Here is a 42783-nt window from a genome sequence, read left to right as displayed (position 1 = left end):
TGGCGCTGTTGAATGGCGGTGGTCATGGTTTTATAATTGCGGTTTTACGAGAGATTTATGTATGTTCTGGTAGGTGTTTCTACCTTATGAACTTATATTAAGACAAATATTTAGTTTTGTAAAGGGGTTTTTACAAAATTTTTAATAATTTTGCCAATTAGGGATTTTCCTATATGTGGTAGGGCTTACCGGGTGACAAGGGGGTTGAAGATGAGATGTGGCAATAATTTGAGAAAATAAGGGGGTAAAAAAATAGGGGCAAGGGAGCCCCAAAACAACAAAATGTTACCACAATCATATCACAAAATTTTCCGAAAGCATTTGAGTGAACAGCAGTATTTGACATTGGAGATATTGTTATTATTGATACAAGCTTATCGCCAAGTAAAACTGTCAAAATTGGCGAGTTTGTTTCCCCAACCAATTAAATATGAAAGCAGGAAACGTAATTTACAAAGATTTTTAGGAATAAATAAACGGTTCTTGCGCCTGTTTTATGGACAATTAATAGAAAAGTGCCAGTGTAATAGAGTTGTTGGGTAATAAGCCAGAATATCCCTGAAAGGCTTTTCCGACAAGGATTTCGGGAATTATACCGTGAAATCCCTCAAAGCTAGATTGCATAAGGATTGCTGGTATTTTAATCACTATTTCCCAACAGGTCTAATAAACTGCGTAGACGAAAATTGTTGAAGTTACGAAATCCATATCCCAGTCGTTTAATCAACTTGAGTTTATTATTAATACCTTCTACAATACCACTCGTAGTTCTGCCATTAAAATAACCGACTATTTCTCCAAACCATCTAATCATAGTCCCAATAGTTTTTGGGAAAAAAGACTTGGCATCGTGCATCCAATCTAATAAATCAATGATGCTGTCTCCCCAATTTGTGGAGCGTTCAAATATTTCTCTGAATTTTTCTTTCAAGCAGTGCATCTTGGCTAGAGTGGGAGAAACTGACTGGACTGATTTTAAACGTTCTTTTAGCTCTTCGTTGAGTGAGTCTTCATTTTTAATTAGGCTATATTTACCTTTATCTAATCCAGCTAATATTCTCTTTTTTTCTGATTCATTTGGTAAAGATGTTGCTGCTTTCTTCTCTGTTTTACGCATATTATCTAATTCATCATTTACCTGTTTCATTACATGAAATCTATCTGCTGTTATATTAGCATTTGGCATTAATTCTTCTACTAAACTTTTGTAAGGAGACCACATATCAATACTCACTTCTTGTATTTGTTCCAGGGACTCTAATCCCCACACTATAAGGACTTCACGTATATCTTCTATCCTTCTTGTTTTCACTATTTCGATAGGTTTTCGAGTATCTAAATCTACCAACACTGCTAAATAGTTTCCTTGTCCTTTGACCAAGGCTATTTCATCTATCCCTAACCTTTTCACTCCTCTTAAATTTATCTTCTGTATTTGCGCTACTTGCCTTTTTAACATTGATTCTACTTCTTCATCACTGAGGTCGTTTCTTTTGGCGACACTATGAATATTACTATTCAATACTTGTTCTACTATGTTAGTGGCTAATCTTTTTGTATATCCTTTACTTTTGTCCACAAAGTCTAGTTTTTCACTAAACACTTTTTTACACTTATGACATTTAAATTGACGACGATTTATTTTTAAAAACACTGGCTTTTCACTCCACGGTAAATCATGTATCATTCGCCAGTGGTTTTGGTGTATACTACGGGTAATATGTCCACAATTAGGGCAGGTACAATGGTTGACTGCCTTCTCAATTGTAATGATTATTCCTGCGCCTTCTATTTCTTGGCAATCTAATACTTTCATTTCTGGTAGATTGAGGATTTGCTCTATAGGAAATTTCATAACCACCCTTGTCAATTCTTGATTTGTATATCTCTAACTATATCACTTCCGGTATTTAGACATACATAAAAATCTGTAAACTTTTGTGTCTATTGTATTTCAGCCCTCGATTCTAAAAATTGTCAACTATTAATTTCTGTTAATTTACTTTCTCTCCATAAAATCTACGCAAGAGCCTGATTTTGCTGCTTTTATACTTACTGGTACTCGACATAGCCAAGATAATTCTGACATCATTTTCAGGTTTGATTCTGTATATAAAGCCGAATCAGCTACCAGATGAGTCTAGATATGATGTTGATAGTGATACCCCAAATTTTTGGACAGCTTTTACTGCGATGATAAAAAAGATTACATCCAATCCTTTTTGAAACATCTTATCCATGACTCTCCCCAGTTTATCATCGTTGAGATATTCTGGTTTTACTCCTGCTCCTATTAGATGTTCACAGGCTATTGTTTCAAAATATTCAGGAAACATATATAACGGTTTTGAGACAAATCCTAACCCGTTTATTATCATGGCTTTTACTACTTGACCTGCATTTACTTTTTCGTCTTTTTCGACTCCTATCAATTCATTTATTATTTCCACTATTCCGATTGAATCTATGATTCCTGCCACTATCCCTAGATGGTCTATATTCTCAACTTCTATTTCTTCACTAATTCAAAATTTTCATTACCAATACTCTCTAATAAAGTCGAAATTGATATAATTCCTGATATATTTCATCGCAGCGTTTACAAATATCGACAAGATATAGCGGCAACGACTCATTTTTATTCTGATACGAGCGAAAATGCGTAGAACTTGCTACGGTGCTGTACCAAGGGGCTAGTTTTTCGTTCAACTCGACCTCCATGGGGGGCCAACTGAGCATTGTCTCGGTAAACTCAACCCCTACAACCTGACAAAGCTTGGAGAGCATTCTCCGCGGATCGTTCAGCAAGTCGTGTGCATCTATGACAGGCGGGATTACTCCGCTCGTTTGATGTACATAGTCAAACAGCCGTTTTAATTCGATCCAGCCTGTTTCTTCAAAGGTAAAATGTGGCACAATCTTACGAAAAGATAAGAGCATTTCTTTGGGTTGGCGAATCAGAAAGCAGTTGCTGAAGGGCAATATCCACTCAATCCCCATGGTCTCTTCGATTAAATGATACGCTTGATGCTTCTGATAGCAAATTGATTTCCCTTCAGGCAGGGGAGCCTTTAACAGATCGATGACGGATCGCCAATCAGGCAGGGGAGCCTTTAACAGATCGATGACGGATCGCCAATCTGCGTGGGGCATTTGGCTAGAATCAAGGTCTGTCCAAGTAAAGCCCATATCTTTCCCTTTGATAAAGAGATAGGGAAAGGAGAGAAGTTCATCAAAGACTACGGTATCTGGCCGACTCGACCAGGCTTGTAGCAGCACTGTACCTAAACTTCGTGGCACAGACCACATTGCGATTCGTTTTTCTTGCATAACATATTCCCGTACATAAGGATTAGTCTGGATTCTTCATTAGAAGAAGATAAAAATAGCCTACAATCAAGTATAATTAACTGGGCTATACAGAAAATTAATAATCATATTATCTCATGACGGCGTGTAATTTAGACTCAGTTCCTTTACCTTGGCTGAAACCATAGGTAAAATCTAGAATTAGGCGTTTTGATGCTGATGTTAATGTGACTATTCTCAACATGGGAAAAGCACTTTCTTCTCGACCACATTTAGACTTCCCAAATCTATCATGATGACTCTGAAAGGGATTCAATCCCAGTTTATCAGTACCGAAGGGAAAGTCGCACCATGACTATCATGACAAGTCAGTTGGAGGGATGGTATCGGCTGCCAATGAGCCACAGCAAACTCTGCACCGAACAGGCTCATCACGGGTTGGGCGAAGACGATGAGGGCGATCGCCATGACTAGGGAAGGTACAAAGATCCAACGAGCGATCCGAAAGACAACCTGCTGTAATTCTGCCTTATCACCTGCTTCGTATTTTTAATTGTTAGTTGGCAACTTAGCTTACTAGATAACTCAAGACCATTCCTACAATTGGCCCCTTGCCATCGCCGCCATCAGCACCATTTTTTTGTGGATAGGGTCAGATGCTACGCATTGAGAAATCTGTTGGGCTTGCAATTGTGCTTCAGCAATGATAGCAGACTCATCTACTGTGAGGACTTGGTAGTCTTCCAATAACAGTTTTCCCGCCACCATGACACTTTTAACTTCATGTCCTGAAGCAGCGTACACGAAATTAGGTACAAGGTTACGAATGGGGTTAAGCAGAGTGGGTGAGAGGTTAGGGGTGCTGAGGTCTATTAAGATCAGGTCGGCTTCTTTGCCAACTTCAAGAGAGCCAATCTTGTGATCTAAACCAATCGCCCGCGCTCCTTCGATGGTAGCCATACGCAGGACTTCCCAAGCCGGCATAATGGTTGGATCGTGATATTTTATTTTGTTGAATAAGGCGGTCAGCTTCATCTCATGGAAAATATTATTGTAGCTGCTGCCTAGCGCAACGGGTCCGCCTGCTTGCCGAAACACATGAGCGGGCGGCACAATACCGTCAATAGTGCCAATCATTCCCGAACAGAGTACCATGCCAGCGCCACTTTTGGCTACTTGTATCACCTCTTCATCGGTGGCATCGGTGAGGTGAACTGCCAGCAACTGTTCGTCCAAGTAGCCAATCTCAGCTAGAAATGCGATCGGACGCTTACCATATCGTTTAACGATTTGCTCTGTTTCCCGATCTCCCTGCGCTACATGAAAATGCAGCATTAAGCCTTCCCGTTGAGCAATCTCTTTGGCTGCGCGTAGCATCTCAAGCGGCATCATATCTGGCGAATACATTCCTAACATGGTAGTGATACGCCCCTCTGCTGCCCCATTCCACCCACAGGCAAAATCCACAGCCTCTGCCATCGCCCGCCGTCCCGCCTTGATATCGAGGGGATAAAGCTCCCCGTCTTGAAGCGGTGGCATCTCCAGTGGGAGTGCATCGAACATAGGAGCTAAACTAGCCCGTACACCAATTTCATCGAAAAATTCGCCCCACAGGGGGCTAATAATTTTATTGTCACAGAATGTTGTTGTGCCTGCTTTCAACTCTTCTACCACCCTTAAGCGTGTTGCAGCCATACTCGCCACGGGTGTCATGTGAGCAAAATAAGGCATGGTCGCGTCCATTAGCCAATTAGTTACATCTTGCGCCGCCCCACGCATCAGCACCAAACTTGTGTCTACGTGAGCATTAATCAGCCCAGGCAAGACGGCACAATTCGCGGACTCAATAACCTTTCTGCCCTCAAAATGACTCAGCAACGCCTCCGTCGAATCAACTGCTACAATACGGCTACCCTCAACCGCAAGTGCCCCATCTGCAATATATCCCACACCATTTCCCTGCATGGTAAAAAGATGAGCGTGTATCACTAATGTATCTACCTGTTTTTTTGTTGTTATAAGATTCATGTTCGCCTCAGAATAACGTAAACTTGAGATGAAAGACTGAAACTAAGTAATGCCAAGTCTGGTTGTCAAAAGTCTTTTATTTATATTGTCAAAACTCTCTTATAAAAACTGACCCATCCCGCCGCCATGCCTCCTTGCTTCGATACCTTTCGGTTTCTTGTGTGGTAAATGGACATTGACAAATTCTTTCTCCAACCCATGAAAACCCAAATCTCCCTCTATTGCTACTTCATCAGGAATGTATTGCACTATCTCTGATTCATGTAGTAGCCGTTTGTCATGCACTTTACCTGCTCTGGTTTCCGTCAGAATAATCACTCGTTTCTCCCTTGTGCTGACTGTAATCTGCTTGCATGTATGCCGCTTTTTCTTGCCAGAGTAATACTCTTTTTGGCGTTCTCGGTTTTGAGGACGCTGGACTGGACGCTCTGTACCATCCACAATCACCTCCTTCACATCTGGAAACCTTTCAGTGAATTCCTCCATGCTCCTGAGTTTGCGTGCTGCCAAAACTTGCTTTTCTCCTAAAGTGGTTTCTAGCACAGACAGTAGTCGATGTACCCAATCATGAGCACAGGAGCGGTCAAAGTTGAACAATACACTCAGTCAAACGTGGGATAACATTTGCAGTACAGCAGGATATAAAATAGTTTTTCCTCTATACTTCTGAGTGTAGGCTTGCGTCCGCCCCCGGGCCCACGTTTGCGGTTTGCTAAGGAGTTGAACACGGTGCGTTAATATGTATCAGCAAACTGAGATAACAGCTCATTGAATGCTTGGCGGTTAAGTCCAGTCATCTCTCGTAGCAGTCGCTCTTGATTCAGGATGCGGTCTAAGTTCAACATTAATGTCACCCTACTTGTCTGCTTGATTATTATCCCTTATTTTCCAACAACTCTACTGTCAAATTAATCTTATGAGCCTGACATTTCCAAGCCAGTATGACTTTATACCCCGCTACTTCCGACTAGCTTTTATCAACGTCCTATCGAATATTATAGTACCACTGGGTAATTTAGTCAGTATCATGTTCTTAGGTCATCTCTCGGAAATCCACTACCTAGCTGGAGTAGCCCTTGCTGGAAACCTGCTTAACTTTCTCTACTTTGTTTTATCGTTTTTACGAATGGGTACCACTGCGTTAACAGCACAAGCAGTCGGACGAGATGACCGAGAGGGCGTACTGTTGGCGGGACTGCTTAATGGTTTAATTGCTCTGGTGCTGGGGGTGGCGATCATACTGTTACAGTACCCGTTAGGGGTGTTGGGGTTTTCTATACTAGATGTCGCCCCAGAGGTGAAGTCTTCAGCTCAAGCGTATTTTAACACCCAGAGTTGGGGAGCGCCTGCCATTTTGCTCAACTTTGTCCTGCTTGGCTGGTTTCTGGGACGGGAAAAAAATGGCTTAGTTGTGTTGTTGTCGGTTGTGGGCAATGCTGCCAATATCGCACTCGACTACTTGTTTATTATCCACTTAGACTGGTCGAGCATGGGGGCAGGAGTAGCTTCTGCTGCAAGTCAATATCTCACCATATTGGTGGGATTGTTTTTTGTCTGCAAAGAAATCCCGTGGCAAGAGGTAAAAGAATTAGCTGGAAAAATTTGGGACATAAAAGCTATACGCTCCACCTTAACTCTCAATGGAAACATCTTTGTCAGCAATTTAGTTTGTATGTTTACCAACTTAACGTTTAACTACGAAGGGGCACAAATGGGGACAATTATCTACGCTCAAAATGCCTTGCTCTTACAGATATGGGCTTTGAGCATCTACATTGTTGAAGGATTGGGATTCTGTACAGAAACTCTGGCAGGAAATTTTAAAGGGAAAGGAGCCACAGAACAGTTAGCACCTCTGGCAAAAGTTTCTGTGGGAATGGCTCTGCTAGTGAGTCTGGTTTTCGGCGGAGCGTGTTGGCTATTTCCCGATGATGTTTTTGGGTTGTTAACCAACCACGCAGAAATTATTGAGAATATTGATATTTTTATTCCCTGGTTGGTACTTGTCCTAGTATGCAATTCAGTATGTTGCATACTATGTGGGTACTTCTTGGGTTTGGCTCAAGGGCATACTCTCCGCAATGTTAACTTAATCGCGTTTGGTGTAGGATTTTTACCTGCGGATGTAGCTGCTGTTAAATTTGAGAGTAACCATATCTTGTGGTTGGCTTTCTTTTTGTTCAACGCCATTGGAATGCTGATGTTTGGGGCACAGTTACCTAGGACATTTGAGAGTGTAGTTGAGAATGATAGTGTATCTATTCCAGCTTTAGAAGCTTCTCGTGCCTTGACTCAAATGGAAACGCTACATTAAGTCCAAATAACAAGCGGTTTATCAGTTCCAGAGTATCCAATCAAACATCCCCATGTCATACGTACACCAGTTTCTATCTTTTTCACCGCATGAATTCTCATGGAATTGAATAGAATTAAATCTCCCTGGTTCGGTTGGATCTCAAGTTTTGGTTGTGCGATCTTTTTGCTATCAAGACCGAAACTAGCTGGATCATCTGTTTTGTATGCTAATGCTATATATTCGCTTTGAGTTGGCCATTCATCCCAAAGCACTATTTCTCCTCCTGATGCAGACGTTTTTAAATATACATTTGCTGCGATTTGATTTATGATATTTGGTTTATCTTTATAATATTCGAGAAAACCCCATGCCATTACGTCACAATGTGGTGCGCCAGGGTTATCTTCTTTAAACTCTCTAACGATACCCGCAAACAGTTTTTTATCACCAAGTTTTGCTAAATTACAGCCATAACTCCAAATATCATCAACTTCAACCCTAAGTCTATCAATTGGACTTATGTACGGATGTACCAGCCTCCGCATTTCTTTAATCAATGTGGGTGCGTCTTCTTGATACTTTGCTAATTCAAGCTCACTTTCGCATTCATACAACTCTTGTCCCAAGCGACTTACTGATGGATGACCGGGATAAGCGCTAAAATATTTACTCTTTTTTATTCTCTCTGAAATTGTCATACACTCTTGCTCAAGAAAATAATTCGGTACTATTACCGCATCTATTGAATGGTCTAGAAGTCCAATTAAATGCCATTCTTCGAGTTCTTTTGCAGATATTATGGCATCTTGATTTTTTTGATAACTACTCAACTTATTTTCATATATGGTCATTGGTTTGCCCCTCCAGGTTTGATTCAGAAATATTGTTGCAGATAAGCCTGTATCTATAATTTACCCTTAGCCATCGCTTCCATTAACACCATCTTTTTGTGAATGGGGTCAGCGGTCACACGTTGGCAGAGTTGTTGAGCTTGTACTTGCGCTTCAGCAAGAATAGCGGACTCATCTACCGTGAGGACTTGGTAGTCTTCCACTAAAAGTTTTCCCGCCACCATGACGCTTTTAACTTCATGTCCTGAAGCAGCATACACCAAGTTAGGTACAAGGTTACGAATAGGGTTGAGCAGGGTGGGCGAGAGGTTAGGGGAACTGAGGTCTATTAAGATCAGGTCGGCTTCTTTGCCCACTTGAAGAGAGCCAATCTTGTGATCTAAACCAATCGCCTGCGCTCCTTCGATGGTAGCCATACGCAGGACTTCCCAAGCCGGCATAATGGTTGGATCATGATATTTTATTTTGTTGAATAAGGCGGTCAGCTTCATTTCATTGAAGATGTTACAACAGTTGTTGCCACAGGCTTGATCGGAACCGAGTGCAACGGAACCGCCTGCTTGTCGAAAAACATGCGCGGGCGGAACAAGACCGTCAATGATGCCAATAGCGCCCGAACAGAGTGCCATGCCAGCACCACTTTTGGCTACTTGTATCACTTCTTCATCTGTAGCATCGGTGAGGTGAACTGCCAGCAACTGTTCGTCCAAGTAGCCAATTTCAGCTAGAAATGCGATCGGACGCTTACCATATCGTTTGACAATTTGTTTTGTTTCTCGATCTCCCTGGGCCACATGAATATGCAGCATTAAGCCTTCCCGTTGGGCAATCTCTTTAGCTGCGTGTAGGATCTCCAGTGGTAGCATATCCGCCGCCTGTAGTCCCAACATAGTGGTGATACGTCCCTCTGCGGCTCCATTCCATGCACAAGCAAAATCCACAGCCTCTTCCATACCACGTCGTCCTGCCTTCATATCGAAGGGATAGAGGTCTCCCTCCTTCCATGCCGACCATTCTAGTGGAATGGCGTTAAAGGCAGGGGATAGAATAGCACGTACCCCAATTTCATCGAAAAACTCTCCCCAGAGCGGGTAAGGAGTCTCAGAATCGCCGAATGTGGTTGTTCCTGCTTTCAGCCCTTCGAGTACACTCAAGCGCGTTCCGGCTATATTTACTGCGGGTGTCATCTGAAGTGCATAAGGAATTGTCGCGTCCATTAGCCAATTGGTTACATCCTGTGCCACTCCACGCAGAATAGCACAAGTCGTATGTATGTGAGCATCAATTAGTCCAGGCAACACTGCACAATTTACCGCATTAATTGTTTTATTTCCTTCAAAATGACTCAGCAAAGCCTCTGTCGAATCCACTGCTACGATCTGGCTACCCTGAACCGCAATTGCCCCATCGGCAATATATCCCAGGCCATTGCCCTGCATGGTAAAAAGATGAGCGTGTATTAACAATGTGTCTACCTGTTTTTTATTCATAAGACCTTATCTGCGGAATGTGGGTTCTATTCACCAACGCCTGAAATTTAGCCTCTTTCGAGACCAAGGACATCGGCATGGCGGATAATACGACGATATGTTTCTTCGATCGCTCCATCGAAATCATTGAGCTGGAAAACCGTACTAACTGCGTGACCACCAGAATCTCGATCAGGTGGATAACCGTCTCGCAGAACACGAAACGATGGGGTAACAGGCCAGTCGTAGACAGAAAGTGCAATAAACTCGTCCATTGGGATACCATCCTCGTCAGTCAGCGCAATATACTCTTCCGGCGATTTTCCTGTTTGACTGTGGTATTTGGCATAACCTGGCATTGCCAGACAGACAAAGATTGTGTCACGACCAGTTTCCCGTAGCATCAATAAAGTCTGAAGCGTCATGAGGTGGCTGGCTACCGTGGGGAGGTTGCTAGACCCACCCGCGACAATATACACATTGCGTCCACTTGGGTCGAAGGTTGCTTGCAGTTTACCTTGGTCAGTTACTTCATCCCAACTTCCATAAGTATATGGATCAACAGATGTCGGTTGTAGCACCTGCCACGCGCCCAACTCTCCTGATCGCTCCATTACCCAGAACCAAGGCATATCACCACTGTTGAGTAAATTGATGCGATCGGCAATGAGATGGGGCGGGGCGATCGCTCCTTCTCCGATCCAGCCATAGGCCTCTCTTTCAAGTTGGCTTAGTTTTGTTACATCTGCCATTACCGCAGGTCTAACCGTCCATGGAGGAAGATGCAGGGAGTGGGAAGCAGGGGATAAGCCCAGCTTGGTAATTGCAAAAGACTGCTCCTCAACTGATATCTCCTGTTTAGAAGCAAACAAGGATTCGGTGGGAACGTCCTTTTGGTCTGCCTGCGGCACAATTCTGTCCAGTACGAAGTTAGTTAACTGCTTAATCGTGGGATGGTCAAATACTATTGCCACTGGCAGTTCCAACCCTATAGCAGAACGGAGCTTATTACGCAGTTCGATCGCCATCAAGGAATCAATTCCTAAGTCAGAAAACATTTGTTCATCGGAGGGAACACTTTTCATAATCGTTTCGATTTCAGATTTGATCAGGTTCTTCAATATTTCATATCTGTCCTCATGGGAAGTTTGACTTATTTTTTGTAAAACTGTTTGAGGAGTTGTGGTTGAGCTTATTTGTCGCTGTTGTTCCTCTACCAAAAACTCCAAAATACTGGGTAGTGCAATTCGTTCAGCAGCAGAGAGTTTCCGTTCATCATCCAAAAGCCCAACTAAAGATTGGACATCACCTGCTTGCAAATATTCCATCAGTAAAGTGGACACCGCGCTAGGATTTTGTGATGATGCGCTGCTCTGAGCTTGAAAGGTATCTAAATCGGAACTTTGTGCCAACTTAGGGTCGGGAAGCCAATAACGTTGTCGCTGAAACGGATAGGTTGGCAATATCACCTTGCGTCCTTGATATCCCCGATTAAATGCACCCCAATCAATATCATATCCATGTACGTACAACTCACCCAGACTAGTGAACATCTGCTGACAATCCTTCTGGCTTTCCCGTAAACTGGGCAGGTAGCAAGACGAAGTTCCTTTTGAGGCAGTTGAATCTTCCTCATTTACTCGCAGTGCCATGCCCAACAGGGTAGCGGTAGAACCGATTTCCAGAAAGATATTGACACCTTGTTCATTCAGCGTCCTCACTCCATCGGCAAAGCGCACTGCCTCACGGACATGGCGTACCCAGTAATCTGGTCTGGTGATTTCAGGGCCGGCCACTTTCCCGGAGACGTTGGAGACAAGTAGCAACTTGGGCTGGTGATAGGTGATACTGGCTGCCACCTGGCGGAACTCATCCAAGATGGGTGTCATAAGTGGTGAATGGAAGGCATGGGAAACCGTCAGTTGGCGTGTCTTGATGCCAACGGTGGCGAGTTGTTCAGCAATTGCCATCACAGAGGTGCGTTTGCCAGAGATAACCACGCTTTCTGTCCCATTTATCGCTGCGATTGACACATCATCTCGGTAAGGTGTAATAGCTTCCTGGATACGAGCTTCACTTGCCAAAGAAGAAACCATCGTTCCGTCTTGAGGTAGGGATTGCATCAGACGACCACGAGTAGCAATTAGTTTCAGCCCATCCTCTAAAGAAAATATGCCCGCCACACAAGCGGCGACGTATTCACCTACACTATGCCCCATCACGATATCTGGTTTGATACCCCAGGAGTGCCACAACTGAGCGATCGCATACTCAAGAGCAAAAAGCGCGGGCTGAGTATAAGCGGTTTGGTGAATGGCTTCTGATTTTCCCTCTGGGTAGAGAATCGAAAGTAGTGATCGGTCGAAATATGCACCAGCACGCAAGATGTCATCACAATGGGCGAGTGCTTTTCGGAAGGTAGGTTGGTTTTCGTAAAGTTGACGACCCATTCCCACATACTGTGAGCCTTGACCTGTAAAAAGAAAGGCTATCTTTGGTAGCGATTTGACTTCTCGCCCCACACCCCCTGATTGTGCAAATGCATCCAATTGCAAACGCAGTTGCTCTTTAGATTCCGTGACTACCGCAAACCTATGTTTAAAATGTTTACGCCCTATGTGTGCTGTGAAACAAATGTCCGCCAGAGGAACATCGGGAGAGGTCTCTATCTGAGTCGCATAACGCCGAGCCAGTTCTTGCAGGGCTGCGGGTGTTTTTGCAGCTAAGGTCAAAATATGCGGCGTTTGATTAATATCATCAGTAGGTTGCTCTATGTTTGGGGCTGCCTCTAGTACGATATGAGAGTTTGTGCCACTAAAGCCAAAGCTACTGACTCCTGCAAAGCGATCGCTAGTAGACCAAGGTATTGTTTCTGTTGGGATACTGACTGGTAATTGATCCCAGTTAATATAAGGACTTGGCTGGTCGAAGTGTAAGTTTGCTGGGATTTCACCGTGCTGCATTGAGAGTACAACCTTGATGAGACCAGCAATACCAGCAGCAGCCTCAGTATGACCAATATTCGTCTTGACCGAACCGACGAAAAGCATCTGTGAGCGTTGACCAAAGACTTGCCCAATCGCACCCATTTCAATAGGATCGCCTAAGGATGTACCTGTGCCATGTGCCTCAATATAGCTAATTTGATCCGGGTGTATTCCAGCATCCGCTAATGCCTGTTGGATCACCGCCCGTTGTGAGGGACCACTGGGAACGGTTAATCCACTCGTGTAGCCATCATGATTGACTGCGGCACCACGAATCAAGGCCAGGATATTATCATTGTCAGCAATTGCATCGGATAGGCGTTTGAGAACTACCATCCCACACCCCTCAGCACGGGCATAACCATCTGCCTGGAAATCAAATGTTTTGCACCGTCCATCAGGCGACAACATACGGGATTGACAGGCTTTGATAAAGCCATCTGGTATCACTTGTATCTGTACACCACCCGCCAATGCCAAATCACACTCCTGTTGACGTAGGCTCTTGACAGCCAATGCCACAGAAACCAAAGAGGACGAACAGGCGGTATCAAGGGACAAATTGGGTCCAGTAAGTCCCAAATAATAAGATAAACGCCCGCTGGCTGTACTATGGCAGTTACCTGAACCAGAATATACATCTAGGTCAGAACCATTACGCATAATCAAATCACGATAATCACTTTCACTGATGCCAACAAAGACACCTGTTTGTGTAGTCAGTTTATTGCCTGTCAGCCCAGCCCGTTCTAAGGCTTCCCAACTCACTTCCAGAAGCAATCTCTGTTGAGGGTCTAAGCTGATTGCCTCACGAGTAGAAATGCGAAAGAACTCAGGGTCGAAGGCTGCTATTTGGTCGAGAAAACCACCAAAACGTGTATACATTTTGCCGGGTGTTGCTGGTGTGGGATCATAATAGTCGTCAATATCCCAACGGCTTTTTGGAATCTCTTGGATAGCATCAACCCCATTGTGCAATAATTTCCAAAAAGCTTCAGGTGTGTCTGCACCAGGAAAGCGACAGCCCATTCCAATGATGGCGATTGGTTCCCGTTGCGCGTATTTTAAACGGTCAAGTTCGGCTTGTAACTCCTCTATTTTGTTCAATGCCTTCTTGACTATAGAAGTTACCTGATTTTCTGACAAAGCGTTCATTCATTTTTCCTTTACTTGTATGCTCACGTCCGCAATGTATAATTATTGATCACTCCTAATCCAAATGTGTTGATAATTTTTGTATAAGTGTAGACAAAGATTCATCTTCATCACTTTGCATTTCGCTGTCTAACACATCTATTTCGTTGTCAAGAATTCTCCCGATGGACGAAGTATCTGTGAACATTGCTGATAAAGAGTCTGTTTGCTGCGATGCTGTGCTTTCCATCGGTGCAATTACAACTTGTGTTAGGTACTTAACCGCTATTTCTATAGTTGGGTAGTCAAAAGCAAAGGTGACAGGTAATGAACAATCTAATGTGCGTTGTAAACTGTTACGCAGTTCAATAGAGGTGAGCGAGTCAAGACCTAATGTAACAAAACCAATTCCTTCTTCATTTGGTAGCTCTGCCACGTTTATTCCTAACAGTTGAGCGACTTGAGAGCGAAGATGCACTTCTAATAATTTTGGTCGATCTTGCACAGCAGCTTGCTTCAGTTTCCTCTGAATATCTTCTGTGTGACTGACTGCCATCGAATCGTAACTCTGCGCTTTCCGGCTAGACTTAGAAAACTTCTCATAAAAAGGCAAATTACCTTTTTGATGATCCAAGAAGCGAGTCCATTGAATTGGGATCACACCAATTTGAGCGGCTGGCTCGTTCAGTAATTCGCCGAAGAGGTCTAAGCCTTTCTGTAACGGGATGGCCTCTTCACCTCTTTGCGGTAACTTGTCCAGTAGCCCTTGTCGTGCAGCCATACCGACTTGATCCCATGCCCCCCAGCAGATAGACAAACAGGGGAGTCCTCGCCCTCGCCGATAGGCAGCTAAACCATCTAGGAAAGCATTGGCTGCTGAATAGTTGGCCTGCCCTGGCGCACCTAATAGAGAACTGGCAGAAGAAAAGAGAACAAAGAAGTCTAGTCGCTGCTCCAGGGTCAAATTATGCAGAATCCAAGCCCCCTCTGCTTTTGGCAATAGAACTTTTTTGAGCTTGGCTGGAGTTTGTTGGAGTAGACTCGCATCATCAAGCACTCCTGCGGCGTGGATTACACCACACAGAGGTACGGTTAGATTGGTCAGAATCTGCGCTAATACCTTCTCATCGCTAATATCAGCTTGAGCCACAATGATTTGCGCCCCGGCTGATTCTAGCTCATCCAACACCAGACTGACTTCGAAACTGGTCTGACTGCGCCCCAACAAAACGAGATGTTTAGCCCCCTTTTCCACTAACCACCGTGCGATTTGTAAGCCGACACCGCCCCGTCCACCAGTGATCAAATAGCTGCGATCGCTGCGGATCTCAACCAGTTGTTCGGATTTGGGTTTATATTGACTAAGACGTGCTACGTATGCTTGTCCATTGCGCCAAGCCAACTGACTCTCTTCTCCGTCCTTTGATAGATGGCCTCTTTTTAGCTGTGTAAATATCGTGTTCGCCACATCTTGCTGTAAATATCCGGCTTCCACATCCATGTAAACACAGGACAATTCTGGGTGTTCTAGCATGATAACTTTGGCAAGTCCCCACAAAGACGATTGGGCGAAGCCATTTACTCGATCTTGTTCAACCACCGCTTGTGCATCACAGGTGACAATAAGGAGGGATGGCGGGGTTGAGTAGGTATTGAGTAATGCTTGCACAAGATATAGCACCGATGTACAGTTATCCTCTGCTTGCTTCATGGGGTGACAATCCTCTTTTTGATCCAACCCCCATAAATAGACGACTTGTTGTAAATCTGGCAAAGTACGGAATATTAATTCGTAATTTTCCAGTATCAGATCAGCATAGATCATGGTCACTGGCACTCCAGCATTGTCTAGCCTTTGTGCCAGTGCAGCCCCTGTTCCATGCTGATCTGATAAAACCAAACAACTGCCAGAGATAGTGCCATCAGAAGGGACTAGGGAAGTTGATTGAGCTTGCCATTCAATGTCTACAAGCCAGTTGTGTACGTATGTTGTTCTGAGGAATTTTTCGGGAGAGGCTTCACGAAGTACAAAGCCAATTGCTTTCACCAAGGTTTCCCCGATTTCATTCATAATCTGGAAGTCATATTTGAATTCCCCAATCTTCCTCGCGTAGCACCACCACTCTGTTCCCGTGACGGGTTTGTACAGTTGCAGAGAAGCAAATGACAAAGGAACTCTGGTCGCGGAGTCTCCGTACTCGTACTCCATGACAGCGGTGGTTGAAAGTGAACCATCGAGCAATATGCCGTGAAGTTGATGTCCTGATACAGAGCCGACCACATCTGGTATGTGAAGACGGGTCAATGCTTCATTTTCCCCATGCCAAAGTTGCTGTACCCACCTAAAGGAAGGACCCATTTCAAATTTTTGTTTGACTAAGCTATTGTACCAGTCATGACCATTTACGGTATGTGGACAGCGCTGACGTATTTCGGTCGGGGAGAGTGTTGGCGGTTGGGCATCGCGCAACATTCTCAGACACCCTGTGACATGGACTTTCGGTTTGTTCTCTAAGGGACCATCCGGCATGAAGCTAATAATCTGGAAGCTCATGGGTGGAAATGTTTGATGGCTTTGATTCTCCTGTGACTTATCAGGGCTGAAAATCGCCTGCACGATCACCGTATCGTCGTCATGAAAGATAATTGGCTGATAAAAAGCAATATCAGTTAATTCATGCTGATAGTCTGGGTATAAAACCTGCGCTGCATTGAAGATTAAGGAGGCTAATACTGCCCCCGGTACAATGACTTCACCGTATATCTGATGATCGGAGATATGAGGCATCTGTCGCACGCCAAACTCGGTTTCAAACACCACTTTGTTCTCTGATGGTAGCCGGATCATCTTATCCAACATTGGGCGCAGCTCCTGTTTTTGGGGCTTTTTGACGGAGCTTTCAATCCAATATCGTTCTCTCTGAAACGGATAGGTGGGCAACAATATTTTGTGTCGTGAATAATCCTTGTCAAAACCTGCCCAGTCAATCTTGACTCCATTAACTACAAGTTGTCCACAAGTAGAAAGCATCTGCTGCCAATCGTTGCCATCTTCACGCAAACTGGGTAGCATGAGCGGATGACTAGCTGAACCGTTTTCACTATAAATCTGCTTTGCCATACCCAACAATATTGGTTTGGGTCCTACTTCTAGGAGGATGTCAGTATTCTGTTCTGCCAATGTGGCAATACCATCGGCAAAACGGACGGTAGAATGGACATGACGGACCCAATAATCAGGTGTAGCAACCTCCTTTGTTGCCAATTGCCCTGTACCGTTAGAAATCAGTGATAAACTGGGTGACCTATAGCTGATGGTGCTGGCAACGTCTCGGAATGCTTTCAGCATGGGGGTCATCATTGGCGAGTGGAAAGCGTGGGAGACTGTAATTAGGTGTGTTTTGATGCCTTCCGATGCAAACTCTGCTGCTAAATTATCTATAATTTCAGCTTTGCCGGAGATCACCACGCTTTGCTGTCCATTGATTGCTGCAATTGATACTTCTGCACTATAAGGCGCGATGAGCGCTTTCACTCCGATCTCATTGCTTCTGATACTAAGCATTTTCCCCGGCGGTAAGGCTTGCATCAAACATCCACGAGATGCAATGAGTTTTAACCCATCTTCTAAACTAAAGACACCCGCCAGACAAGCGGCTACATATTCACCCACGCTGTGACCCAGTACGACATCAGGCTCAATACCCCATGATATCCATAGTTTTGCTAGGGCATATTCAAAAGCAAAAAGGGCAGGTTGGGTATAAACGGTTTGATTAAGTTTGCTAGGGGAAGTGTAGAGTATGTTCAGAATTGATTCACCCAACAATGGATGCAGAATGTCGTCACATTCGTCCATAATCCGACGGAAGGTGGGCTGAGTTTCGTAAAGCTCACGCCCCATGTTGATGTACTGCGAACCTTGTCCAGTAAACAGAAAAGCGATTTGAGGGCTGAGTTGATTATCTAGTATCACATTATGTTGCGTTGGCATTGTAGCCTGCTGTGGGCAGTGTTCTAATTGTTCTGATAACTGCGCGATGTTCTCGGAGATAAAACTTAAGCGATGGGCAAAAAGATTACGCCCGACATTGGCACTATAACAAAGATCAGCTAGGGATATGGCGGGCGCTTCCCTGAGAAATGCCATGTAACGGGCTACCAATGCGTTGAGTGCCGCTTCGGTTTTGGCTGAAAGGGTCAGAATGTGACAAGGACGCTCCGGTGCATTTTCAGATTTTTCGTTTTGGCGGACAGGTGCTTCTGCGACAACTAGATGACAGTTTGTACCGCTCATACCAAACGAGCTAACTCCAGCAACGCGCTCTTTCCCAGTCCAGGGTACACACTGTGTCGGCACTTGAACTGGCGAAGATTCCCAATCAATGAAGGGATTAGGGTTTTGAAAATGGAGACTGGGAGGAATCTGTTTTTCTTGTAATGATAAAATGACTTTTATTAACCCCGCAATACCAGCGGCTGGTTCTAGGTGTCCGATATTAGTTTTGACAGAGCCAATCCACAAGGGTTCTGAACGAGAAGATCCAAAGACGGTCGTTAATGCTCCCACCTCAATCGGGTCGCCCAGTTGTGTCCCTGTGCCATGGGCTTCGATATAACTGACTGCTTCCGGCTGAACCTTGGCGTTTTGTAGTGCCTGACGCAGTAAGGCTTCTTGAGACAGCTTATTAGGGGCAGTTAAACCACTGCTACGCCCGCCATGATTGACTGCACTACCCCGGATTACGGCTAAAATTGGATCGTCTGCCACGATCGCGTCACTTATTCTTTTAAGTACAATCATGCCACAACCTTCGCCGCGTCCATAGCCATCGGCGGCAGCGTCAAATGTTTTACTACGACCATCGGTCGCAAAGGCGTTTAACTGGGCAGTCCCAATCATAGGGTCTGGGATTAACATAAGCTGAACGCCACCAGCCAGTGCCAGATCACATTCTCCCATCCGCAAACTATTACAGGCAAGATGTACAGCCACTAAGGAGGAGGAACAGGCACTATCAACGACCATGTTAGGTCCTTGAAGCCCCAATAGATAGGATAAACGCCCCGGAGCATAGTAATTGCTATTGCCCGTTGCCGCATAGACATTATGATGATCCCCTGTATTTTCTAGGTGAGCATAATAGTCATTTTCGCTCATCCCGACAAATACCCCCGTTTGGCTATCCATCAATTGGCTGGGAGCAATGCCAGCCCTTTCGAGTGCCTCCCAAGCTACCTCCAGCAACATTCTATGCTGGGGATCTATATTGGCCGCTTCACGTGGCGAAATATCAAAAAACGAGGCATCGAATTTATCCACTGCATCAACAAAAGCGGCTTCACGAATATACATTTTGCCTGGACACCCAGGTTGGGGATCATAGTATTCATCAACTGCCCAGCGATCGCTAGGGATTTCGGTGACCATATCAACACCATTCTGAAGTAGTTTCCAGAATGTCTGTGGTGAATCAGCTCCCGGAAACCGCAGCCCCAGCCCCACAATTGCGATCGGTTCGTGCGCTCGGCGTTGCATTGCCTCAAGTTGTTGGTGTGCTTCCTTTAGGGACAGTCCAACACGCTGAAGTAATGTAGCTGCATCTTCGTTTGCTGTTATAGGTACTTTCATTAGAGTTGTTGGAAAATAAGGGATAATAATCAAGCAGACAAGTAGGGTGACATTAATGTTGAACTTAGACCGCATCCTGAATCAAGAGCGACTGCTACGAGCAATGACTGGACTTAACCGCTAAGCATTCAACGAGCTGTTATCTCAGGTTGCTGATACATATTAACGCACCGTGTTTAACTCCTTAGCAAACCGCAAACGTGCGCCCGGGGGCGGACGCAAGCCTACACTCAGAAGTATAGAGGAAAAACTATTTTATATCCTGCTGTACTGCAAATTTTATCCCACATATAGGAATCGTGTGACCGATTTTGATGATCAATTGATGTTGGTCGGTGCAGGGCTATGGAACTTCCATTTAGATGCAGCATAAATTCAATCGGGATGGGGGAAGTTCTGTCATCCGGAAATATGCTTTTATTTCCCAACAGCTCTATTATTGATCTCTTTTTATTTTATTTAGTAAGGATTCGAGTGCGAATAAATCTTCTGCCATGGAAGTAATATTTGAGTCAACGGAAGTGCTGGTACTTCTGTCCTTATTACTGTCTTTTTCCTCCCCATTTCCATCTGGTGTGAGAACTGCTGAGGTATCTGGCTCAGAATTTATACATATTTGAGTCAGTATAAACTTAGCCAAACGGTCTACCATAGGATAATCGAATGCAAGCGTTGCAGGCATCTGAATCCCCAGACTTTCTTCCAAACGCCGCCTCAATTCAAGTGACATCAACGAATCCATCCCCAAGTCAGTGAAGGGTTGATGAACTGCGGGCAGTTCGGGACTACGCAAGACCGCAGCAACTTGGGTCTGTAGATGGCGCAGTAACATTTTCTCTCGCTCTTTTGGCCGAGCTTGCTGCAATTGTTCGAGTAAGGTAAGGCCAACTTCATGAGAAAGTGTAGATTGCTCCTGGGTAGTGGAGGAAGACCTGTCAAGATCAAGTAAAGCAAAAAAGGCCGAGCTTGTGTCGTACATCTTGCGAAGCCCATCGGTAGAAATGGCCGCTATTTGGGCGGATGGTTGTTGCAGAAGATAGGCAAAGATTTGCAATCCCTGTTCTGGTGAAATTTCCAAAGTGCTACTATCTTGCCCAACTGTGGTGCTTTGTGAAGAAGCTTGTTGGAGACGTACCGTCATTCCCACTTGAGACCAAGCGTCCCAGTTAATCGAGAGAGCTGGCAAGCCTTGTATTCGCCGATGATGGGCAAAGGCATCTAAAAAGGCATTGGCAGCAGCATAGTTAGCTTGTCCACCACTGCCCAGCAATCCTGCTGTTGAGGAAAAACAAATAAAGAAATCAAGCGGCATCTCTTCAGTCAGTGTATGTAGATGCCAAGCTCCCTCTAGTTTGGGGGCGAACACCTTGCTAAAACGCGCCCAATTTTGCTGCAATAAGATTCCGTCGTCTAATACACCGGCAGTATGAATAATACCAGCCAAAGGATATGCCTTATCAATCTGTGCCAACACATTGGCTACTTGGGAGCGGATGCCAACATCGGCTTGCACCACCGTCACTGTTGCACCCAGCGCGGCTATCTCTTGCAGTTGTTTTTGGGCGGCTGGTTTGGGTTGGCTGCGTCCCATCAGAAATAGATGGGTAGCCCCCTGTTCAACCATCCAACGAGCCACAAGCAAGCCCAAACCACCAAAGCCGCCCGTGATCAAATAAGTGGCATCTGGTCGAATAGGCATTTTTGATGAGGGCGCGGGATGCTTCTGATAACCTTTGAACCGTGACACATAGCGAGTCCTATTACGCCAAGCAACTTGACTTTCGTGGGGAATGGTGGTATGTCTGAACTCGGAGGCGGCGCGGAGTTCAGCCGCCAGAAACTTGGCTTGTTCATCTGGAAGCCCTTCACCATCAAGGTCGATTGATACACAGTTGAGTTCAGGGTGTTCTAAGGCTATCACCTTACCCATACCCCATAAGGGTGACTGAAGCACTCCGACTAGGCTATCGTTTTTACGCACAGCTTGCGCGTTCTTTGTCACGAGCCACAAGCTAGGGGTGGGCGTTTCAAGTTGCAAGACTGTCTGTATTAAATTTAATAGCGTGCCACTACCTAATTGTACATTTTCAATTAGGTTAGATACTTTATCCAAGCTAAGTATATCTAAACTCCAAAGATGAACAATACCATACAGTGGAGGCAAAGCAGCAAACAACCTTTCATAATCCTCCCTTTGGATCGGATCAATCTGAAAATATGGGATGTCCCCCCCGGTATTTTGTTTATTATTAGCCGAGTGATATTTTAGACCAGCATAGACAAGCGTAATTATATCCCCTTGCTGACGTAATTGAGCCGCAAGTGCTTCACCGTGTCCACTAGCATCGGCGAAGATGAGCCATTGTCTACCCTCTGTTTCCACAGCAGGTAAGGTAGATAGGGTCAGCAACTGGGGTTGCCAAACCACTTCATAAAGCCAATCGCAGATGGGCTTCTGTGTCGCTTCCTCACGATGTTTTGCAACCAATAGTTCAATGATGCTGGGTAGCAATTTCCGTGCTTCGCCTGAAAGTACATCCGTCGCCGCTAACAAGTCCACGATTTTCGGCACATTGCCTTGTTCAAGATGCTCTACAATGGCAGTTGCGGGACGAACTTGTGTTGTTTCTAAACGTGGAGCGGACTGTTTCTCTAGCCAATAACGTTGACGCTTCCAAGCATAGGTGGGTAGGCTTACTTTGCGTCTGGCGTAATCTCTATCAAAGCCCGCCCAATTTACCTGGACACCAAGCGCATACAGTTGTCCCAAACTCTCCAATAGTGTCTGCCAGTTGGGTTGCTTGGGGCGCAAGGTGGGAATGGTGACAGGGCGATCGCTATGGGCAACCTCGTCAAAATATTGTTGCACTAGTCCTGATAAGGTCGGTTTTGGTCCAACTTCAAGGAAGACTTGGACATCCTGCGCTTGCATAGTTGCAATACCATCAGCGAACAAGACAGGATTGCATAAATGATTTACCCAGTAACCAGGGGAAGCGATCACTCCTTCCTCCAGGGAAGACTCAGGTGAAATCAAGTCGCCGGTTAGATTACTGACAAGAGCTATTTTTGGAGGACTATAGTTGATTTCCCTGGCCACCTGTGCGAACTCCTGCTCCATTGGTTTCATCAATGGAGAGTGGAAAGCGTGTGAAACAGACAGTCTCTTGCACCGGATTCCTTGGTCTTCTAGGGTGTTGGTGAAGACTTGCACAGCTTGGCGATCGCCCGAAATGACGACACTTCGTGGTCCATTTACCGCCGCTATCACAACTCGCTGGTCAGATTGAATAGCCGGCTTAACTTCCTCAAGGGAGGCCGATATAGCAACCATCTCGCCATCTTGTGGTAGCGCCTGCATCAAACGGCCTCTTTCGGCAGCAAGTTTGAGACCATCCTCCAGAGAAAAGATCCCCGCCACACAAGCTGCCACATATTCACCTATGCTATGACCCATTACGATATCTGGCTCGATTCCCCACGACCGCCACATCTGTGCTAGGGCATATTCTACAGCAAAAAGGGCAGGTTGGGTATAAGCCGTCTGGTCAATTTCCTTTGACTCATGGTTTGGATATAATACCGAAAGCAGTGGGTTTCCCCAAGGGCTGTTTCTCGATGAAAAGATGGATTGCAAGATTTCGGCACAGCGATCTAAGCAATTACGGAAAGTAGGCTGGGTCTCATAAAGTTCTCCAGCCATTTGCACATATTGCGAACCTTGACCTGTAAAGAGAAAAGCGACCTTCGGCGCACGACTGTTGGAAAGGACACAACCTTGATTGATGCTCAAACTCACCGACCCTTCCTTATAAGCGGCTAAAAGAGCCTCTATTTGGATGTGTGAAGTAGCCGATAGAGCAAGGCGATGAGAAAAATGGGTTCGTGCCGTATTAGCAGTGTAGCATATATCGGCAAGACTTGCATCAGTAGTAGAAATAAATGACTGATAAAGCCCAACCAAGTTAGCCAACGCTTCCTCATTCTTAGCACTAAGGGTTAACAAGTGCCATGGTCTTTCCACTGCCGCATGATTACTAATTAGTTCGCTAGATGGGGCTTCAGATAATACAATGTGGGCGTTAGTACCACTGAAACTAAAAGAACTAACCCCTGCAATTCGCTTTCTGTCCTTCAATGTCTTGTCATCCCAAGCATGAAGGGTGGTCGGAATTTCGACCGGGAGATTTTTCCAATCAATATATGGATTTGGTGTCTTGAAATGCAAGTGAGGAGGAATCTGCTTGTTTTTTAGCATCAAGACAACCTTAATCAGCCCTGCAATACCGGACGCGGCTTCTAAATGACCAATATTTGTCTTAACTGAGCCGACCCAAAGTGGTTCTGTTCTCCGACCAAACACTTCGTTCAATGAATCCATCTCGATAGGATCACCAAGGGGTGTGCCTGTACCATGGGCTTCTAAATAACTTACGGCATCCGGTGCAATACCTGCTCTATCTAAGGCTTGCTTAATGACAGAGACTTGTGCGGGGCCTCTTGGAGCAGTTAAACCACTGCTATGACCATCATGATTAACCATAGACCCACGAATGATGGCAAGAATATTATCCCCATCGGCTGTTGCATCCGAGAGACGTTTTAGAACAATCATCCCACAACCTTCGCCTCGCACATAGCCATTTGCATTGGCATCAAATGTTTTACAACTACCATCAGGTGCCAGCATCCCCCCTTGAGAAAGACCAATCATCTCATCTGGATCAATGAGTAAACCGACTCCACCAGCTAGTGCTAGATCACATTCTCTCTGACGCAGACTCTGACAGGCTTGATGAACTGAGACCAAAGAAGATGAACAAGCTGTATCAATCACAAAACTGGGACCCATCAAACCCAGGACATAGGATATCCTGCCGGCAGCAACACTCACATCAGTGCCACTTAACTCATACAAATCGGTTTTCCCGATCCGACTCCTGTTTTCGATCATTAAAGATTTGTAGTTGCTACCACCAATACCGATAAATACACCAGTGGAACTATCAAAAAGAGTTGCAGGAACAATATTACCGGATTCCAGAGCTTCCCAACTGACTTCAAGTAGCAAGCGTTGCTGTGGATCCATGCTAACGGCTTCACGGGCAGCAATATTAAAGAATGATGGCTCAAATGTATCAACTTCATTCAGAAAACCGCCGTAACGAGTATGCATTTTACCGGACGATGTGGGGTCAGCATCATAATATTTATCAACATCCCAGCGATCAGCAGGGATTTCTGTAATGGCTGATATACCCTCGCGCAGTAATACCCAAAAATGCTCTGGAGTAGTTGCACCGCCTGGAAAACGGCAACTCATACCAACAATGGCAATAGACTCATTTTTTTGGGCTTCTACCGCAGCTAGTTGCGATCGTAGGCTATTTATTTCGTTCAACGCATTTTTCATCAAAATGCCATAATTGGGCTGACTCATCTTTGATTATCCTGAATAATTCACCAAAAGAGCAAAAAAGAGCCTTAAACCAAGTAAAATTAGGCTATACAAAAATTTAACTATTACGCGGTAAGTCCCTTATCAAAAATAAGATATCAGACTTAGGATTAGAACACTTAACCTGCTGGGAAAAATATTTTGAGTATATTTACTCATGCTGAATGTGGGATTCAACAACATCAGGACAAGTACCCACGTCAAAGTGATTTTAGCTTTGGTCTCTACGGACAACTATGGATTTATGGTATGGAATTATGGGCTGATTTAGCTCTGAATTTAATCAATCTCAAGCCTCATAAACGCCTCTTTTTTCAACGGGGCTTTCAGGCTCTATCCCTTATGAAACAAGCTCTTTAGCCGCCTTGTCACCCGTTAAGCTAAAAGTTAGAATCACACGCCTATCTTTGAATTTGTGATGCCTTCGGCGAGCGTAGCTATCGCAACAACACCCAAATATACATAAAACCTAAAACCACTTATTGTACCACAGAAACAATTGTGCAAGAGGTCTATTGATTAGTCACCTTGAAAGGTTAAGGGCTGCCCATTGCTACTCAAAGGCGATATTGAGTGCTTGTGCCAGCATTTGTGCAATGTCATCCACGCTTTCGTTATCATCTATTTTGGATTCTATTGATATGCTGTGTGCTGTCAGTGTTGTTGGTTGTGCCATTTGCTCTGCCTTCTGAGGGGCATCATCAAACATTTTTGCGACTAGGTAATCATGCAATGAATCAAGTGTTGGGCAATTAAAGAGCAGAGTGGCTGGCAGAGGGCGTTCTAAACTACGTATCAAGTGATTCCGAAATTCAACCGCCATCAAAGAGTCTAGTCCCATATTCATCAATCCCTGATAGGGATCAATTTTTTGATTAGATGCCAAACCGAGAACTCTGATCGCAGTTTTTTGAAGATGTTCCATCAAAAGGGCATCCCGGTCTTTCTCTGAGAGTGTTTGAAGCTGTTGCCGCAGACTGACTTCCTCTGAGGTGCTGCCTGCTGTTTGCCGCAATTTGGCTTCTTTTTCGTTACGCAAGTGGTGTGTAAAATATTCATAGAATGGCACATTCACGCCATCATGGGATAGATATTCAGCCCAATTGGTCGGTTGTACAGCAACTTGGGGGATTGTATGCTGATTAAGTTTTTGAATAAGTTGGACGAGAATATGCCTCCCTTGCTTTGGAGAAATTGCCGCGATTCCCCGTTGTTCCCATGATAAATTGGCTGCCATGCCGACTTCTGCCCAAGCCCCCCAGTTGATACTCAAGCTATTAGATCCCTTTATGTGACGATAATACATTAATGAATCCAAAAACGCATTCGCTGCGGCGTAATTGGCTTGTCCTGGTTCTTCTATGAGCGACGCAACAGATGAGAACGCAACAAAGAAATCTAAATCGAGGGTTTGGCTCTGTTGGTCCAGATGCCAAGCTCCGCGTACCTTAGCCGCCATCACTTTTTCAAAACGCTCTTGATTTTGTTGGAGCAGGATGCCATCATCCAAGACTCCCGCAACATGGACAATCCCTCGAAGAGAGGTCTTGCGCTGACTTTCTACTAAGAGTCGTTCGCTATCTGCCGCATCAGAGACATCTGCCGCAATCAAATCAACCCTAACATCCTCTTGGCGTAGTCGGTCAATAATTAACTGGGCTTCTTTGGAGACCGTACCACGGCGACTATTGAGGATCAAGTGTCTTGCTCCAGCGTCCGCAAGGGCGAGTGCTACCTGCAATCCTAGACCGCCTAATCCACCTGTAATCAAATAGCTGCCATCAGGACGGATTCCTGTTTGAATCGGTGCGTGACATTCTGATTGATTACGAATTAGTCGTGCAACATAGCGCGTTCCTTGTCGGTAAGCAATTTGAGATTCATAGTCTATAGCTTGCATCTCTTTCAACAAGAGTGGTGCGATATTTGAGAGCGTGTCAAAATCTAAACAACGGCAATCAAATTCAGGGTGTTCGGCGCGGATGCTTCGACCCAATGCCCATAATGGGGATTGTTCGATTTCTAAATTCGCTAAGTCACTACCAACCGCTTGACTATTTTGTGTAATTAGCCATAATTTCGGGGAAAAACCCATGTGGCTAAGGGCTTGTACTAAATAAGTAAGACTAGTACATAAGTTTAAGACTATATCTGGTACAGTCAATTCTGTCCGATGATTAGAAGTATTTGTTAAATCATAACGATTCCATAAATAGAGTATATGTTCACAAGGTAATCTAATGTCCGTCAGAGTTTCTAAAAAATATTTATAGTCATGAGGAGAAGCAGGATTGATCGTGACAATTTTTGTCAGTTTCGTCACATCAAGATGTCCAGTGCGTCCAATGTGTTGCTCGGTCACTGTATACTCACTCCCAGGCACTACAAAAACACAGTGCTTTCCTTGGCTCTGCAAATATTCGGCTAAGTCCGCTCCTATTCCCTCTGGTTGTGCAAAAAGAAGCCATGTTTCTGCACCTGTCTTATTAATATCCAGCACCTCTGGGATTTGTAGAGGTTGCGATCGCCAATTCACTGTATAGAGCCAGTTATGCCAAAAGTCTGCCCTTAGTAAGCCTTCGGGCATAGCAGCACGAACTTCTAAACCTATAAATTCCGCAATAACTTGCCCGCTCTCATCAAACAGAGAAACATCCCATGTATATCTATCTTTTTCTGTTGCATGAACCCACCACATTTGTCCGTTTGCAGGCTGATAACAACGTAATTCATTCAGCGCAAAGGGCATTGTCGTTTCTGATTGCCTATTTTCATCGTCAGACGAAATTGCAAATGGGACTTGTGTACAGGCATCCAACAAACCGGGATGAATCACATATCCTTTAAACGATTCAATACTTTCCGGTTGTCGCAGACGCGCCAATGCTTCTCCATCGCCCACCCAGATTTGTTCTAACCAGCGAAAACGAGATCCAAAAACAAAACCTTTGTCTGTGAATGTTTGATAGAAAAGGTTGAGATCAATTTCTTGGGGACAACCCGCTTGTAGTTCTTCTAGCTCCACTTTAGGAGGTGCTGTATCTTCAAGCTTAAATTGCCCTTTTGCATGAATAATGGGTGTCTGAAAATCAGCATTTATACTGCTACTTTCAGGTACATTCTCAGCAAAACTGAACAATTCAAACTGCGTCTCGTCGCCACGATTGTGTGGCGCAGCACAAGAGAGAGAACAAGCAACTTGCACCATGTAATTTGCCTCATCAGAGATCACAAGAGGTACTGGTAATGTGACATCCTTTAGTAAATAAGTGGTTTGCTTTGCACTATTCCCTCCATTCAAATGACCATTTGCATACGACTCGGCAATACTTAGTATCATTGATAGATAACTTGCACCTGGCGACACAACTGAACCATAAATGCGATAGTCAGCAAGAAAGGGCAATGTCTCTAGACTAAATTCTTTCTCAAAAATTGTTTCGTTATGACGAGGCAGCTTCATGCACCTGTCCAGTAGAGGATGTAGATTTTTAGCGGCGTGCTTCTGTTGATCCAATTCTACCCAGTAACGCTCCTTCTGCCATGGGTATGTCGGCAGGACAACTTTATGTCGCACATAGTCTTTATTAAAACCGATCCAGTCAATCTCAACACCATGAACATAGAGTTGACTCAAGCTCTCCAACATCTGCTGCCAGTCACTACGATTCTGACGCAAACTGGGCATCATCATTGGCATAGAAAATGGATTCTCAGAACTTTGTAACTCAACCATGCCCAGCAGTGTGGGTTTGGGACCAATTTCGAGCATGAAATTGACATTCTGTTCATGTAACACCTTAACCCCATCCGCAAAACGGACAGTCTCTTGCAGATGTCTCACCCAATAATCGGGAGTAGCGATTTCTTTATACACCTGTCCGCCTGTGACATTTGAGACAAGGTTAATTTGCGGTGGCCGATAGGTGATGGTATTGGCAACTCGGCGGAACTGACCTAATATTGGCTCCATCAATGGTGAGTGAAAGGCATGAGAGACCTTCAGTTGGCGTGTCTTAATGCCTTCGGCAACCAGATGTTCGGTAATCTGTTGTAATATCTCCCTTTTACCAGAGATAACCACACTCTCAGGTCCATTGATGGCCGCAATAGAAACCTCTCGGCTGACAGATTGAATTGCTTGCTCTATGCGCGATTTATTGGCCATAACTGAAACCATCGCCCCATCGGGAGGCAATTCTTGCATCAGACGGCCTCTTTCAGCAATTAGTTTGAGTCCATCCTCTAAAGAAAAGACACCCGCCACACAAGCGGCCACATATTCTCCCACACTATGCCCCATCACCACATCAGGCTCAATACCCCAGGAGCGCCACAACTGCGCCAGTGCATATTCAAGAGAAAAAAGAGTGGGTTGAGTATAAGCGGTTTCATCAATTTGGGATGGCGTTTCCAATCCCATTTGTTGGCTGGGATAGAGTATTGAGAGGATTGATTTGCCCAACAGTGAACGAAGAATCTCATCACATCGGTCAATGGTTTGCCGGAAGGTGGGTTGGCTCTCATAAAGTTCTTGCCCCATCCCCACATACTGTGAGCCTTGACCTGTAAAGAGAAAAGCTATTTTTGAGAGAGATGTCCTCTTCCCCTGCCCCTCTCCCGATTGGGCAAACGTTTCCAATTGTTGGCGCAACTGGGTTTTAGACTCTGCTACTACTGCAAAGCGATGTCTAAAGTGTTTGCGCCCTGTGTTGGCTGTAAAGCAAATATCCGCCAGACTCTCTTGTAAGTGTTCAGTGAGATAAGTTACATAACGCTGAGTAAGTTCTTGTAGTGCTTGAGGTGTCGCTGCTGATAAGGTAAAAACATACTGCTTTGAATGAATCTCTAAAGTAGACGGCTCTATTTTTGGGGCTTCCTCTAACACGACATGAGAATTAGTGCCACTAAAGCCGAAAGAACTTATCCCTGCGATGCGATCGCCAGTAGGCCAAGCTGTTCGTTCTGTGGGGATCCTGATTGGCGATTTATCCCAGTTAATGCGAGGATTGGGCTGGTGAAAGTGTAAATTAGGTGGAATTTCTCCATGCTGCATGGCAAGGACGACTTTAATCAGTCCAGCAATCCCTGCTGCTGCTTCTAGATGCCCAATATTTGTTTTAACTGAACCAATAATTAAAGGTTGGGAGCGTTGATTAAAGATCGTTCCCAACGCGCCGACCTCAATCGGGTCTCCTAGGGAAGTCCCTGTGCCATGAGCTTCTACATAGTTAACTTGTTCTGGTCTTATGCCGCTATTGGCGAGGGCTTGGCGAATCACGTCGGCTTGTTGGGGACCATTTGGAACAGTCAAGCCACTCGTGCGACCGTCTTGATTTATGGCTGACCCGCGAATCAACGCCAAGATTTTATCCCCATCAGCTTGCGCGTCCGATAATCGTTTGAGGACTATCATGCCACATCCTTCGGCTCGGACATACCCGTTTGCCGACGCATCAAAGACTTTGCAACGACCATCGGGAGATAACATATGGGCTTTTGCTAACGAGACACTTTCCTCTGGGGCTATCAGCCGATGGACTCCCCCAACCAACGCTAAGTCACATTCTCGCTGACGCAGACTTATCAGTGACTGATGTACAGCGACCAACGACGAAGAACAAGCTGTATCTATCGAGAGACAGGGGCCTGTCAGACCGAGAAAGTAAGACAAGCGACCACTGGCTGTGCTATGGGCATTACCCGAAGCAAAATAAGTACCAATTGCTCCTTGCTTCAAGAGCGTTTCACGATAATCAAGGTTACTAATACCGACGAATACGCCTGTTGCCGAAGGTGGTATCACCGCTGCATTTTCCAGTGCTTCCCAACTTACTTCTAATAACAAACGTTGCTGAGGGTCAAGAGAAACCGCTTCTCGCGGTGATATGCCAAAGAATTGGGCATCAAACTTCTCAAGTTGCTCGACAAACCCGCCAAATCGCATTGATGTCTTGTCTGCGCGGTCCAAATTTTCATCTATGTAGGCATCAACAACCCATCGATTTTTTGGTATCTCACGAATAGCATCAACCCCATCACACAACAACTGCCAAAACGCTTCTGGACTATTCGCACCAGGAAAACGACAGCCCATGCCGACGATGGCGATAGGTTCACGTTGGGTTTGCTTCAACCTGTTAACTTCAGCTTCCAGAGCCTCTATCTTGTGATAGGATTGCTTGATTAATCGTTCGTATGTTCTTAGTTTTTCATCCATGGGCTTAAATTTCCATCTCTAGTTTCGCGGACAGCAACTGCACGATATCATCCATTGACGATATCTGATCTTCTTCATCAGATTCAGGCTCTTGTAGCTGCTCAGGGGTTCCCAGCAATTCATTGGCAAGATAATTCACAAGAGCCTGTTGTGTTGGATAGTCAAAAGCCAAAGTGGAAGAAAGAGAGCAGCCCAAACTGGCTTGTAACCTGTTTCTTAACTCGACAGAGGTCAGCGAATCCATCCCCAGGGTAAAGAAACCCACGTCTTGTTCTGCCAATAATGTCTTCGTGTCTATCCCCAAAACTTGGGAAACCTGCTCCCGAACATGAGCCTGCAAGAGAGTCAGACCCTCTTTGGGCGGAGCGTTCTCTAATTGCTCTCGAATATTATGCCCGTAACCTTGGGGGCAAGAGTCCCGCTCCTGCAAGGTTAGTTTACCTACAGAGGTGTCAATACTCTTCATGGCATCGCTGAAGAACGGCTGCGGAGTCAATTGCCTTGCTAAGAATTGTGTCCAGTTGATAGGCATGACACCCACTTGATACACCCCATTCTCGTCTTTGAGCAACTGCTCAAGAATTTGTAAGCCCTGTCCTAGCGTAATGGTTCCCTCTCCCTGTTTGCTGGACAACTTATCTAGTCCAAGTCGAGCCGCAATTCCCACTTCGCTCCATGTCCCCCAATTAATCGAGAGGCTCGGTAGTCCTAAGTGACGACGATAGGAGGCTAACCCATCAAGGAAAGCATTTGCGGCGGCGTGATTGGCTTGTCCAGCGTTACCTAACAAAGAGGTGGCGGAGGAGAACAGGACAAAGAAGTCTAAAGGCTGATTTTTTGTCAGTATATGTAGGTTCCACGCACCTGCTACCTTGGGATTCATCACTTCTTTAAAGGCTTGCCAACTTTGCTGCTGTAGAATCCCATCGTTCAATGTACCTGCCGCATGAATAACACCCCGTAATGGTGGGTAGGTTACTGCTGAAAGTGCTTGGGCTAGTTGTTCTGCATCAGCAATATCGGCTTGTAAAACTTTCACGGAAGCTCCGAGTTGCTCTAGTTCGCTTAATTGAGCTTGCTGTTCCTCCCTCGCACCACGTCGTCCGACTAGCACAAGGTATTTAGCCCCATTTGTAACCAGAAAACGAGCCACCACTAACCCCAGTCCGCCTAAACCACCAGCAATCAGATAGCTGCCATCATCACGGAAGGTAAGAGCCTCTTGTGTGCCTTTCTCTCCAGGATTGGGGCGGTCTAAGGGCGAAAGTCTTGCCACATAACGTGTTTGCTCACGAAAGGCTATTTGCTTTTCATGAGGTCGTGTTTGCAGATCAGGCACAGACATTGCTGATGCAGGGTCTTTTCTGGCGAGAAGTTCATCCCTAAGCACTTCTACTTGCGCCTTAACCTTCCCATTTGGGTCTAAATCCATTTGTGCTACTTGTAGCTCTGGGTGTTCGAGTGCAATTACCTTTCCCATGCCCCAGAGGGCTGCTCCAACTACATTTTGAACATGATGTTCGTTAACGGCTTGTGCGCCTAGGGTGACAAGTGACAAGCGAGGGTTTTTTGGATAGTTTGCTAATGCTTGAACTAAATGCAGCGTACTGCTGCAACTGAAAATAGTGGCTCTATCTAAGTCAGTGGAAACCATACTCCAACAATGTACAATTTCTTGTATGTTCGGTACTCGGTTCAATAACTGTTGCCACTCTTCAATATCTCCAGGATTGATTGTAAACGTTTGTGAATCTCTCTCTGTGTACTTTTCCCCTGGCAAGAGGAGTATACAATCTTCTCCTTCTTCACGTAGCTGTTTGGCTAGTAGTCCACCAATCTCCTCGTCAGCCAAGAGCAGCCATCTTCGGGGTGTTCTGATGGCTGGTTCATTACGCGCCACAATCACCGCCTCCCGTGGCAATTTATGGGGGCTATCTATTTTTGGCCATAAGGCGGTTGTTTGACTAAATCCCATTTCTGACAACAAGATTTGCCACTGCTCAGGAGACAATAGCGGATGGTTGGGGCGTAAGTCATGGTCTGTAAACTTCCACCAGCCTTCTGTTAAGCCAAAGGTTAAATCAGCCCAGCGTGCGGGTTCGCTGTCTTCCATCAGGATCAACATCCCGCCCGGCGCTAATAATTGCCGGATATGTACAAGAGTTTGACGCAGGTCACTAGTAGCATGCAAGACATCCGCTGCTACGATTAAATCGTATATTTGGGGTTCAAATCCTTGCGCCTGTGGTGCTTGTTCGATATCTAATACCTGATAACGTACAAACGGGTAATCTTTAAAACGCTCTTCCGCTTTGGCAAGAAAAAAGGCACTAATATCGGTAAAGACATATTTTGTCTGATCCCCAGGCAGATGCGGTAACAAGTAGGCTGTGGTTCCACCTGTTCCAGCACCAATCTCTAAAATTCGCCAACCACGTTCCGGCGGCAACTGCTCCAGGGCGGAAAGAAGCGCTTCTTGGACTAGAGTATTAGTAACACCCAAAACTGGGGCTTCACGATAGAGTTTGCTTAACGTTGTTGTGTCCCCTACGGGAAAGAGCAACTGTATGGGGTCACATTTTCCTTGTAATACTTCGGCCAATTTTGCACTGCAACGGGAAACCAGTGTGACTTCGGCTTCTGCTTCTTTGGCTTCGAGGTCGTCAAGAAGTACCTGTATATCAATCGTTTCCGGGTATGAAATGACTTCCCATATCGTCATCAAGTTTTCGCTGCGGAGTATGTCTGCTTCGGCTAGAATGTCGAGCAAACGAGCGAATAGTTGCCGATGTTGATCAACGATTCCTAACGCTGATACCTTCTGGGCGGTGGAAAAACGCTCACCGGGTTGAAACAGCCAGCCCATTTGTCGGAAAGCCGCCACAACGTAAGCTAGACTTAACCTTTCCAGTTGGGTATAGGCGATCGCATAAGTCGCCAAATTAGCTTCGATGATCAATGTCGCTAACTTTGTTTCCAGGCGTTTCCGAATCTTATCTGGGGTTGGCAGGTAATTCGGTAAAAGTCCAAAACAGGCTTGAGGTTTCCACAGGACTTGATAAAGCCAATTTCGCCAAGTATCTTGCGATCGCAACATTGCTTCCCGTCCCACAAGGACAGATTGCACACCAAACATGATGGCAACCACACGACCCTGGGTATCAAATAGATGCAAGTCTGCAATCAATTTCTTTGGCAGCAAATCAATACCCTGCCTTTGATCTGTATCCAAAGGAGGCCGATATTGGGCGCGACACCAAAGTTCTGAACTGGGACGACCATAGACTTGTAGACCCTCTATACCAACAGGTACATAAGTCTGGCCTTGGTTTGCTTCAGGATAAGAGACCGTTATCATTTGCAGCCCCGCATCCAAGATTACAGGATGGAATTGGTAGGCATTGGACTCATGAAGCAAGATTTCTGGCAAGCTGACCTTGGCGAGTGCGATCGCATCATGACTTTTGGCAAAGGAGAGCGGATAACGCCAAAGCTGCTTCACCCCACGCATCATTGGACCCATATCCAGCCGGCGCGCCATTTCTTCCTGATATAGCACATCTACTGACACTTCTTCGGAACAATGTGCCTGTAACGCAATCAAGTCAATTGGCTCGGTTTCTAGCACTTGCTCTTGGGCGACTAGCTTACCAGAGGCATGAAGCACCCAAGAGTTTTCTTTTTCTAAAGAGAGGATTTCAAAAAAATAAGCTGACTCTTCCTGTGGGCTTAATACTATTTGCACAGTTTGCCCTTCATCGGGAATAATCAGTGCTTGGGCGATGGATACATCTTCGAGCCAAAATATACTGTCTGGTTTAAGTGCCTTCCCTGCTGCCAGTGCCATCTCAAAATAGGCGACACCCGGAATGATGACATTTCCAAATACTTTATGATCAGCAACCCATATTGGGAAGTCGGAGTGGATGAAGGTTTGAAAGTAAATCTCTTGAGTCCGCGACAAATGCAGCCGTTGACCAAGCAGAGGATGCTGCGCCACGCTGGCGTTACGAGTTAGCTTGGTGGTATTTGTGGCTTGTAATACTGATTGCCGTTGACGAATAATTGGCTCTACCCAATGCCGCTCTCGCTGCCAAGGATAAGTCGGTAGTGGCACACGGCGACGAGCATACCCCTGATCGAAACTGCTCCAATCTACGGTTACACCTGCTAAGTATAGATCACGCAAACTACTTAACACCTGTTGCCAATCATCCTGTTTTGGGCGCAAACTAGGCAACCAAAGTCCCTCTTGTTCAGGCAAGCAGTCGCGTCCCATGCCTAAAAGAACAGGTTTAGGACCGATTTCTATAAATACGTTTACCCCTTGACCCTCAAGGCTCTCCATTCCCGCCGCAAACCGGACGGGCTGTCGCACATGACGTACCCAATACTCTGCGGTGGTGATCGGAAGTTCATCGGGACAAGATTCATGGCTTGCCAATGTTCCCGTTACATTAGAGATAAGCTTGATTTGAGGTTGCGAGTAAGTGACCTCTTGTGCAACCTGCAAGAAAGAGTCTAACATTGCTTCCACTAGCGGCGAGTGGAAGGCATGGGAGACGTTTAGCTTCTTGCTTTTGATGCCCTCAGTTTCCAAGATGGCACAAATAGCATCAATCGCTTGCTGTTGCCCAGAAATTACAACACTTTGTGGGCCATTAATCGCGGCGATCCCTACCTGTCCCCCATAAGGTAAAATGATATCTGCAATACGCTTCTCGCTTGCCATCACGGAAACCATGCTCCCATCACGAGGAAGTGCCTGTATCAGTCGTCCTCGTTCTGCAATCAGTTTCAACCCATCCTCTAAGCTAAAGACTCCCGCCACACAAGCGGACACATATTCACCTACACTATGACCTATCACCACTGAGGGCTGGATGCCCCACGACTTCCATAATTGATAGAGCGCGTATTCGATGGCAAAGAGTGCGGGCTGGGTATAGGCTGTGTCATCTAATGAGAGTCCATGCTCAGATGAACCAAAAATAACGGAGAGAATGGACTCGATCCCTAAATTTTGGAGAATGGTTTCACATCGGTCAAGGGCTGCACGGAATGTTGATTCAGTATCGTAGAGGGTGCGCCCCATGTTAATGTATTGTGAGCCTTGACCTGTAAACAGGAATGCGATCGTCGGCGGGGCATTTTTTTTCTGTGCTGAAATCGCAGTCTGTGCAGTTTCCAGTTGTGCCTGTAAGCCAGGGATTGATTCGGCTACAACCGCTAGGCGATGCTCAAAATGCTTGCGTCCCGTATTGGCTGTGAAACAGAGGTCGCCTAAGTTAATATCAAGGTGTGTCTCGTTATGTTGGATGTAGCGTTGCACCAACTCATGCAAAGCCTCTTGTGTATGGGCAGAAAGCGTCAGCAGATGATGACTGCGTTCTGGCAAAGAAGAGAACAATGTGGGTTGCTTTACAGGCGACTCCTCCAGCACAATATGGCTGTTAGTTCCACCCACACCAAAAGAACTCACCCCCGCCCGCCGAGGATAACCATTCCTTGACCATTCGCGTAGTTCTGTGTTGACAAAAAATGGGGTTGCGTCAAAATCAATCCGTGGATTAGGATTGGCATAGTGCAAGCTCGGTGGAATCTGTCCATATTGTAGAGCTAGAGCAGCCTTTATCAGTCCGGCAATGCCTGCCGCCTCATCTAAGTGGCCAATATTAGTTTTAACTGATCCAATAGCGCATTGTTGTTTACCAAGGACGCTGTCCGTACTACGCTGAAATGCCCTTGCTAACCCTGCTACTTCAATCGGATCACCCAATTGGGTGGCTGTGCCATGAGCTTCTACATAGCCAATGGTGCTTGCATCTATGTCAGCGATAGCAATCGCCTCGCTAATTACATCAGCTTGCCCATCCACGCTCGGTGCTGTGTAGCCCATCTTGAGCGCACCGTCGTTGTTGATGGCTGTGGCTTTGATGACTGCCATAATGTTGTCGTTATCGTCCAGTGCATCCTGCAACCGTTTAAGCAAAACCAAGCCGCCGCCATTGCCAAATATAGTCCCTTGGGCTTCGGCATCAAAGGCGCGACAATGACCATCCTGGGAACGAACCATGCCTTCTTCGTAGAGATAGCCCCCCTTCTGTGGTACAACCACAGAAATACCACCGGCTAAAGCCATTTGACACTCTCCACTAATGAGACTCTGACAGGCCATGTGAACCGCAACTAACGAGGTTGAGCAGGCGGTCTGCACATTGACGCTTGGACCCTTGAGATTCAGCTTGTAAGAGATGCGTGTAGCAAGATAGCTCCGGTCATTGCCAATTTTAGCCTGAAACTGCTCCATATCCGTTTCAATAAAGGGTTGCTCGGTAATTATGCCTAAAGCAGAGCCAATATTGTTAAGCAGATAGGTACTCAGGCTTGAACCAGCATAAACACCAACTGGTTCTGGATAGGTTTCGGGGTTGTAGCCAGCCCGTTCAAATGCTTCCCAGGCACACTCTAGCAAAATCCGTTGCTGAGGGTCTGTCACCGCAGCTTCTTTGGGGCTGTAGCCAAAAAAGGTAGCATCAAATAATTCAACGCCTTCTAGCACCGCACCTGCTTTGACATAAGCGGGATTATTAAATAACTCAGGCAAAGTCTGCTCTAGCTCATCATCACTAAAAAGGGTGATGGATTCAACACCATTACAGAGATTATGCCAGAACTGCTCAATCGTTTCAGCACCCGGAAAGCGACCTGCCACACTGATGATGGCAATATCGTTGCTGTCACCGGACTGCTTTTTACGTACTTTCTTGTGCCTGGATGCTGTATCGCTTGAGGTTGTGTCTCCTTGGCAATCAATATATTGTGCCAATGTCTGAATTGTGGGATATTGAAAGAGTGAGACAGCGGACAAATTAATATTAAAGGTCTCGCACAGGAATTTGTGCGCTTGAGTCAATAGCAGTGACGTACCGCCTAGATCAAAGAAATTGTCGTGGGTTCCCACAATATCTACAGCAAGATAACTGCCCCAAATCTCTGCTAAACGTTTCTCTGTCTGGGTACGAGGCTTGACAAGTGGGGTAGACAATGCAGGGCGATCGCCTTTGGGATCAGGTAATGCCCTGCGGTCAAGTTTACCACTGGGAGTCAACGGCATATTACTGATATTGATGAACCGAGTGGGTATCATGTATTCTGGCAGCACCTCTTCCGAATATTGACGCAGGATAGGTTCAAGTTTGTCGAAACTGAGATTAAGTGTATCCTTTGCTATGATATACCCTACCAACTGTGTATGACCTGCAATCTTCCGTGCCACAACGGCACATTCACGCACAGCTTGGTGACTTGCCAGCACGGACTCAATTTCCCCCAATTCCACGCGGAAACCTCGGATCTTAACCTGGTGGTCTATCCGTCCTAAATGCTCAATCGTGCCGTCGGGTAGGTAGCGTGCCAAGTCCCCTGTGCGGTAGAGTTTTTTAGCGTTCTCATTAGCCCCAAATGGATTGGGAATAAATTTTTCATTCGTTAGGTCAGGCAAATTGTGATAGCCACGAGCCAGTCCAATACCACCAATACAGAATTCACCCTCTCCACCAAGAGGTACAGGTTGCTGTGCCTCATCCAGAATATACACTTGAACATTGTGCAGTGGACGACCCACTGGCACCAGTGTTGGCCAGCCCTCTGGATTGCCCTTGAGGGTATGAGTGGTGGCATCTTGAAATTCTGTTGCCCCGTAGTGATTATGCAACATCGCCCCGGTTTTCTGAAAGAGGTTGGCGACAGCAGGTGTGATCTGCATCTGCTCCCCGGTAGTGATAACTTCGCAAAGCGCGAGGGAGGTGCTTTTATTCCCATTTACAGCTTCGGCCAACTGTAGTAATGCTATAACGGGAAGAAACAATTTTTCAATTTTCTGTTGACTGATGAACTCAGCCAATGCAAAGGGATTTTGGCGCACTGCCTCTGGCACCAAGACCAATATCCCGCCAAGACAGAGGGTAGAAAAAATTTCATGGCAGGAAAAGTCAAAGCTGACTGCACAAAATTGCAGCGTCCTAACACCCTGAACCGAAGGCCGCGTTTGCTGATGCCACCAAAGCATATTCACCAGTGAGCGATGTTCCATCAAGATCCCTTTGGGATTTCCGGTAGAGCCAGAGGTGTAAATGCAGTAAGCGAGATTATTGGGGAGAACCTGTGTCTGAATCCCTTGGGAAACCGAATTTGCCTGGCATTGCTGAATCAAGGTATAAAAATAAAAATGTAATAATCTCAAGTATTGGTTATGTAATAGTTTAGCTATCGCTAAAAAATGAAAATCATACTCAAATATCTCTTGATCTAAATAGACGGTTTGGCACTCTTGCAATGCAGGTATGGTTAAGGCAAGTTTCTTAGCGACATCTGTTGAGGTTAGTAAAATACGCGCATCCGAATCCCGCAACATATACTCTATGCGATCGCCAGGATAGCCTACATCCAAAGGCACATAAGCACATCCGGCTTTTAGGATACCCAACAAACCAATAAAGAGTTCTGCCGAACGCTCGATGCAGATGGCGAGGAGGTCATCGGGTTGACAGCCTAGGGACAAGAGATGCTGGGCTAGGTGGTTAGCGCGTACATTTAGTTCCCCGTAGGTAAGGGATTGCTCACCGTCAATGAGAGCGATCGCATCCGGTCGCTTTGCAGCTTGATCCTCGAACAAGTGGTGAATGCAACTATCTGGAAACTCAGATTGTGTTCCATTCCCATCAAATAGTATCTGTGGGCTTTCTCTCTTTTGCATAACTATAAAACCTACTAAATGATGAAGCGAGAAACGCCATTGGTTGATGCAGTTACCGGCGTATAGTTTAGTTTAGGGAAGTAATCCTCACAGGTTCCCGTGCGATGGATATCCCAGGTGGCACAATGGAGCGAACCGCCAAACTCAAAGACATTGCGAAAGGGAATTGGATAGACCTCAAAGCCGTGTTTATCTAGCAACTCATGAAGCGGATGCTCTTGCTCTTCACAGATGACCTTCTTGGGGGAAATGCTTAACACATTCATCGCCAACCACTTACTGGACTGGCAGAACATAGGCATCTCATCGTCGGTGGAAGTGGGGAGGGGTGCTTCGATGAATTGCCAACCGTTATCCATGAAGAGTTTCTCTTCACCCTCTTTGATGGGGCGATCTGGATTCACTAACACAACCCCAGGTGCTAAGGGGACAAAAGTACAATCAATGTGGGATGGGAAAATATCTAGTGGGAAGTGAATATCATGCACGCGGAAGCGACGCGGCTCTAAATGCCGTTTGAGCCAGCGAATCCCTGCACGATTAGTCGTCATTGACTCCTGCACAAAAATATCACGGCCAAAGCGGCTACAGTCTGCTGCGTCAAAAATCACCTCATCCTGGGTGACGCAGAACTCAAAATCATGCATACTCTCAAATCGATCTTCCATCGGACGCTCCCAGAAATCTTCGCGGTACATGGCATTTTGCATAGTCGGTTTAGGCGCAGCATTCCAGATCATATCTGGATCTTTATGCCAATATTCATAGACTAGTTTGCGATAGGGTAAATACTCAAAGAAGCGTGACCGCCGTGACATAGTTGCTTCGAGAATTTCGTTCCCAAAGGTGATCATAACATCACGTGGGCAGACCGCACAATATTGATTCTCTACCTCAAAGAATGGTGTCTTCACAGACAGGCCAAAGTTATGTTTCTCTGGGCGGCGTACAGTTACGCCCTGTGATTCTAGAAGCGCTACCAGCCCATTCAACTCCTCATTAGCTTTCTCTGTTACCTCTTGCTTTTTCGGACCCCTGGGAAAAGAGAACATTTTGGCAATGTTCTTATCGCGTAAAGCAGGGCGGTTACCTGGCTCAGTTGGTTCAAAATAAGCACCATCTGCAATCCCGACAACCATCTCCTTTAGTTCATCCCACTCATTCCAGCTATTTACAATTCTTGTTTGCATCTCTTCAACACCTTAATTAATTTACTGAATCAAGTAGATTACAATTGATAAACTTGTGAAAAATATATTACCCTATATTTCCTTGATTTACTTCCCTTTTTTTTACGGGCTAATTTTTTCTGCTTGGGTTTAAGGTTTTTCTCCTTACCGGGTGACAAAGTGGTCAAACAGCTTGTTTCATAAGGGATAGAGCCTGAAAGCCACGCTTGAAAAAGAGGCGTTTATGAGGTTTAAGACTAATTAAGCTTAGAGCTAAATCAGCCCATAGTTCCATGCCATAAATCCATAATTGTCCGTAGACAGCAAAGCTAAAATCACTCTGACGTGGGTAATTGTCCTGATGTTGTTGAATCCGTCCAGCATAAGTCTCTATCCCTAATTTTTTCGGTTCTTGCGCCTGTTTTATGGACAATTAATAGAAAGGTGCCAGTGTAATAAACTGCGTAGACGAAAATTGTTGAAGTTACGAAATCCATATCCCAGTCGTTTAATCAACTTGAGTTTATTATTAATACCTTCTACAATACCACTCGTAGTTCTGCCATTAAAATAACCGACTATTTCTCCAAACCATCTAATCATAGTCCCAATAGTTTTTGGGAAAAAAGAGGCGTTGCATAATAGAGGTATGAATTGAGGTAATCTACTGTGCATTGTCCAAACTGCGGGTCTTCCAAAATCAGAAAGAATGGCAAACGTCGAGGTAAACAAAATCACATTTGTGTTGATTGTGGTCGTCAATTTATCGATGTCTATAGTCCACCTAAAGGCTATTCAGAAGAAGTTAAACAAAGTTGCCTGCGCTCTTATTTTAACGGTATGGGATTTAGAGCAATTGAACGCGATAAAGGCGTTCATCATACAACTATTAGAGTTGTTGGAAAATAAGGGATAATAATCAAGCAGACAAGTAGGGTGACATTAATGTTGAAGTTAGACCGCGTCCTGAATCAAGAGCGACTGCTACGAGCAATGACTGGACTTAACCGCCAAGCATTCAACGAGCTGTTATCTCAGTTTGCTGATACCTATGAACGCACCGTGTTCAACTCCTTAGCAAACCGCAAACGTGCGCCCGGGGGCGGACGCAAGCCTACACTCAGAAGTATAGAGGAAAAACTATTTTATATCCTGCTGTACTGCAAATGTTATCCGACGTTTGACTTGCTGAGTGTGTTGTTCAACTTTGACCGCTCCTGTGCTCATGATTGGGTACATCGACTACTGTCTGTGCTAGAAACCACTTTAGGAGAAAAGCAAGTTTTGCCAGCACGCAAACTCAGGAGCAGGAATTCACCAAAAGGTTTCCAGATGTGAAGGAGGTGATTGTGGATGGTACGGAGCGTCCAGTCCAGCGTCCTCAAAACCGAGAACGCTAAAAAGAGTATTACTCTGGCAAGAAAAAGCGGCATACATGCAAGCAGATTATAGTCAGCACAAGGGAGAAACGA

The 42783-nt window shown here is 45.4% G+C and carries 15 protein-coding genes and 5 pseudogenes; 4 read left to right on the top strand and 16 right to left on the bottom strand.

All coding sequences use genetic code 11. From position 1 onward, the window contains the following. Positions 1-640: 640 nt before the first annotated feature. The 6 genes and pseudogenes from ASL19_RS13920 to ASL19_RS17665 form a co-directional block, all read right to left on the bottom strand. Positions 641-1855, bottom strand: a complete 1215-nt coding sequence (locus tag ASL19_RS13920) for an ISL3 family transposase (protein WP_057178795.1) — start codon at positions 1853-1855, stop codon at positions 641-643. A 277-nt stretch (positions 1856-2132) separates the two neighbouring features. Continuing rightward, a pseudogene (locus tag ASL19_RS13915) lies at positions 2133-2525 on the bottom strand (DUF4277 domain-containing protein); the annotation flags it as partial. A gap of 25 nt (positions 2526-2550) precedes the next feature. Beyond that, complete coding sequence (locus ASL19_RS13910; RefSeq protein ID WP_057178793.1) at positions 2551-3330, bottom strand: hypothetical protein; 780 nt, start codon at positions 3328-3330, stop codon at positions 2551-2553. A 109-nt stretch (positions 3331-3439) separates the two neighbouring features. After that, positions 3440-3625, bottom strand: coding sequence for a hypothetical protein (locus tag ASL19_RS17670; protein ID WP_141668795.1), 186 nt, complete (start codon positions 3623-3625; stop codon positions 3440-3442). Between the two features lie 281 nt (positions 3626-3906). Continuing rightward, positions 3907-5337, bottom strand: coding sequence for an amidohydrolase family protein (locus ASL19_RS13905; protein ID WP_057178792.1), 1431 nt, complete (start codon positions 5335-5337; stop codon positions 3907-3909). A 99-nt stretch (positions 5338-5436) separates the two neighbouring features. Further along, entirely contained in the window at positions 5437-5934 is a 498-nt protein-coding gene (locus ASL19_RS17665; protein WP_235529008.1) for a transposase family protein, read from the bottom strand. Between the two features lie 319 nt (positions 5935-6253). On the opposite strand from ASL19_RS17665, the gene gntT reads away from it, so the two are divergent. Beyond that, a complete protein-coding gene (gene gntT / locus ASL19_RS13895; RefSeq protein WP_057178791.1) occupies positions 6254-7651 on the top strand; it encodes a guanitoxin biosynthesis MATE family efflux transporter GntT in 1398 nt (465 codons plus the stop codon). Here gntT and ASL19_RS13890 read toward each other — a convergent pair. From ASL19_RS13890 to ASL19_RS13870, 5 genes are all read right to left on the bottom strand, one after another. Continuing rightward, positions 7648-8484 carry a 2OG-Fe(II) oxygenase gene (locus tag ASL19_RS13890; protein ID WP_057178790.1) on the bottom strand — a complete coding sequence of 279 codons (837 nt, stop codon included), beginning with the start codon at positions 8482-8484 and terminating at the stop codon, positions 7648-7650. The two genes, gntT and ASL19_RS13890, sit on opposite strands and share 4 nt — an antisense overlap. Before the next feature lie 53 nt (positions 8485-8537). Further along, positions 8538-9974: an amidohydrolase family protein gene (locus ASL19_RS13885; protein ID WP_057178789.1), complete on the bottom strand. Its 1437-nt coding sequence runs from the start codon at positions 9972-9974 to the stop codon at positions 8538-8540. Between the two features lie 47 nt (positions 9975-10021). Further along, positions 10022-14095: a type I polyketide synthase gene (locus tag ASL19_RS13880; RefSeq protein WP_057178788.1), complete on the bottom strand. Its 4074-nt coding sequence runs from the start codon at positions 14093-14095 to the stop codon at positions 10022-10024. 55 nt (positions 14096-14150) lie between these two features. Then, positions 14151-19706, bottom strand: coding sequence for a type I polyketide synthase (locus ASL19_RS13875; protein WP_057178798.1), 5556 nt, complete (start codon positions 19704-19706; stop codon positions 14151-14153). Between the two features lie 436 nt (positions 19707-20142). Next, entirely contained in the window at positions 20143-25146 is a 5004-nt protein-coding gene (locus tag ASL19_RS13870) for a type I polyketide synthase (protein WP_057178787.1), read from the bottom strand. 189 nt (positions 25147-25335) lie between these two features. Between ASL19_RS13870 and ASL19_RS13865 the strand changes: the two are divergent. Beyond that, a pseudogene (locus tag ASL19_RS13865) lies at positions 25336-25524 on the top strand (IS4 family transposase); the annotation flags it as partial. Positions 25525-25717: 193 nt separating this feature from the next. Here ASL19_RS13865 and ASL19_RS13860 read toward each other — a convergent pair. The 5 genes and pseudogenes from ASL19_RS13860 to ASL19_RS13840 form a co-directional block, all read right to left on the bottom strand. Further along, a complete protein-coding gene (locus ASL19_RS13860; RefSeq protein ID WP_057178786.1) occupies positions 25718-31384 on the bottom strand; it encodes a type I polyketide synthase in 5667 nt (1888 codons plus the stop codon). Between the two features lie 4 nt (positions 31385-31388). Next, a complete protein-coding gene (locus ASL19_RS13855) occupies positions 31389-40142 on the bottom strand; it encodes a type I polyketide synthase (protein WP_057178785.1) in 8754 nt (2917 codons plus the stop codon). A 14-nt stretch (positions 40143-40156) separates the two neighbouring features. Further along, positions 40157-41332, bottom strand: coding sequence for an arginine deiminase family protein (locus tag ASL19_RS13850; RefSeq protein WP_057178784.1), 1176 nt, complete (start codon positions 41330-41332; stop codon positions 40157-40159). Between the two features lie 163 nt (positions 41333-41495). Next, positions 41496-41732 (bottom strand): annotated as a pseudogene (locus ASL19_RS13845) (IS4 family transposase); the annotation flags it as partial. 2 nt (positions 41733-41734) lie between these two features. After that, positions 41735-41941, bottom strand: a pseudogene (locus ASL19_RS13840) (transposase); the annotation flags it as partial. A 39-nt stretch (positions 41942-41980) separates the two neighbouring features. Between ASL19_RS13840 and ASL19_RS13835 the strand changes: the two are divergent. Beyond that, a pseudogene (locus ASL19_RS13835) lies at positions 41981-42202 on the top strand (IS1 family transposase); the annotation flags it as partial. A 54-nt stretch (positions 42203-42256) separates the two neighbouring features. Then, entirely contained in the window at positions 42257-42649 is a 393-nt protein-coding gene (locus ASL19_RS13830; protein ID WP_072149145.1) for a transposase family protein, read from the top strand. Positions 42650-42783 lie beyond the last annotated feature (134 nt).

Origin of the sequence: Cylindrospermopsis sp. CR12 (assembly GCF_001432185.1) — a bacterium.
Taxonomy (GTDB): Bacteria; Cyanobacteriota; Cyanobacteriia; order Cyanobacteriales; family Nostocaceae; genus Raphidiopsis; species Raphidiopsis raciborskii.
The sequence above is the reverse complement of the archived record's forward strand: the minus strand, read 5'-3'. Positions and strand labels throughout refer to the sequence as shown.

Excerpts from the sequence above, each read along its gene's own strand:
- ASL19_RS13920 (WP_057178795.1), bottom strand. The coding sequence starts at position 1,855 with ATGAAATTTCCTATAGAGCAAATCCTCAATCTACCAGAAATGAAAGTA.
- ASL19_RS13910 (WP_057178793.1), bottom strand. The coding sequence starts at position 3,330 with ATGCAAGAAAAACGAATCGCAATGTGGTCTGTGCCACGAAGTTTAGGT.
- ASL19_RS13905 (WP_057178792.1), bottom strand. The coding sequence starts at position 5,337 with ATGAATCTTATAACAACAAAAAAACAGGTAGATACATTAGTGATACAC.
- gntT (WP_057178791.1), top strand. The coding sequence starts at position 6,254 with ATGAGCCTGACATTTCCAAGCCAGTATGACTTTATACCCCGCTACTTC.
- ASL19_RS13890 (WP_057178790.1), bottom strand. The coding sequence starts at position 8,484 with ATGACCATATATGAAAATAAGTTGAGTAGTTATCAAAAAAATCAAGAT.
- ASL19_RS13885 (WP_057178789.1), bottom strand. The coding sequence starts at position 9,974 with ATGAATAAAAAACAGGTAGACACATTGTTAATACACGCTCATCTTTTT.
- ASL19_RS13880 (WP_057178788.1), bottom strand. The coding sequence starts at position 14,095 with ATGAACGCTTTGTCAGAAAATCAGGTAACTTCTATAGTCAAGAAGGCA.
- ASL19_RS13875 (WP_057178798.1), bottom strand. The coding sequence starts at position 19,706 with ATGAAAGTACCTATAACAGCAAACGAAGATGCAGCTACATTACTTCAG.
- ASL19_RS13870 (WP_057178787.1), bottom strand. The coding sequence starts at position 25,146 with ATGAGTCAGCCCAATTATGGCATTTTGATGAAAAATGCGTTGAACGAA.
- ASL19_RS13860 (WP_057178786.1), bottom strand. The coding sequence starts at position 31,384 with ATGGATGAAAAACTAAGAACATACGAACGATTAATCAAGCAATCCTAT.
- ASL19_RS13855 (WP_057178785.1), bottom strand. The coding sequence starts at position 40,142 with ATGCAAAAGAGAGAAAGCCCACAGATACTATTTGATGGGAATGGAACA.
- ASL19_RS13850 (WP_057178784.1), bottom strand. The coding sequence starts at position 41,332 with ATGCAAACAAGAATTGTAAATAGCTGGAATGAGTGGGATGAACTAAAG.
- ASL19_RS13830 (WP_072149145.1), top strand. The coding sequence starts at position 42,257 with ATGTTGAAGTTAGACCGCGTCCTGAATCAAGAGCGACTGCTACGAGCA.